The 57,671-nt window shown below is 51.6% G+C and carries 54 protein-coding genes and 1 riboswitch (2 of these 55 cut by a window edge); of the genes, 28 read left to right on the forward strand and 26 right to left on the reverse strand.

Annotated elements, in window-relative coordinates; translation table 11 throughout:
- The 5 genes from bglX to OGY10_RS02930 form a co-directional block, all read left to right on the forward strand.
- Window positions 1-2,234, forward strand: partial view of a beta-glucosidase BglX gene (gene bglX, locus OGY10_RS02910; RefSeq protein WP_075551243.1) — the 3' portion only. It extends 64 nt beyond the left edge of the window; 2,234 of the gene's 2,298 nt are visible here — the last part of the coding sequence; the start codon falls outside the window, past its left edge; the stop codon is at window positions 2,232-2,234.
- A gap of 232 nt (window positions 2,235-2,466) precedes the next feature.
- Entirely contained in the window at window positions 2,467-3,384 is a 918-nt protein-coding gene (osmF, locus tag OGY10_RS02915; protein ID WP_286576196.1) for a glycine betaine ABC transporter substrate-binding protein OsmF, read from the forward strand.
- 15 nt (window positions 3,385-3,399) lie between these two features.
- A complete protein-coding gene (locus OGY10_RS02920) occupies window positions 3,400-4,566 on the forward strand; it encodes an ABC transporter permease (protein WP_279850749.1) in 1,167 nt (388 codons plus the stop codon).
- Window positions 4,559-5,506: an ABC transporter ATP-binding protein gene (locus OGY10_RS02925; protein WP_286576202.1), complete on the forward strand. Its 948-nt coding sequence runs from the start codon at window positions 4,559-4,561 to the stop codon at window positions 5,504-5,506. The genes OGY10_RS02920 and OGY10_RS02925 overlap by 8 nt, the downstream gene beginning before the upstream one ends.
- On the forward strand, window positions 5,490-6,221 hold the full coding sequence (locus tag OGY10_RS02930; RefSeq protein WP_048234924.1) for an ABC transporter permease: 732 nt from the start codon (window positions 5,490-5,492) through the stop codon (window positions 6,219-6,221). Before OGY10_RS02925 ends, OGY10_RS02930 begins: the two co-directional genes overlap by 17 nt.
- On the opposite strand, the gene OGY10_RS02935 is transcribed toward OGY10_RS02930, so the two are convergent.
- Complete coding sequence (locus OGY10_RS02935; RefSeq protein ID WP_003027354.1) at window positions 6,202-6,309, reverse strand: protein YohO; 108 nt, start codon at window positions 6,307-6,309, stop codon at window positions 6,202-6,204. The genes OGY10_RS02930 and OGY10_RS02935 overlap by 20 nt on opposite strands.
- A gap of 259 nt (window positions 6,310-6,568) precedes the next feature.
- Window positions 6,569-7,300 carry an HTH-type transcriptional regulator MlrA gene (mlrA, locus tag OGY10_RS02940; protein WP_008785248.1) on the reverse strand — a complete coding sequence of 244 codons (732 nt, stop codon included), beginning with the start codon at window positions 7,298-7,300 and terminating at the stop codon, window positions 6,569-6,571.
- A 225-nt stretch (window positions 7,301-7,525) separates the two neighbouring features.
- Between mlrA and OGY10_RS02945 the strand changes: the two genes are divergently transcribed.
- The 3 genes from OGY10_RS02945 to OGY10_RS02955 are packed head-to-tail and all read left to right on the forward strand — an operon-like array spanning window position 7,526 to window position 10,444.
- Window positions 7,526-9,211: a sensor histidine kinase gene (locus tag OGY10_RS02945; protein WP_020996665.1), complete on the forward strand. Its 1,686-nt coding sequence runs from the start codon at window positions 7,526-7,528 to the stop codon at window positions 9,209-9,211.
- Entirely contained in the window at window positions 9,208-9,927 is a 720-nt protein-coding gene (gene btsR, locus OGY10_RS02950; RefSeq protein WP_003840155.1) for a two-component system response regulator BtsR, read from the forward strand. The genes OGY10_RS02945 and btsR overlap by 4 nt, the downstream gene beginning before the upstream one ends.
- Before the next feature lie 46 nt (window positions 9,928-9,973).
- Window positions 9,974-10,444, forward strand: a complete 471-nt coding sequence (locus tag OGY10_RS02955) for a YehS family protein (protein WP_003834454.1) — start codon at window positions 9,974-9,976, stop codon at window positions 10,442-10,444.
- Window positions 10,445-10,487: 43 nt separating this feature from the next.
- Here the strand turns inward: OGY10_RS02955 and OGY10_RS02960 are convergent, their stop codons facing one another.
- Together OGY10_RS02960 and metG are read right to left on the reverse strand one after the other, a co-directional pair.
- Window positions 10,488-10,946 (reverse strand): YehR family lipoprotein, encoded by a 459-nt coding sequence (locus tag OGY10_RS02960; RefSeq protein ID WP_032943976.1) that lies wholly within the window; start codon window positions 10,944-10,946, stop codon window positions 10,488-10,490.
- A gap of 205 nt (window positions 10,947-11,151) precedes the next feature.
- The gene (gene metG / locus OGY10_RS02965; protein WP_191227014.1) at window positions 11,152-13,185 is read right to left on the reverse strand and encodes a methionine--tRNA ligase; all 2,034 of its coding nucleotides are present in this window, start codon (window positions 13,183-13,185) and stop codon (window positions 11,152-11,154) included.
- 164 nt (window positions 13,186-13,349) lie between these two features.
- Between metG and apbC the strand changes: the two genes are divergently transcribed.
- The 6 genes from apbC to OGY10_RS02995 all read left to right on the forward strand — a co-directional run bounded on the left by apbC (window position 13,350) and on the right by OGY10_RS02995 (window position 20,090).
- Window positions 13,350-14,459 (forward strand): iron-sulfur cluster carrier protein ApbC, encoded by a 1,110-nt coding sequence (gene apbC / locus OGY10_RS02970; protein WP_003027343.1) that lies wholly within the window; start codon window positions 13,350-13,352, stop codon window positions 14,457-14,459.
- A gap of 265 nt (window positions 14,460-14,724) precedes the next feature.
- A complete protein-coding gene (locus OGY10_RS02975) occupies window positions 14,725-15,006 on the forward strand; it encodes a DUF2574 family protein (protein ID WP_032943973.1) in 282 nt (93 codons plus the stop codon).
- A 284-nt stretch (window positions 15,007-15,290) separates the two neighbouring features.
- Window positions 15,291-15,863 carry a fimbrial protein gene (locus tag OGY10_RS02980; RefSeq protein WP_032943972.1) on the forward strand — a complete coding sequence of 191 codons (573 nt, stop codon included), beginning with the start codon at window positions 15,291-15,293 and terminating at the stop codon, window positions 15,861-15,863.
- A gap of 51 nt (window positions 15,864-15,914) precedes the next feature.
- Window positions 15,915-16,598 carry a fimbria/pilus periplasmic chaperone gene (locus OGY10_RS02985; RefSeq protein WP_191227015.1) on the forward strand — a complete coding sequence of 228 codons (684 nt, stop codon included), beginning with the start codon at window positions 15,915-15,917 and terminating at the stop codon, window positions 16,596-16,598.
- A gap of 12 nt (window positions 16,599-16,610) precedes the next feature.
- Window positions 16,611-19,091, forward strand: coding sequence for a fimbrial biogenesis outer membrane usher protein (locus tag OGY10_RS02990; protein WP_191227016.1), 2,481 nt, complete (start codon window positions 16,611-16,613; stop codon window positions 19,089-19,091).
- Window positions 19,092-19,100: 9 nt separating this feature from the next.
- Window positions 19,101-20,090, forward strand: coding sequence for a fimbrial protein (locus tag OGY10_RS02995; RefSeq protein ID WP_150388461.1), 990 nt, complete (start codon window positions 19,101-19,103; stop codon window positions 20,088-20,090).
- 40 nt (window positions 20,091-20,130) lie between these two features.
- Here the strand turns inward: OGY10_RS02995 and OGY10_RS03000 are convergent, their stop codons facing one another.
- Window positions 20,131-20,463 (reverse strand): RcnB family protein, encoded by a 333-nt coding sequence (locus OGY10_RS03000; RefSeq protein WP_003834436.1) that lies wholly within the window; start codon window positions 20,461-20,463, stop codon window positions 20,131-20,133.
- A gap of 234 nt (window positions 20,464-20,697) precedes the next feature.
- A riboswitch (TPP riboswitch) is annotated at window positions 20,698-20,793 on the forward strand.
- 31 nt (window positions 20,794-20,824) lie between these two features.
- Between OGY10_RS03000 and thiM the strand changes: the two genes are divergently transcribed.
- The 3 genes from thiM to OGY10_RS03015 are packed head-to-tail and all read left to right on the forward strand — an operon-like array spanning window position 20,825 to window position 23,199.
- Window positions 20,825-21,613 (forward strand): hydroxyethylthiazole kinase, encoded by a 789-nt coding sequence (gene thiM, locus OGY10_RS03005; RefSeq protein WP_191227017.1) that lies wholly within the window; start codon window positions 20,825-20,827, stop codon window positions 21,611-21,613.
- Complete coding sequence (thiD, locus tag OGY10_RS03010) at window positions 21,610-22,410, forward strand: bifunctional hydroxymethylpyrimidine kinase/phosphomethylpyrimidine kinase (protein WP_060683553.1); 801 nt, start codon at window positions 21,610-21,612, stop codon at window positions 22,408-22,410. Before thiM ends, thiD begins: the two co-directional genes overlap by 4 nt.
- 42 nt (window positions 22,411-22,452) lie before the next feature.
- A complete protein-coding gene (locus OGY10_RS03015) occupies window positions 22,453-23,199 on the forward strand; it encodes a GntR family transcriptional regulator (protein ID WP_008785236.1) in 747 nt (248 codons plus the stop codon).
- Here OGY10_RS03015 and OGY10_RS03020 read toward each other — a convergent pair.
- From OGY10_RS03020 to OGY10_RS03030, 3 genes are read right to left on the reverse strand one after another with little or no spacing between them, the layout of a single operon-like run.
- On the reverse strand, window positions 23,173-24,138 hold the full coding sequence (locus OGY10_RS03020) for a PfkB family carbohydrate kinase (RefSeq protein ID WP_060683554.1): 966 nt from the start codon (window positions 24,136-24,138) through the stop codon (window positions 23,173-23,175). The two genes, OGY10_RS03015 and OGY10_RS03020, sit on opposite strands and share 27 nt — an antisense overlap.
- Entirely contained in the window at window positions 24,135-25,139 is a 1,005-nt protein-coding gene (locus OGY10_RS03025) for an ADP-ribosylglycohydrolase family protein (RefSeq protein WP_060683555.1), read from the reverse strand. The genes OGY10_RS03020 and OGY10_RS03025 overlap by 4 nt, the downstream gene beginning before the upstream one ends.
- Complete coding sequence (locus OGY10_RS03030) at window positions 25,136-26,413, reverse strand: nucleoside permease (protein WP_008785233.1); 1,278 nt, start codon at window positions 26,411-26,413, stop codon at window positions 25,136-25,138. The genes OGY10_RS03025 and OGY10_RS03030 overlap by 4 nt, the downstream gene beginning before the upstream one ends.
- A 252-nt stretch (window positions 26,414-26,665) precedes the next feature.
- Between OGY10_RS03030 and fbaB the strand changes: the two genes are divergently transcribed.
- On the forward strand, window positions 26,666-27,718 hold the full coding sequence (fbaB, locus tag OGY10_RS03035) for a class I fructose-bisphosphate aldolase (RefSeq protein ID WP_003834421.1): 1,053 nt from the start codon (window positions 26,666-26,668) through the stop codon (window positions 27,716-27,718).
- A 20-nt stretch (window positions 27,719-27,738) separates the two neighbouring features.
- Here the strand turns inward: fbaB and yegS are convergent, their stop codons facing one another.
- The 7 genes from yegS to OGY10_RS03070 all read right to left on the reverse strand — a co-directional run bounded on the left by yegS (window position 27,739) and on the right by OGY10_RS03070 (window position 33,370).
- A complete protein-coding gene (gene yegS, locus OGY10_RS03040; RefSeq protein WP_048215937.1) occupies window positions 27,739-28,638 on the reverse strand; it encodes a lipid kinase YegS in 900 nt (299 codons plus the stop codon).
- A 131-nt stretch (window positions 28,639-28,769) separates the two neighbouring features.
- Window positions 28,770-29,501, reverse strand: a complete 732-nt coding sequence (gene artJ, locus OGY10_RS03045; RefSeq protein WP_003027308.1) for an arginine ABC transporter substrate-binding protein ArtJ — start codon at window positions 29,499-29,501, stop codon at window positions 28,770-28,772.
- A gap of 260 nt (window positions 29,502-29,761) precedes the next feature.
- Window positions 29,762-30,430 (reverse strand): arginine ABC transporter permease ArtM, encoded by a 669-nt coding sequence (artM, locus tag OGY10_RS03050; protein ID WP_003840185.1) that lies wholly within the window; start codon window positions 30,428-30,430, stop codon window positions 29,762-29,764.
- Window positions 30,430-31,146: an arginine ABC transporter permease ArtQ gene (gene artQ / locus OGY10_RS03055; RefSeq protein WP_003027301.1), complete on the reverse strand. Its 717-nt coding sequence runs from the start codon at window positions 31,144-31,146 to the stop codon at window positions 30,430-30,432. Before artQ ends, artM begins: the two co-directional genes overlap by 1 nt.
- A 6-nt stretch (window positions 31,147-31,152) precedes the next feature.
- Entirely contained in the window at window positions 31,153-31,884 is a 732-nt protein-coding gene (artI, locus tag OGY10_RS03060) for an arginine ABC transporter substrate-binding protein ArtI (protein ID WP_003027298.1), read from the reverse strand.
- 16 nt (window positions 31,885-31,900) lie between these two features.
- Entirely contained in the window at window positions 31,901-32,629 is a 729-nt protein-coding gene (gene artP / locus OGY10_RS03065; protein ID WP_003027295.1) for an arginine ABC transporter ATP-binding protein ArtP, read from the reverse strand.
- Window positions 32,630-32,854: 225 nt separating this feature from the next.
- Complete coding sequence (locus OGY10_RS03070; protein ID WP_003834409.1) at window positions 32,855-33,370, reverse strand: lipoprotein; 516 nt, start codon at window positions 33,368-33,370, stop codon at window positions 32,855-32,857.
- Between the two features lie 520 nt (window positions 33,371-33,890).
- Here OGY10_RS03070 and cspG point away from each other — a divergent pair.
- From cspG to OGY10_RS03090, 4 genes are all read left to right on the forward strand, one after another.
- Window positions 33,891-34,103 carry a cold shock protein CspG gene (gene cspG, locus OGY10_RS03075; RefSeq protein ID WP_020996661.1) on the forward strand — a complete coding sequence of 71 codons (213 nt, stop codon included), beginning with the start codon at window positions 33,891-33,893 and terminating at the stop codon, window positions 34,101-34,103.
- Between the two features lie 10 nt (window positions 34,104-34,113).
- Window positions 34,114-34,302, forward strand: coding sequence for a cold shock small protein YmcF (gene ymcF, locus OGY10_RS03080; protein WP_071692589.1), 189 nt, complete (start codon window positions 34,114-34,116; stop codon window positions 34,300-34,302).
- Between the two features lie 204 nt (window positions 34,303-34,506).
- Entirely contained in the window at window positions 34,507-34,830 is a 324-nt protein-coding gene (locus OGY10_RS03085; protein ID WP_001160725.1) for a heavy metal-binding domain-containing protein, read from the forward strand.
- Window positions 34,827-35,657: an N-acetylmuramoyl-L-alanine amidase gene (locus OGY10_RS03090; RefSeq protein ID WP_008785229.1), complete on the forward strand. Its 831-nt coding sequence runs from the start codon at window positions 34,827-34,829 to the stop codon at window positions 35,655-35,657. The genes OGY10_RS03085 and OGY10_RS03090 overlap by 4 nt, the downstream gene beginning before the upstream one ends.
- A 100-nt stretch (window positions 35,658-35,757) precedes the next feature.
- Here OGY10_RS03090 and OGY10_RS03095 read toward each other — a convergent pair whose 3' ends face one another.
- The 4 genes from OGY10_RS03095 to poxB all read right to left on the reverse strand — a co-directional run bounded on the left by OGY10_RS03095 (window position 35,758) and on the right by poxB (window position 41,185).
- Window positions 35,758-36,771, reverse strand: coding sequence for a 3-beta-hydroxysteroid dehydrogenase (locus tag OGY10_RS03095; RefSeq protein WP_079937591.1), 1,014 nt, complete (start codon window positions 36,769-36,771; stop codon window positions 35,758-35,760).
- A 97-nt stretch (window positions 36,772-36,868) separates the two neighbouring features.
- Window positions 36,869-38,299 (reverse strand): SDR family oxidoreductase, encoded by a 1,431-nt coding sequence (locus OGY10_RS03100; RefSeq protein ID WP_048216410.1) that lies wholly within the window; start codon window positions 38,297-38,299, stop codon window positions 36,869-36,871.
- A 10-nt stretch (window positions 38,300-38,309) separates the two neighbouring features.
- On the reverse strand, window positions 38,310-39,311 hold the full coding sequence (gene ltaE / locus OGY10_RS03105) for a low-specificity L-threonine aldolase (protein WP_048234951.1): 1,002 nt from the start codon (window positions 39,309-39,311) through the stop codon (window positions 38,310-38,312).
- 155 nt (window positions 39,312-39,466) lie between these two features.
- Window positions 39,467-41,185 (reverse strand): ubiquinone-dependent pyruvate dehydrogenase, encoded by a 1,719-nt coding sequence (poxB, locus tag OGY10_RS03110; RefSeq protein ID WP_186413184.1) that lies wholly within the window; start codon window positions 41,183-41,185, stop codon window positions 39,467-39,469.
- Window positions 41,186-41,338: 153 nt separating this feature from the next.
- Here poxB and OGY10_RS03115 point away from each other — a divergent pair, with 153 nt between their 5' ends.
- Entirely contained in the window at window positions 41,339-41,773 is a 435-nt protein-coding gene (locus OGY10_RS03115; protein ID WP_003834302.1) for a DoxX family protein, read from the forward strand.
- A gap of 74 nt (window positions 41,774-41,847) precedes the next feature.
- On the opposite strand, the gene OGY10_RS03120 is transcribed toward OGY10_RS03115, so the two are convergent.
- The 5 genes from OGY10_RS03120 to aqpZ form a co-directional block, all read right to left on the reverse strand.
- Window positions 41,848-43,461: an FAD-NAD(P)-binding protein gene (locus OGY10_RS03120; protein WP_048234952.1), complete on the reverse strand. Its 1,614-nt coding sequence runs from the start codon at window positions 43,459-43,461 to the stop codon at window positions 41,848-41,850.
- Between the two features lie 179 nt (window positions 43,462-43,640).
- Entirely contained in the window at window positions 43,641-44,609 is a 969-nt protein-coding gene (gene hcr / locus OGY10_RS03125; RefSeq protein WP_003027256.1) for an NADH oxidoreductase, read from the reverse strand.
- A gap of 10 nt (window positions 44,610-44,619) precedes the next feature.
- Window positions 44,620-46,272, reverse strand: a complete 1,653-nt coding sequence (gene hcp, locus OGY10_RS03130) for a hydroxylamine reductase (RefSeq protein ID WP_003834297.1) — start codon at window positions 46,270-46,272, stop codon at window positions 44,620-44,622.
- A gap of 155 nt (window positions 46,273-46,427) precedes the next feature.
- Window positions 46,428-47,327: a LysO family transporter gene (locus OGY10_RS03135; RefSeq protein ID WP_032943953.1), complete on the reverse strand. Its 900-nt coding sequence runs from the start codon at window positions 47,325-47,327 to the stop codon at window positions 46,428-46,430.
- Window positions 47,328-47,595: 268 nt separating this feature from the next.
- The gene (aqpZ, locus tag OGY10_RS03140) at window positions 47,596-48,291 is read right to left on the reverse strand and encodes an aquaporin Z (protein WP_003840208.1); all 696 of its coding nucleotides are present in this window, start codon (window positions 48,289-48,291) and stop codon (window positions 47,596-47,598) included.
- A 372-nt stretch (window positions 48,292-48,663) separates the two neighbouring features.
- On the opposite strand from aqpZ, the gene OGY10_RS03145 reads away from it, so the two are divergent.
- Entirely contained in the window at window positions 48,664-50,322 is a 1,659-nt protein-coding gene (locus OGY10_RS03145; RefSeq protein ID WP_191227020.1) for an ATP-dependent endonuclease, read from the forward strand.
- Here the strand turns inward: OGY10_RS03145 and OGY10_RS03150 are convergent.
- Window positions 50,319-51,269, reverse strand: coding sequence for a VirK/YbjX family protein (locus OGY10_RS03150; RefSeq protein WP_191227021.1), 951 nt, complete (start codon window positions 51,267-51,269; stop codon window positions 50,319-50,321). The two genes, OGY10_RS03145 and OGY10_RS03150, sit on opposite strands and share 4 nt — an antisense overlap.
- A gap of 159 nt (window positions 51,270-51,428) precedes the next feature.
- Here OGY10_RS03150 and macA point away from each other — a divergent pair, with 159 nt between their 5' ends.
- Complete coding sequence (gene macA, locus OGY10_RS03155; protein WP_191227022.1) at window positions 51,429-52,544, forward strand: macrolide transporter subunit MacA; 1,116 nt, start codon at window positions 51,429-51,431, stop codon at window positions 52,542-52,544.
- A complete protein-coding gene (macB, locus tag OGY10_RS03160) occupies window positions 52,541-54,487 on the forward strand; it encodes a macrolide ABC transporter ATP-binding protein/permease MacB (protein ID WP_048215946.1) in 1,947 nt (648 codons plus the stop codon). Before macA ends, macB begins: the two co-directional genes overlap by 4 nt.
- A 74-nt stretch (window positions 54,488-54,561) precedes the next feature.
- Here macB and cspD read toward each other — a convergent pair whose 3' ends face one another.
- Complete coding sequence (gene cspD / locus OGY10_RS03165; protein ID WP_003036813.1) at window positions 54,562-54,786, reverse strand: cold shock-like protein CspD; 225 nt, start codon at window positions 54,784-54,786, stop codon at window positions 54,562-54,564.
- Between the two features lie 323 nt (window positions 54,787-55,109).
- On the opposite strand from cspD, the gene clpS reads away from it, so the two are divergent.
- Both clpS and clpA read left to right on the forward strand, forming a co-directional pair.
- On the forward strand, window positions 55,110-55,430 hold the full coding sequence (gene clpS, locus OGY10_RS03170) for an ATP-dependent Clp protease adapter ClpS (RefSeq protein WP_003036810.1): 321 nt from the start codon (window positions 55,110-55,112) through the stop codon (window positions 55,428-55,430).
- Between the two features lie 30 nt (window positions 55,431-55,460).
- Window positions 55,461-57,671 carry the 5' portion of an ATP-dependent Clp protease ATP-binding subunit ClpA gene (clpA, locus tag OGY10_RS03175; RefSeq protein ID WP_003036804.1) on the forward strand. The gene runs 66 nt beyond the window's last position, so the window shows 2,211 of its 2,277 coding nt (coding positions 1-2,211); its start codon is at window positions 55,461-55,463; its stop codon lies beyond the right edge, outside the window.

Genomic DNA, 57,671 nt, shown 5'->3' on the forward strand with positions numbered 1-57,671 from the left:
CGCTGTTTGGTAACCATCCTCTGACGCCAGAAGCGCGGGATGCATTCGTTACCGATTTACTTAAACAGATGACCGTGGATGAGAAAATTGGGCAACTACGCTTGATAAGCGTCGGGCCTGATAACCCGAAAGAAGCCATCCGCGAGATGATCAAAGACGGGCAGGTTGGGGCAATTTTTAACACCGTCACGCGCCAGGATATCCGCAAAATGCAGGATCAGGTGATGGAGCTCAGCCGCCTGAAAATTCCTCTCTTTTTTGCCTACGACGTATTGCACGGCCAGCGTACCGTGTTCCCGATAAGTCTCGGCCTGGCGTCCTCTTTTAATCTCGATGCGGTCAGAACCGTTGGCCGTATTTCCGCGTATGAAGCTGCCGATGATGGTCTGAATATGACCTGGGCGCCAATGGTCGATGTCTCTCGCGATCCGCGCTGGGGCCGTGCTTCAGAAGGTTTTGGTGAAGACACGTATTTAACGGCTACGATGGGTAAAACCATGGTGGAAGCGATGCAGGGGAAAAGCCCGGCTGACCGCTATTCGGTGATGACCAGCGTCAAGCACTTCGCCGCCTATGGCGCGGTTGAAGGTGGCAAGGAATATAACACCGTCGATATGAGTCCACAGCGTCTGTTCAACGACTATATGCCGCCGTATAAAGCCGGGCTGGATGCCGGTAGCGGTGCGGTGATGGTGGGTCTTAATTCGCTAAACGGTACGCCTGCAACCTCAGACGCCTGGCTGTTAAAAGACGTGCTGCGTGATGAGTGGGGCTTTAAGGGGATTACCGTTTCCGATCACGGCGCGATTAAGGAACTGATTAAGCACGGTACCGCCTCCGATCCTGAAGATGCGGTGCGTGTGGCGATCAAGTCCGGCATCAACATGAGTATGAGCGATGAGTATTACAGCAAATATCTGCCGGGCTTGATTAAATCCGGCAAAGTGACGATGGCGGAGCTGGACGACGCCGCGCGCCACGTGCTGAACGTGAAATATGATATGGGGCTGTTTAACGATCCGTACAGCCATCTGGGAGCCAAAGAATCTGACCCACAGGACACCAACGCAGAAAGCCGTTTGCATCGCAAAGAGGCGCGTGAAGTGGCGCGCGAAAGCCTGGTGCTGCTGAAAAACCGTCTGGAAACGTTGCCGCTGAAAAAATCGGCCACAGTGGCGGTTGTCGGTCCGCTGGCCGACAGCAAGCGTGATGTGATGGGCAGTTGGTCCGCCGCCGGTGTTGCCGATCAGTCGGTAACCGTGCTGACGGGGATTAAAAATGCCGTCGGCGAACAGGGCAAAGTGCTGTACGCCAAAGGGGCGAATATCACCAACGACAAAGGCATTGTCGATTTCCTCAACCTGTATGAAGAAGCGGTAAAGGTTGACCCGCGTTCGCCGCAGGCGATGATCGATGAAGCCGTTAACGCCGCGAAGCAATCTGATGTGGTTGTCGCGGTAGTCGGTGAAGCGCAGGGGATGGCGCATGAAGCCTCCAGCCGCACCGATATCACCATTCCACAAAGTCAGCGTGACCTGATTGCCGCGCTGAAAGCCACGGGTAAACCGTTGGTTCTGGTGTTGATGAACGGTCGTCCGCTGGCGCTGGTGAAGGAAGATCAACAAGCCGATGCGATCCTCGAAACCTGGTTTGCCGGGACGGAGGGCGGTAACGCCATCGCCGATGTGCTGTTTGGTGATTACAATCCGTCAGGCAAGCTGCCGATGTCTTTCCCGCGCTCTGTTGGACAGATCCCGGTCTATTACAGCCATCTCAATACCGGTCGTCCGTATAACGCCGATAAGCCGAACAAGTACACGTCGCGCTACTTTGATGAAGCCAATGGTCCGTTGTATCCCTTTGGTTATGGCCTGAGCTACACCACGTTTACGGTTTCTGATGTGAAGCTCTCTTCTCCGACGATGAAGCGTGACGGAACCGTGACGGCCAGCGTGCAGGTGACCAACACCGGCAAGCGCGAAGGTGCAACGGTGATTCAGATGTATTTACAGGATGTGACCGCCTCCATGAGTCGTCCGGTAAAACAGCTGAAAGGTTTTGAAAAAGTGAATCTTAAGCCAGGTGAAACTCAGACCGTCAGCTTCCCGATTGATATTGAAGCGCTCAAATTCTGGAACCAGCAGATGAAATACGATGCAGAACCTGGCAAATTTAACGTTTTCATCGGCGTGGATTCCGCCAGAGTGAAGCAGGGCGAATTTGAACTGCTGTAATAGATGAATATAGTCATGCAGCATGCCTGATGGCCCTACGCTTATCAGGCTGACAAAGTCGTATCATCCGGCAAATTCACATTGGGTTTGCCGGATTTTTTTTATTGTATTATCGCCTTACCGCTAATAACTCTCAGCGTTACCACCCAATTGCCAGGTTAAGGCTTGATTTTTCGACTATGCTTTTTCCTCAAGTCTCTGAAAAGGGCCGCAAAAGGATGAGGAGTACAGCATGATAATCTCAAAAGTATCGGTGGGTTCGCTGGTGCTGTTAGCCGCGATAAGCCTACCCTTACAGGCCGCGTCACCCGTCACGGTTGGTTCAAAAATAGATACCGAAGGGGCGCTGCTCGGCAACATTATTTTGCAGGTGCTCGAAAGCCATGGCGTGAAAACTGTCAATAAAGTACAGCTGGGCACCACCCCAGTAGTGCGTGGGGCAATCACCTCCGGTGAGCTGGATATTTATCCGGAATATACCGGTAATGGCGCATTCTTTTTTAAAGATGAAAATGATCCCGCGTGGAAAAATGCGCAGGCCGGTTTCGAGAAAGTGAAAAAGCTGGATGCAGAGCAAAATAAGCTGGTCTGGCTAACACCTGCACCCGCCAATAATACCTGGACCATTGCGGTACGCCAGGATGTCGCGCAAAAGAACAAGCTTGAGTCTCTTGCTGATTTAGGCCGCTACCTGAAAGACGGGGGAACATTCAAACTTGCTGCCTCTGCTGAATTTATCGAACGGGCTGACGCGTTGCCTGCGTTTGAAAAAGCCTATGATTTCAAACTGAATCAAAATCAGCTGTTGTCGCTGGCAGGAGGAGATACCGCGGTGACGATTAAAGCAGCGGCGCAGCAGACTTCTGGCGTCAATGCGGCGATGGCTTATGGCACCGATGGCCCGGTAGCGGCGCTCGGTCTGCAAACTTTAAGCGATCCCAAAGGTGTCCAGCCCATTTATGCGCCAGCACCCGTCGTACGTGAATCGGTGCTGAAAGACTACCCGCAAATGGGAGAATGGCTACAACCGGTTTTTGCCAGCCTGGATGAAAAAACGTTGCAGCAGCTGAATGCCAGTATTGCCGTGGAGGGGCTGGATGCGAAAAAAGTTGCAGCAGAGTACCTGAAGCAAAAAGGATGGGTGAAGTAACGGAGTTTGCAGCAGGTGGGTGTTTTGTCAAAGATTTCAGTTAATCGGGTGCTGTTGTTACTGGTACTTCTTACCTTCGCGGCGGCAGCGCTGCCTTTCATTAGCTATGCGCCTAATCGCCTGGTCTCCGGTGAGGGGCGCCAACTCTGGGATATCCGGCCCGACATGGCGTGGGGATTGGCAGTAGCCTGTTTGCTGCTGTTTCTTCTGTGCTTTGTACCGGGAAAGCCCGGCAATATATTGACGCTTGTTATTAGCCAGTTGCTGGTTATTGCAGCGCTGGTAACCGCAGGAACAACGGCAACGTATCTGGCCCAGACGGGAAGTCCACTGGCCAGAACCAGCCTGGGCAGCGGGTTCTGGTTGGGGCTAGGACTGATGTTGCTGGCCGCCAGTGACGCTATTCGTCGCATAACCGAGCTGGCATCATGGCGTTGGCTGTTGCACGCGCAAATGTTTATTTTTCCGCTGGTGCTTTTGTTCTCCGGCACGTTTAACGATCTATCCCTGCTTAAAGAATATGCCAACCGTCAGGATGTCTTCAACGACGCCCTGGCGCAGCATCTGACCATTCTGTTCGCTACCGTGGTGCCCGCTCTGCTTATTGGTATGCCGTTGGGCATCTGGTGTGCTTTCTCTGTCTCCCGTCAGGGGCCGGTTTTTGCGGTACTGAATATCATCCAAACCATTCCCTCAGTCGCGCTGTTTGGCCTGTTAATTGCGCCCCTTGCCGGGTTGGTGAAGCACTTTCCTTTGTTGGGTTCGCTCGGCGTCGCCGGAACCGGCCTGACGCCTGCGCTTATTGCGTTAGTGCTGTATGCGCTGTTACCGCTGGTACGTGGCGTTGTGGCTGGGTTGAATCAGGTGCCGCAGGATGTACTGGAAAGCGCCCGAGCGATGGGGATGAACACTTTCCAGCGGTTTGTCTCGGTGCAGTTCCCGCTGGCATTGCCAGTCTTCTTGCGCAGTTTACGGGTAGTGATGGTGCAAACGGTGGGAATGGCGGTGATTGCTGCACTGATTGGCGCAGGGGGATTTGGCGCGCTGGTCTTTCAGGGATTGCTCAGTAGCGCCGTCGATTTAGTGTTGCTGGGCGTGATCCCGGTTGTGGTACTGGCGGTATTGATTGATGCGCTGTTTGATTTAGGGCTCGCGCTGCTAGAGGTATCGAATAATGATTGAATTTCGCCATGTCAGTAAAACCTATGGCCAGCAAAAAGCCGTTGACGACCTTAATCTGCGGTTGGGGGAGGGCAGCTTTTCGGTGTTAATTGGCACGTCAGGTTCCGGGAAATCCACCACGCTGAAAATGATCAATCGGCTGGTTGAACATGACAGCGGACAGATTCACTTTGCCGGGGAAGAGATCCGCAGCCTACCGGTGCTGGAGTTAAGGCGGCGCATGGGATACGCGATTCAGTCTATTGGCTTGTTTCCCCACTGGACCGTCGCGCAGAACATCGCCACGGTGCCGCAGCTACAAAAGTGGTCGCGTTCACGTATTGATGACCGAACAGACGAACTGATGGCGCTGCTGGGTCTTGAGGAAAGTTTGCGCCATCGTTACCCGCATCAGCTGTCTGGCGGGCAACAGCAGCGGGTCGGAGTGGCGCGTGCCCTGGCGGCAGATCCGCAGGTACTGCTGATGGATGAGCCTTTTGGCGCGCTGGATCCGGTCACCCGCGGTGCGCTGCAGCAGGAGATGACGCGTATTCATCGTCTGCTCGGGCGTACCATTGTGCTGGTGACGCATGATATCGACGAGGCGCTAAGGCTGGCGGAGCATCTGGTTCTGATGGATGCAGGAAAGGTAGTGCAGCAAGGCACGCCGCTGTCGATGCTGACAGCACCGGCGAACGAATTCGTGCAAACATTCTTTGGCCGTAGTGAACTGGGCGTACGTCTGTTGTCGCTTCGCACGGTAGGGGATTTTATCCGTCGCGGTGAACACACAGCCGGTGAACCGTTGGTAGATGAAATGACGCTGCGTGATGCGTTGTCGGTGTTCGTAGCGCGTGGTTGCGACGTCTTGCCGGTCGTGACCCCGCAGGGGGTGTCCTGCGGGACGCTTCATTTTCGTGATTTGCTTTCGGAGATGCCGACCCGTGAAACGTCTTGCTGATCCGTTGTTATGGCTTATTGTCCTGTTTCTGGTCCTGTTAGTTGGGTTGCCTCATAGTCAGGCCTTATTCAGTGCGCTATTTCCGGCGCTACCGCGTCCCGTGTATCAGCAGGAAAGTTTTGCGGCGCTGGCACTGAGCCATTTTGGCCTGGTGGGGATTTCAAGCCTGATTGCCGTACTCATTGGCACCGGGGCCGGTATCGCGGTAACCCGGCCCTGGGGCGCGGAATTCCGGCCGATGGTGGAAACCATCGCCGCCGTGGGGCAGACCTTTCCGCCAGTTGCGGTGTTGGCGATAGCTGTACCGGTGATGGGATTTGGTCCTGAACCGGCAATTATCGCGTTGATCCTGTATGGCGTATTACCGATCTTGCAGGCAACACTGGCGGGACTCGGCGGAATTTCACCCAGCGTGATGGATATTGCCAGCGGAATGGGCATGAGTCAGGGGCAGCGGCTGCGTAAAGTCGAGTTGCCGCTGGCGGCCCCGGTGATTCTGGCCGGGATTCGCACGTCGGTGATTATTAATATCGGCACCGCAACCATCGCCTCAACCGTTGGGGCGAACACGCTGGGTACGCCGATTATTATCGGGCTGAGTGGGTTCAATACCGCCTATGTGATTCAAGGAGCGCTGCTGGTCGCGCTGGCGGCGGTAATTGTTGACCGCGGGTTTGAGAAATTAGCGAGGCATCTTACCCGGCACGTAAAATAAAAGTATAGCCTGCCAGCATGACACCGCCGATACCGCCGATGGCCATCAGCAGGAAGAGGGTAATGACACCGATTTTAGCTGCGCTCATTCTGCACTCCTTATGTGAATCCAAGGATTGTACACGTTTGTTAATAGAATATTAAGAACCTGGATCATTAGGCGTTATTGGCGCAGACAGTTTGAACACGGCCAGCGCGGAAGAACCGGAGCGTACACGTAGTACGTGAGGATTATTCGCTACGCTCACCCTCCGGGCCGCCCTAAAGGGCGTTCAAAACTCTCTGAGTGTTGTCTGAGCACTGCCCAGGTTCGAAATGGCAAGCAAAATAGCCCTAATGGGCCAGGCTCTAAATACCGAGTGGATAAATATCGTGACCCAACGCGCGCCATTCGTTCAGCTGTTGCTGCTGAGCGGGCGTTTGGTTCTCGCCGCACCAGACAAGCAAGGTGCGACCTTCAAACAGCTCCGGTCGCAGTTGGTTCAGCGAATGGGCAAGGACGTCAATGCGCCATCCCTGCTGGCTGGCGACCCAACCTTCCAGCCATAAACGGGTCGTATCCTGAATGTTCCAGCCAACCACCAGAGCATCTTTCCCCTGTTTCTTACGTGCTGAGGCCAGACAAATCGCGATGTAGTTGATCAGTACGCCGTCGAGGATCCCCAGTAACGCCTGCAGGATCGGCTGTTGGCATTGCAGACGTCGGCGTAACGGAATGAACAAATGGGTATTGAGCGTTTGTGCGGGATAATCCTGGCCACGCTCTTTGATCCACAGTCTGAGGCTATGCAAATTATTACTTTGCAAATAGCTCAACAGCGTCTCTTGTTGTTCGCGCCAACCGTTATGCACATCAATGTTCTCATTGCTGAGCAGCATTTTTACCTTACTGACCTGAACGCCGTTGTTTATCCAGCGTTTTATCTCGCGGATCCGGTCGATATCCGCGTCGTTAAACAGACGATGCCCGCCGTCTGTCCGCTGCGGTTTAAGTAATCCGTAACGCCTCTGCCACGCGCGTAAAGTGACAGGGTTGATATCACAAAGCAAAGCCACTTCACCTATTGTGTAAAGCGCCATCGTCGTCTCACTCTTGCTCGCGAGGTCCCAGTTTTACTTTAGACGCTCTTTTGCGAACCAGGTAGTTTTGTCTGTTTTTTGATCTATGAATGGGTGAATTTGTAACCATGCTCGCGCTTTCGAGTGATCGTTCTCACAAATTCGTCTTTTTTTGCAACACTTCAAAGAAAGTTACACGCAGCCCATGTATGTTACGCGCTTTTAAGTGATGTGTGGTTGGCGGGTATGTACGAGTTTAATCTGGTGTTGCTGCTGCTTCAGCAGATGTGTGTGTTCCTCGTTATCGCGTGGCTCATGAGCAAAACGCGTTTGTTTATTCCGCTGATGCAGGTGACTATCCGACTCCCGCATAAACTGCTTTGCTACGTCACCTTTTCCATTTTCTGCATTTTAGGCACCTATTTCGGGCTGCACATTGATGATTCTATTGCCAACACCCGTGCTATCGGCGCGGTGATGGGCGGGCTGCTTGGCGGCCCGGTGGTCGGTGGCTTAGTTGGTCTTACCGGCGGTTTGCATCGTTATTCGATGGGTGGGATGACTGCGCTTAGCTGCATGATCTCGACCATTGTGGAAGGGTTGCTCGGCGGGTTGGTGCACAGCGTGCTCACCCGTCGTGGTCGTACCGATAAAGTCTTTAGTCCGCTGACTGCGGGGGCGATTACCTTTGTCGCCGAACTGGTGCAGATGCTAATTATCTTGTTAATTGCTCGTCCGTTTGATGATGCGTTTCGGTTGGTCAGCAATATTGCCGCGCCTATGATGGTGACCAATACCGTGGGCGCCGCCTTATTTATGCGTATTTTGCTCGATAAACGGGCGATGTTTGAAAAATATACCTCCGCTTTTTCCGCTACAGCACTCAAAGTTGCCGCCTCAACGGAAGGTATTTTACGCCAGGGGTTCAACGAGGTTAACAGCATGAAGGTTGCTCAGGTGCTGTATGAAGAGCTGGATATCGGTGCGGTGGCGATTACCGATCGTGAGAAACTGCTGGCATTTACCGGTATTGGTGACGATCACCATCTACCCGGCAAACCTATTTCATCGTCATATACCCAACGCGCGATTGAAACCGGAGAGGTGGTGTATGCCGATGGGAATGAAGTTCCTTACCGTTGCTCTTTGCACCCGCAATGCAAATTAGGCTCGACGCTGGTGATCCCTCTGCGAGGTGAAAACCAGCGGGTAATGGGGACCATCAAACTGTATGAAGCCAAAAACCGCCTCTTTAGTTCGATCAACCGTACGCTGGGGGAAGGGATCGCCCAACTGCTTTCGGCACAGATTCTGGCCGGGCAGTATGAGCGGCAAAAAGCGATGCTCACGCAGTCGGAAATAAAACTCCTGCACGCCCAGGTCAATCCCCATTTTCTGTTTAATGCACTCAACACCATCAAAGCTGTGATCCGACGCGATAGCGAGCAGGCCAGCCAACTGGTGCAGTATCTGTCGACGTTCTTTCGTAAAAATTTAAAACGCCCGTCGGAAATTGTGACGCTGGCCGATGAAATTGAACACGTTAATGCTTATCTGCAAATTGAAAAGGCACGATTCCAGTCGCGTCTTCAGGTGACCTTGACAGTGCCAGAAGAACTTTCGCATCAGCAATTACCCGCCTTTACTCTGCAACCCATCGTGGAGAATGCCATTAAACACGGTACTTCTCAGTTACTGGATACCGGTGAAGTATCGATTACCGCCCATCGCGAAGGGCAATATCTGATGCTGGATATCGAAGACAATGCCGGGCTGTATCAGCCAACCTCAGAAGCCAGTGGACTGGGTATGAATCTGGTCGATAAACGACTGCGCGAGCGGTTTGGCGATGATTTTGGCATCAGCGTAGCGTGTGAACCTGACCGCTTTACCCGAATCACTTTACGACTTCCTCTGGAGGAACTGGCATGATCAAAGTGCTGATTGTCGATGACGAACCGTTAGCCCGGGAGAATCTGCGGATCCTGTTGCAAGAGCAAAGCGACATCGAGATTGTCGGTGAATGTTCGAATGCGGTGGAAGCCATTGGCGCGGTGCATAAATTGCGTCCGGATGTTCTGTTCCTTGATATTCAGATGCCGCGAATCAGCGGCCTGGAAATGGTTGGCATGCTTGATCCCGAGCATCGTCCGTACATTGTTTTTCTGACCGCCTTTGATGAGTATGCGGTGAAAGCCTTCGAAGAACATGCGTTTGATTATCTGCTCAAGCCGATTGAAGAAGCACGGCTGGAAAAAACGCTAATCCGTTTGCGTCAGGAGCGTACCAAGCAGGATGTATCACTGCTGCCAGAAAATCAGCAGGCACTGAAGTTTATTCCGTGCAGCGGCCATAGTCGGATTTATTTGCTGCAAATGGATGATGTGGCGTTTATCAGCAGTCGCATGAGTGGTGTGTATGTGACGAGCAGCGATGGTAAAGAAGGCTTCACTGAGTTGACGCTCAGGACGCTGGAGAGCCGTACTCCTCTGCTGCGTTGTCATCGGCAATATCTGGTAAATATGGCGCAATTGCAGGAGATCCGTCTGGAAGACAACGGTCAGGCGGAACTGATTTTGCGTAACGGACTGACCGTTCCGGTGAGTCGTCGTTATCTTAAAAGTCTAAAAGAGGCGATTGGACTGTAAAACTGATACACTGCGCGCCATTGCATCACCGACAGTTGAAGGCTCTATGCTAAGTAACGATATTCTTCGTAGCCTGCGCTACACCCTAAAAGCGAACAATAACGACATGGTGCGTATTCTTGCGCTTGCTGACATGGAATCCACCTCCGCAGGTTTCGATACCTGGATGACAAAAGAAGATGAGGCTGGGTTTGTTCGTTGCCCGGATATCATTCTCTCCGGTTTTTTAAACGGCCTGATTTATCATCTGCGTGGTAAAGATGATTCTGCACCGGAACTGGCGCTGGAGCGTCGTGTTAATAACAATACGGTGCTGAAAAAGCTGCGTATCGCCTTTTCGCTGAAAACCGACGATATTCTGGCTATTATGACCGAGCAAAAATTCCGTGTGTCGATGCCGGAAATTACCGCCATGATGCGTGCACCTGATCATAAGAACTATCGCGAATGCGGCGATCAGTTCCTGCGTTATTTTCTGCGTGGTTTGACATCACGGGTACATAACGCGAAGCCATAAAGAAAAAATGGGCGACGCCGATTAAAATCGGGTCGCCGATGGTTTACTTCACTTCTTTAAAACCCGCCGATTCCATTACCGTTTGCATTTGCTTCATGCTGATGTTTTTATCGGCGTTTTCAGATAGCTTCATCCCTGAAATGGCCTGCAACGCTTTTATATCAACTTTTTCCATATCGATAGTGACATTTTCTTGCGCGTAGGTATCTGAATAGGTGAGTTTTTCTTCTATGCCAGTAATGTTCTGATATTTGGCGCTTAATGCGTCGAATACTTTTGCTGCCTCCTCTTTATTGCTGGCACCGACTGACGCATAGCTAATTTTACTTTCGGAGATTTGCTTCAGGACCTTATCACCTTTATAGGTGTAAGAGACGGTGATATCAGAACCATTAATGTTGGCATTGAATGTTTTTGTCTCTTCTTTATCACCACATCCCGCCAGGGAAAAAACCACAATCGATGCCACGGCGAGAGAAAATAATTTTTGTAACGCTTTCATGTAAAACTCCATTTCATGAATATCGGATGTTAAATAATAACGTCCACGAATCTGGTGAGCCCGGACTACCTTGATACCAGAGCAGTATAGAATAAATCTAATATTAACAACGAAGCAGTCCGAAAATGGAGCAGGGGTTAAGATTAGAGGAAGCACTTGCGTAGCAAAAAAAAGCGCTGCGGTTGCAGCGCTTGAGATGTTTGATTTACTTCACCTGTTGGCCTGTTTTTGCACCTTCGTCCGGGCTTAACAGGAAGATATCTTTCCCGCCAGGACCTGCGGCCATCACCATCCCTTCGGAAATGCCGAAGCGCATCTTACGTGGTGCCAGGTTGGCAACCATAATGGTCTGGCGGCCAATCAGGACCTGCGGATCTGGATACGCAGAACGAATACCAGAGAAGACGTTACGTTTCTCACCACCGAGATCCAGCGTCAGACGCAGCAGTTTGTCGGAACCTTCCACGAATTCGGCGTTTTCAATCAGCGCTACACGCAGGTCAACTTTGGCGAAATCGTCAAAGGTGATGGTTTCCTGAATCGGGTCATCAGCCAGCGGGCCGGTAACCGGTGCTGCAGCTGCTTTCACTTCTTCTTTCGACGCCTCAACCAGCGCTTCAACTTGTTTCATGTCGATGCGATTGTACAGCGCTTTAAAGGTGTTGACCTTGTGGCCGAGCAGTGGCTGTTCAATGGCATCCCAGCTCAGTTCGCTGTTCAGGAAAGCTTCAACACGTTCAGCAAGCGTTGGCAGAACCGGTTTCAGGTAGGTCATCAGCACGCGGAACAGGTTGATACCCATGGAGCAGATCGCCTGCAGGTCGGCATCGCGGCCTTCCTGTTTAGCCACGACCCACGGTGCCTGTTCGTCAACGTAGCGGTTTGCCACGTCGGCCAGCGCCATGATTTCACGGATAGCTTTACCAAATTCACGGCTTTCCCATGCTTCGCCAATCACCGCTGCAGCGTCGGTGAAGGTTTTATACAGCGCCGGATCGGCCAGCTCAGCCGCCAGAACGCCGTCAAAACGCTTAGCAATAAAGCCAGCGTTACGGGATGCCAGGTTGACTACTTTGTTGACGATATCGGCGTTAACGCGTTGGACAAAGTCTTCCAGGTTCAGGTCGATGTCATCAATACGTGAAGAAAGCTTCGCGGTGTAGTAGTAGCGGAGGCTGTCGGCATCGAAGTGCTTCAGCCAGGTGCTGGCCTTAATGAAGGTGCCGCGAGATTTGGACATCTTCGCGCCGTTCACCGTCACATAACCGTGTACGAACAGGTTGGTCGGCTTACGGAAGTTGCTGCCTTCCAGCATGGCAGGCCAGAACAGGCTGTGGAAGTAGACGATGTCCTTGCCGATGAAGTGATACAGCTCGGCGTCGGAATCTTTCTTCCAGTATTCGTCAAAACTGGTTGTGTCACCGCGCTTATCGCACAGGTTTTTGAATGAACCCATATAGCCAATTGGCGCGTCCAGCCACACGTAGAAGTACTTGCCAGGCGCATTCGGGATTTCAAAACCGAAGTACGGGGAATCGCGAGAGATATCCCACTGTTGCAGGCCGGATTCGAACCATTCCTGCATTTTGTTGGCGACCTGCTCCTGTAACGCGCCGCTGCGCGTCCACGCCTGCAGCATTTCGCTAAATGACGGCAGATCAAAGAAGAAGTGTTCGGAGTCACGCATCACCGGTGTTGCGCCAGACACGACGGATTTCGGCTCGATAAGTTCGGTCGGGCTGTAGGTTGCGCCGCAGACTTCACAGTTATCGCCGTACTGATCCGGAGACTTACATTTCGGGCAGGTGCCTTTAACAAAACGGTCCGGCAGGAACATGCCTTTTTCCGGATCGTAAAGCTGGGAGATTGTACGGTTCTTAATAAAACCGTTCTCCTTCAGGCGAGTATAAATCAGCTCAGACAACTCACGGTTCTCTTCGCTGTGCGTCGAGTGGTAGTTGTCGTAGCTGATGTCAAAACCTGCAAAATCAGTCTGATGCTCCTGACTCATTTCACCGATCATCTGCTCTGGCGTGATCCCAAGCTGCTGTGCTTTCAGCATGATTGGCGTACCGTGTGCGTCGTCCGCGCAGATGAAGTTAACCTGGTGGCCGCGCATTCGCTGGTAACGGACCCAGACATCAGCCTGGATGTGCTCCAGCATATGGCCGAGGTGGATTGAGCCGTTGGCGTACGGCAGCGCGCACGTTACCAGAATTTTCTTCGCGACTTGAGTCATAGTGGGCAATTACTTCTTTTGTAGTGAAAAGGGCTTTGATAGTACCAAAATGGTAATTACTGCGCCAAGCGATAAGGGCATTTATCCGTAAATGAATAATTGTTGCGGTTGGAGTAAACTACCTGGTGACTATTGTATATTCAGAACAACAAAAAGGAGTCGGGATGAACGCACAATCCCAGGCCAAATCACCAGAGACCCTGCGCGCCATGGTTGCCGGGACGCTGGCGAATTTTCAGCATTCAACCCTGAAGCATAATCTGACGACGCTTAAAGCGTTGCACCACGTCGCCTGGATGGATGACACGTTGCACGTTGAGCTGGTCATGCCGTTTGTCTGGCATAGCGCGTTTGAGGACTTAAAAGAGCAATGTAGCGCCGATCTGCTGCGTATTACCGGTGCGAAAGCGATCGACTGGAAACTGTCGCATAACATCGCGACGCTGAAGCGCGTGAAAAACCAGCCGGGTATTAATGGTGTGAAAAACATCATCGCCGTCAGTTCAGGAAAAGGTGGCGTGGGTAAATCCTCTACCGCTGTGAACCTGGCGCTGGCGCTAGCTGCAGAAGGGGCGAAGGTAGGGATTCTGGACGCCGATATTTATGGTCCGTCTATCCCGACAATGCTTGGCGCGGAAAACCAGCGTCCAACCTCGCCAGATGGTACCCACATGGCACCGATCATGTCTCATGGTCTGGCAACGAACTCCATTGGTTATCTGGTCACTGACGATAACGCGATGGTATGGCGCGGCCCGATGGCCAGCAAAGCGCTGCTGCAGATGTTGCAGGAAACCTTATGGCCGGATCTTGATTATCTGGTACTGGATATGCCGCCGGGCACCGGTGACATCCAGCTGACGCTGGCGCAGAACATTCCGGTAACGGGCGCAGTTGTTGTCACTACGCCGCAGGACATCGCGCTGATCGATGCGAAAAAGGGCATCGTGATGTTCGAAAAAGTCGAAGTGCCGGTACTGGGTATTGTTGAGAATATGAGTATGCATATTTGCAGCAACTGCGGTCACCATGAACCGATCTTCGGTACCGGTGGGGCACAGAAGTTGGCCGAGCAGTATCACACTCAACTGCTGGGACAGATGCCGCTGCATATTTCTCTGCGTGAGGACCTCGATCGTGGTACGCCGACGGTGATTAGCCGTCCTGATAGCGAATTTACTGCTATTTACCGCGACCTGGCAGGACGAGTGGCTGCACAGCTCTACTGGCAGGGAGAGGTTATTCCGGGCGAGATTGCCTTCCGCGCGGTGTAATTTATAGCGTTACAGATATTCACCGCATTAATGTATTATTGATGCGGTGAATATATTAAATTTAAAAATCTCACGATATTGTTCATTCTACGTTTATAATTCATGCCTTTTTCCGAATAAATCACCTCGATGCATCATTACAATTGATCAAATCTATCTCATTAATCTACAATTTCAATTGGTTCAAATAGGGTGTTATGCCCATAATCTGCTGAACAGGTCCTTTGTATGCTATTTGATGCTAACCACAGGAATAACGATTAAAATGAAAAAAAGTTTACTGATGGGAATTATAGCTCTGACTTATGGAATGAGCGCCCCTACCTTCGCTTCCGATACTGCGACCTTAACAATCAGTGGGCGAGTCGTTGAACCAACCTGTAGTGCTGACGTCGTGAATAACAACGTTCAACAGAAATGCGGTCAATCTCTTCATCTTTCAAATGTTAGTCATGTGGATCCTGTTCCAGCGAAGGGCGTCGTGACCGAGATCGTTTCTGTACCAGGGGATTCAATGCGACAGATAGTGTTAAACAGTTACGATTAGACTAAGAATCTCAGTGTTGATATTAAGCACTCATCATTTATATGAATGATGAGTGCTTTTCTATTTCTCTAACAAATAAAAAACGACAATTAATAACGCTAATTTATTAAATATATAAATAGTGTTTATCTTCACTTATTTGTTGCAATTATATTGCAGTTGGTAACTTGTTTTAAATCAACAAAACAACGTGTTCACATTGCGATAACGTTTTTGTTGTGCGAATTTAAATCCAAGAGTTAACCCTCTTAACAAATAGAAATTATTTTATTAAGGAAGATATTATGAAACGTTCAATTATTTCTGTTGCTGTACTGTCTGCTGTATTTATGAGCGCTGGGGCTTTTGCTGCTGGGGAAGAAGGGACGTTAACAATCGAAGGTACTATTATTAATAGTTCTTGCCATTTTGAAGATAACAAGAACTCAAGTACTATCATATTGCCGGAAATTGATGCTTCACGTTTTTCTGGATTGTCTGCAGGTGACGTTGTTGGTACTGAAGTGGCTGATCCAATGCCAATGAAGATAATATGTCCAGCAGGTACAAAATTAAATACAATAAGAATTTCTAATGGGGAATTTACTACAGATGGTGTGCTTAAAAATACAAAAGAAGTAAACGGTGATATTGATGCTTCTAAGGGCGTTGGTGTTAAATTGAAATTAGATAGTAAATTGATTACTAATGATCAGGAAACTAATATCAAAGATATTCTTACCGCAGATAAAGATGATCCTTCAGGGGTGGAATATTCTCTGAAGTTTTCAGCTCAGTACGCTAGGTTAAATGAAGCAACACCAGTTGTTGCAGGGGAAATATCATCGGTTTTAACCATTTCCGTTTCTGCAGAATAGATTTTTATGCCGGTGTATTCACCGGCAGTTTTTTAAAAGGACGAACGCAACATGAAATGGATTCTAAGCGCTTTATTAATCGCATCTGTGCAACCCGTCCATGCTGGCATTGTGATTTATGGTACGCGTGTTATCTACCCGGCAGAAAAAAACGAAGTTCTGGTACAATTGATGAACCAGGGGGAACGATCTTCTCTGGTACAATCGTGGATCGATGATGGCGATAGCTCGTTGCCACCGGAAAAAATTCACGTACCTTTTATGCTCACCCCCCCGGTGGCAAAGATTGCCAGGGATTCTGGCCAGCAGTTAAAAATAAAAAAATTACCAAATATGCTGCCCAATAACAAAGAGAGCCTTTTTTATCTCAATGTGCTGGATATTCCACCAAACAATCCAGACAGCACCGGTAAAAATATATTGAAATTTGCAATGCAGAATCGAATTAAATTATTCTATCGGCCTAAAGGAATAGCGCCAGTTAATAAAAACACATTTCAAAAACTGTCGATGAAACGTAGTGGTAGCATTTACTCCATTAAGAATGATGCAGCTAATTGGATCACGGTGACAGAAGTTAAAGTTAATAATGTCAAGATCAACAACGGAAGTATTATGCTTGCACCGCTCTCCAGTGCAAATGTGGCATTAAAAAGTGCTAATACCAATCAGTATAAAATAACCATTATTGACGATCACGGTAATTATATTAGCGATAACGTCAGCCTAAAATAACAGGAGCTGGTTATGTTAAGGATGACTCCAATTGCTTCGGCAATACTACTGTTGCTGGTTGGCATTGACGCCCACGCTGCAGAAGAGACGTTTGACACCCACTTTATGATGGGTGGCATGAAAGGCGAGAAAGTTTCTGATTTTCGCCTCGATGATAACCAACCCCTGCCAGGCCAATATGATATTGACATCTACGTCAATAAACAGTGGCGTGGTAAGTATGAAATTACGGTTAAGGATAATCCGGATGACACCTGTTTATCCCGCGATGCATTAACGCGTCTGGGGATAAATATACAGGCGTTGGACAAGCAGAATGAATGCCCAACCTTGAAGCAGGCGGTACAAGGGGGCAGCTACGCGTGGAATATCGGTACGTTTCGCCTGGATCTCAGCGTTCCGCAGGCGTTTGTCGATGAGCTTGAGCAAGGGTATGTTCCTCCTGAAAACTGGGATCGTGGCATCAATGCCTTCTATACCTCGTACTATGCCAGCCAGTATTACAGCAACTATAAGGATTCTGGTAACAGCAAAAGTACCTATGCGCGTTTTACCAGTGGGTTAAACCTGCTGGGCTGGCAGCTGCATTCTGATGCCAGCTATAACAAAACTGATGACAGCAGCGGGGAGTGGAAAAGCAACACCCTGTACCTGGAGCGCGGCATCCCGCAAATTCTCGGAACGCTGCGTGCCGGGGATATGTATACCTCATCAGATATTTTTGATGCGGTGCGCTTTCGCGGCGTACGGCTGTATCGCGATATGCAGATGCTGCCGAACTCCAAACAAAACTTCACGCCATTAGTGCAGGGGATCGCGCAGAGTAACGCGCTGGTCACTATCGAACAGAACGGCTTTGTGGTTTACCAGAAAGAGGTTCCGCCTGGCCCGTTCTCAATTGCTGATTTGCAGTTGGCTGGTGGCGGTGCGGATCTTGACGTCAGTATCAAAGAGGCGGACGGATCGGTAACAACCTATCTGGTGCCCTATGCTGCGGTGCCCAATATGTTGCAGCCGGGTGTCTCAAAATATGATTTTGCGGCTGGGCGTAGCCATATCGAAGGCGCCAGTAACCAGACCGACTTTGCACAGATGAGCTATCAGTACGGGCTGAATAATCTGTTAACGCTGTACGGCGGTACCATGCTGGCGGATAACTACAATGCGTTTACGTTGGGTACCGGCTGGAATACGCGTATTGGCGCGATTTCCGTCGATGCGACACAATCGCACAGCAAACAGGATAATGGCGATGTGTTTGACGGGCAAAGTTACCAGATTGCTTATAACAAGTATTTGACACAAACTGCCACCCGTTTTGGCCTGGCGGCGTATCGCTACTCTTCCAAGGACTATCGCACGTTTAACGATCACGTCTGGGCAAATAACAAAAATAACTACCATCGTGATGAAAACGATGTGTATGACATTGCAGATTATTATCAGAATGATTTTGGTCGTAAGAACAGTTTTTCGGCCAACGTCAGCCAGTCTCTGCCGCAAGGTTGGGGTTCATTCTCGCTCAGTACGCTGTGGCGAGACTACTGGGGGCGTAGCGGTAGCAGCAAAGATTATCAGCTGAGTTACTCCAATAGCTGGCAACGGATTAGCTATACCTTTTCAGCTAGTCAGACTTACGATGAAGATCATCACGAAGATAAACGTTTTAACATCTTTATCTCCATTCCGTTTGACTGGGGAGATGACATTAGCACTCCGCGCCGACATCTGTATGTTTCTAACTCGACCACCTTTGATAATGATGGTTTTACGTCTAACAATACCGGGATTTCCGGCACCGTAGGCAGTCACGATCAGTTTAATTACGGCGTGAATCTCAGCCATCAACAACAGGACAGCGAGACAACAGCGGGCGGCAATCTGACGTGGAATGCGCCAGTTGCTACGCTAAACGGCAGCTACAGCCAGTCGTCTAAATATACGCAAGCTGGCGGCAGTATTTCAGGTGGCCTGGTAGCCTGGTCTGGTGGAGTGAATTTAGCCAACCGGCTATCGGAAACGTTTGCCGTGATGCATGCGCCGGGCCTGGAAGGAGCATATGTGAACGGGCAGAAATATCGCACCACCAACCGCAATGGCGTGGTGGTCTACGACGGCTTAACGCCTTATCGTGAAAACCACCTGACGCTGGATGTGTCTAACACCAATAGTGAAACCGACCTGCAAGGCAACCGCCGCAGCGCCGCCCCTTACCGCGGAGCGGTAGTGCTGACAAGGTTTGATACCGACCAACGCAAACCCTGGTATATCCGGGCGCAGCGCCCTGATGGTTCACCGCTGACGTTTGGTTACGAAGTAGAGGATATTCATGGACACAATATTGGCGTGGTAGGCCAGGGAAGCCAGCTTTTTATTCGCACCAATGAAGTACCGCCGGAAATAAAAGTAGCGGTCGATAAACAACAGGGACTTTCATGCTCAATCACCTTCGGCAAAACGATTGATGAAAGTAAAGTTTATATTTGTCGGTGAGAGGTGGATATGAAATATTTGTTTTTTTTAATTGCATTAATTAGTTTTAGTGCAAGTAGCCATTGTTATATTCCTGATGGCTCTGAAACATATGTGTCTGGCGATGAATTAAAGCTTGAGAATATGAAAGGTAATGTTGTCAATATATCCAACTTTAAATTTACTCGTAATCCTATGTGTAGAAATTTACTTAACATGGGGTCTGAGACCACATTTAAAATAGATTTTCCCAGTCAAGCCTATTATGTATACCATGCTGATGGTGGTGACATATATTTGAAAGCTACATTTTCTGCTGACCCTACACTTATCTCGTATGAGAAAACAGACACTTTTACAAAAATGGATGTAGGGAAAATAAATAATGCAGTGATTACATTAACCTTTGATGTTGTTTCAAAAGCTACTGGGGTAAGTGAACATGCAAAAAATATAGGTGAAGGTATCCAGATAGATTTTACTCCTGAGAAATGTATTCTTACAGGATGTTTGGGTGAACGTGATAATAGAAATCATTATTATCACGTGACTTATATTCCACAAATCAAGAAAATGACAAAAACGTGTAGATTTAATGATGGCGTACTTACTGCCCCGGCAATTACGACATCAGATCTGAATAATAATTCTTCAAGGTACCTAAAGCTTGAACCTACATCAGGTAACGTATCTTTTATTTGTAATAAAGGATTGTCCTCATATTCTTTTAATTATCATTTTGAGTCGGAGAGTATTCAAGGTAATATCCTCAAAAATGAATATGAAAATGAGTATGGAGGTGCTGGGGACGTTGGGTTTGAAATCTCATTAAATGGAAGTCAAGCAATTAGTTTTAGTGCAGGGAATAGTTCCAGCTATGATCTTTTGAATTTTAAAGATATCACTCCAGAAGAACAACGTGTTGACTTAAATCTATATGGGAGATATGTTGCATATGGACAAAATATTCGACCAGGTAAAGTACAAAGTAGAGTTAAAGTAGTTACGGAATACCAGTGATATTTAATTGACGCACCCTTTATATAGGGTGCGTATTTTTTCACCGGTGATAAAAAATCTCGCCGTCGTAGGCTTTAATGATCTTAGCATCGGCATCATTGACCAGCACATACGCGCCGCCCATGTAGGTCCAGTGGGTGCCTGCCGTCGGCGCGGGCAGGTTGCGCAGATTCCACTGTTTAATGGTGTATTCTTCGGTGAGATACAGTGGTGGAACCTTGTCACCGGGTTTGAAATGGGTGAAGTCAGCAATAAAGCTGCTCAGTTCATACTTATCGATACCGGTGGGGGCAGCTGTTGCAGCTGGTGCGGCCCAGACGACGCTGCTTGCAAGCAGAAGTGCACCCAGCAACATTTTATTCTTCATACCCATCCTCTCTACCTCTTCGGGTCATCAAAATCAGTCATGTATCATTCCTGGCATACCGGATGTCTGACAAGCACTATTTTGTGATCACTCCAGTCATTTCGTAAAAAGTGTAAATGAAAGTACAGAATTGCAGCAACCTTGACCAGTAGTTTCACTGCGGGAGTGGGGAGTGCGCCAATTTACATCGTTAAGCACAGGCAGTATCCTGTTACTGAAACCAGCGTATTACGTTTGTGTTTCAACGACTCGGGGTGCCCTTCTGGTAAAGGCTGAGAAATACCCGTACCACCTGATCTGGATAATGCCAGCGTAGGGAAGTCTGACACTGCTCGTGTCCCTTCTTCGCGCGGGCAGGAGCTGAACAATGCAGCCTGACCTGCACAGCCGCGCGCTCGCGGCTCACACTTTGCACCAATTTAGAATCTTATCCCCGCTCACACACTGTATGACCAATGAGGTCGTGCAAAGCTTTACTGCCAATACGTTACTGGCGCTGGGCGCATCGCCTGCGATGGTGATCGAGCCTGAAGAAGCCAGCCAATTCGCCGCTATTGCCAGTGCATTGCTGGTTAATGTCGGCACCTTAACTCGGGAACGGGCCACGGCGATGCGTGCCGCAGTTGAGCAGGCTCATCATGCTAAAACCCCGTGGACGCTCGATCCCGTTGCCGTAGGCGCGCTTGAGTTTCGCCGGCGCTTCTGCCTGGAATTATTGTCACTACAGCCTGCGGCTATTCGTGGCAACGCTTCGGAAATACTTGCTCTGGCCGGCATGAACGGTGGGGGACGCGGCGTGGATACAACCGATACGGCTGTCGCTGCGCTTCCGGCAGCGCAGGCGCTGGCTCGTCAGATTGGGACCATTGTCGTGGTTACCGGCGAAGTGGATTACGTCACCGATGGTCAGCGTACCGTTTGCGTGGACGGTGGTGACCCGTTGATGACTCGCGTGGTGGGCACCGGATGCGCGCTATCAGCGGTTGTTGCGGCCAGTTGCGCTTTACGTGGTGACCGACTTGATAACGTCGCCTCCGCCTGTAGCTGGATGAAACAGGCCGGGCAAATAGCCACACAACAATCAAACGGACCGGGCAGCTTTGTCCCGGCATTTCTTGACGCCCTCTATAATCTGAACGCCCAGGAGCAAGCATGAAACGGATTAACGCATTAACGATCGCCGGAACCGACCCAAGCGGTGGTGCGGGTATTCAGGCTGATTTAAAAACCTTCTCGGCGCTGGGCGCTTACGGCTGTTCCGTTATCACGGCGTTAGTGGCGCAAAATACGCGTGGGGTGCAGTCGGTGTATCGCATTGAACCTGATTTTGTCGCCGCGCAGTTGGATTCTGTGTTCAATGATGTGCGTATTGATACGACTAAAATCGGTATGTTGGCTGAGACGGACATTGTCGAAGCTGTTGCCGAACGTTTACGTCGCCATCGGGTACAAAATGTGGTGCTGGACACGGTGATGTTGGCGAAAAGCGGCGATCCGTTGCTGTCGCCCTCGGCGGTAGAAACGTTGCGTACCTGTTTGCTGCCGCAGGTTTCGATTATCACCCCTAATTTACCCGAAGCTGCTGCACTGCTCGGGGCATCGCATGCGCAAACTGAGCAGGAGATGTTAGAGCAGGGAAGGGCGCTACGGGCGCTGGGCTGCGAGGCAGTGTTGATGAAGGGCGGTCATCTGGATGATGCACAAAGCCCCGACTGGCTCTTTACGCGTGATGGTGAGCAGCGTTTTACCGCACCAAGGGTGATGACCAAAAATACCCATGGCACCGGTTGTACGCTATCGGCGGCGTTGGCAGCCCTGCGTCCGCGCCATAACAACTGGGCCGATACCGTACAGGAAGCCAAACTGTGGCTTTCAGCGGCGCTGGCACAGGCCGACACGCTAGAAGTTGGCGAGGGAATTGGTCCGGTGCATCATTTCCACGCGTGGTGGTAATGGGTATACTGGCTGCAGAAACGGCGGCCAGGAAAAAGATAAATGGAACAAGCGCATACCCAGCTTATCGCACAACTGAATGAACGTATTTCAGCGGCGGATAACACGCCGCTGTATATGAAATTTGCGCAGACGGTGAAGAATGCTGTGCGCAGTGGGATCCTGGAGCACGGCAATATCCTGCCCGGCGAGCGCGACCTCAGCCAGTTGACCGGCGTTTCTCGGATTACGGTACGCAAGGCGATGCAGGCTCTGGAAGAAGAAGGTGTAGTAACACGTGCCCGCGGTTACGGAACGCAAATTAACAATATCTTCGAGTATTCGCTTAAAGAAGCGCGCGGTTTTTCTCAGCAGGTGGTGTTGCGCGGTAAAAAACCGGATACGTTGTGGGTTAACAAAAGAATTGTGCCTTGCCCGGAAGAGGTGGCACAGCAGTTGGCTGTTGTCGCAGGGAGTGATGTCTTCCTGCTCAAACGCATTCGTTACGTTGACGAAGACGCAGTCTCTATTGAAGAGTCCTGGGTACCCGCACATCTAATTCATGACGTGGATGCCATCGGTGTTTCGCTGTATGACTATTTTCGTAGCCAGCATATTTTCCCGCAGCGCACGCGCTCACGTGTTAGCGCCAGAATGCCTGACGCAGAGTTCCAGGCGCACATTCAAATGGATAGCAAAGTGCCGGTACTGGTGATCAAGCAGGTAGCGCTTGACCAGCAGCAACGGCCTATTGAATACAGCATCAGTTACTGTCGTAGCGATCTATACGTTTTTGTGTGCGAGGAGTAGCTCCTCGCGTGACGGGGCGCAATCGCCGCCGCGATGTCCAACTACCCAGGACGCCACCGCGTTACCTAACAGCACTGAGTCGGCCAGCGTCCAGCCAGACGCCAGCCCAGCCAGCATGCCGCCAGCGTGGCTGTCACCTGCGCCGATAGTATCAACGACCGCCGTTGCAAATGCCGGTACGCAGCCGGATGTCTGTGCGCTGAAATACCATGCGCCGTCTTTATCGTGACGCACGACCACCGGTGCGGTGAAACGCTGCACCCATTCTGCGCCAAAACCTTCCACATCCTGACTTAATGCAAACCGCTCGGCAGCAATTTCCGCCTCTTGGCGATTGAGGGAAACCAGCGGACGACAGGCCATAATTCTTGCCAGTAAGGGCTCGGGAATGTCGCCGATGCGCGGGCCAAAATCGATAAATGGTGTCACCTCTTCCAGACCTTCCAGCCACTGCACCAGCAATTCACCGCACGGGGACGCTAGCTGATAACCCGAAAGATACACCAGGCTATGACGCGGGATATCCAGCTGTGCCAGCCAGGCGGCATTCCACTGATTCTCAACGCCGCTAAAAGACATAAAGGTACGCTCGCCATCCGGCTCCACCAGCGCCAGACACCAGCCGTTATCGCCTTCGGCATTGTCGATCCGGCTGTGCAGTCCCTCTTTTGTCATCCGGTTGCGGATAATGTCGGCCCACACTCCCTGACCCAGTGGTAGAGCATTGCAGGCATCGATACCTAAACGCTTAAGCGTGACGGCGATATTGAGTGCGCAGCCGCCAACGTTAACACCTTGCTGCTTGAGCTCGATGTCACAGCCGCGCCAGGGGAGGGCATATGCATCGGCAATGACATCAATCACCGCCGCACCCACCACCGTTACTGGCCGCTGTGTACGTAACTGCGAGAGAAGTTGTTGCAGATGCGTGTTGCTCATAGCGCCTCCCGCTGCTCGCGCAGTCGCATTAACCCGTTGGCGTAGTGGGTAAAGTCCAGCTGATTCACCGCGTCCAATTCCTGCTTCAATGCCGGGTTGATCGCGCTCACGCCGTGTAATGCACCACAAATGGCGGTTGCCATCGCCCCGATGGTGTCGGTATCGCCGCCAAGGTTAGCGCACAAAATGGCGCAGCGGTTAGGATCGGTCTGTGCCAGCTCAACCATGGCGATAGCGCAAGGAACGGACTCAATGGTGCTGGTTCCTGCCCCCACAACCTGATACAACTGCTCGCTGGCGGACTCGACGCCATCGGCGTTACGGACGATTTTCAGCGCCAGTTCAAGGCGTGCACAAAGCGATGCGCTAAAGGTGGTGATTCGTTTTTGCTGCGCATGCAGGGCAATGGCAGGTAGCGCGTCGACAATCTCTGACCATTTTCCTCCGTCGATGGCGCGCGATACCGCCCACGCGACGACAACGGCTCCCGCGATAGCCAGATCCGATTTATGCGTTGGGCTGGAGGCCAGTGCCACATCATCGATAAAGGCATCAAGATCGCGGGCGGGCAGCAGGCATCCCAGCGGGGAAACGCGCATTGCCGCGCCATTGGTCACGCCGTTGTTTTCCAGTTCGGCGACTGGTTTACCGTCACGAATAGCGTTCAACGCAATTTTTGAGGTCGGGCCGAGCACGTTTTTATTAAAAGCATCAAACTGCTCGGCCCAGGCCAGAATATTGCGACCAATAACGTCTGGCACAATTTCGCCGTCGCACTCAAGCAGGGCATCTGCCAGACACAGTGCCATGGACGTGTCATCAGTGAACTCCGCCTGGTTAAAATAGCAGGCGGCATTATTTTCCGCAGGGCCGGGCAAAAAACGGTCGATCCAACCGAAGTGTGCTTTAACCCGGGTTCTTGGCCACAGTTCCGACGGCATGCCCATCGCATCCCCTAACGCCTGCCCATAAAGAGCACCGAGAATACGTTCTGCTTTCATTTTACTTCCCCTTGTTTCAACGCTACATCGCGATCGTCCACCTTAATGGCGGTGATTTCTTTGTCTGATTCGCGAAAGAAAATCATAAACATCACGGCAATGACGGCAATCATGACCGCGCCAAATCCCCACATGCCAGCCCAGTTAAAGGTGAGACCATTAACCGGTTCCTGATAAGCAAACATTTTTTCCATCATCACGCCGCCCAGACGGTAACCGAGCAGGCTGCCGAACCCCTGACAGCAGAGGGTGATAAGCCCTTGAGCTGCGGTGCGCATGTGGACCGGCGCTTTTTTATCGACATAGATGTAAGCCGTGACGTAATAGAAGTCGTAACTGACGCCGTGCAGCAGAATGCCGAGAAACAGCAGGGCGTAAGTGAAATATTCTTCCGCACCGCCGTAAACGAAAAATCCGTAGCGGATCGCCGCAGTAATAAGACCAAGCAACAATACCTTTTTAATGCCAAAGCGTTTGGTGAAAAACGGTAGCGCCAGCATGAAGAAGATTTCAGAGAATTGGCCCAGTGTCATCCAGCCGGTGGCGTTTTTCATACCGACTTCTGTCAGGTAACCGTTGGCAAAGATGTAATAGAACGCCAGTGGCATCGCAAACAGGAAAGAGCAAAAGAAGAAGACGAGGAAGTTCTTATCGCGCAGCAGGATCAGCGCATCCAGACCCAGCATAACTTTGAAATCCATTTTGCCGGTACTTTTTGGCGGCGTATCCGGTAAAAAGAAGGCAAAAACGCCTAATAATGCGGAGCTTCCGGCAGTGATAAGCAGGGGAATATTGGTGGGTGAGATGTCGTTATAGCCAAGCATTTGCGGTAAGAAACCGCAGGCCAAACCGGAGGCAATCCAGCCAATGGTCCCCATCACGCGGATGCGCGGGAAATCACGTTCAACATCCGGTACGTTGGCAAAAGCAATACTGTTGGTCAGCGCAATCGTCGGCATATAGGTCAACGAATAGGCCAGTAACAGAGGGAAGAATCCGCTAAAGGTGGTTTGCTGGGCGGCGAAGTACATCAGAATAGCGCCGACGAACATCAACACCGCCAGCACTTTTTGCGCGGAGAAAAAGCGGTCAGTGATTGAACCGACCAGAATGGGCGACAGGATCGCCGCAATGGCTGTGCAGGCGTAGGACCAGCCGATCTCTCCGGCACTAAAGCCACTTTTACTCAGCCAAAGCCACAGCGGTACAAACCAGGCGCCCCAGATAAACCACTCTACAAACATCATGAACGACAGCTTAACTGTAGTTTTCATCTTTAAATCCTTCATGACAGGTAAGGTACGCGCTGATAGTACCATTCAATAATACCTTTAAAATACCTTTGAGATTAAACTTTGACCGTCTTAACATTATTTTTTCCTGAATCGAGCCAGCAGAAGTTGCTGAAAAGTGCGCTAAAGATGGAAAAAAAGCGCAGTCGGTACCAGGCTTAATGCTGCCCGCAAAAAGGCGGGTCAGGACAATCCATATTCCGGTTTTAAACCGGAACTTACGGGAGCATAGCTATGACTGATATTGCGCAGTTGCTTGGCAAAGATGCCGACAGCCTTTTACAGCATCGTTGTATGACCATTCCTTCTGACCAACTTTACCTGCCTGGACATGATTACGTCGATCGCGTGATGGTGGATAACAACCGGCCGCCTGCCGTGCTGCGTAATATGCAGACGCTGTATAACACGGGGCGACTTGCCGGGACAGGGTATCTGTCGATCCTACCGGTGGATCAGGGGGTAGAGCATTCTGCTGGGGCTTCGTTTGCAGCTAACCCGCTGTACTTTGATCCGAAGAATATTGTGGAGTTGGCTATCGAAGCAGGGTGCAACTGCGTGGCATCGACTTACGGTGTGCTGGCTTCTGTCTCCCGCCGCTACGCGCACCGTATCCCGTTCCTCGTTAAAATTAACCACAACGAAACGCTCAGCTATCCGAATACCTTTGACCAGACGCTGTATGCCAGCGTAGAGCAGGCGTTCAATATGGGTGCGGTTGCGGTAGGGGCAACCATCTATTTCGGTTCTGAGGAATCTCGCCGCCAGATTGAAGAGATTTCAGCAGCGTTTGAGCGCGCCCATGAGTTGGGTATGGTTACCGTGCTGTGGGCGTATCTGCGTAACTCCGCGTTTAAAAAAGATGGCGTGGATTACCATGTTTCCGCCGATCTTACCGGGCAGGCTAACCATCTGGCTGCCACTATCGGAGCGGATATCGTTAAGCAGAAAATGGCGGAAAATAACGGCGGGTATAAAGCGGTTAATTTTGGCTATACCGACGATCGCGTCTATACCAAGTTGACCAGCGAGAATCCAATTGACCTGGTGCGTTACCAACTGGCGAACTGTTATATGGGGCGTGCCGGGTTAATTAACTCTGGCGGGGCGGCCGGCGGCGATACCGACCTGAGCGATGCAGTGCGTACGGCGGTTATTAACAAACGTGCGGGTGGTATGGGGCTGATTCTGGGGCGTAAAGCGTTCAAGAAAACCATGGCCGACGGCGTTAAGTTGATTAACGCCGTACAGGACGTTTATCTGGACAGCAAAGTCACTATTGCCTGATCCCTCGGATTGTCGTTGGGTTAGCGCAATAGCGGACAACCCGGCGGCAGTCTGCAACGTAGCGCAGCGGGCAGGATTTCAATATGAAACTCTTGTCCGCTGAGTGGTTCACCATCGAGATTAAAGGTAATTTCGTGTGGGGCGCGGATATCAAACCACGACGATGCGCCGTCAATAATGTTAGGGTTGTCTTCGGATTGCGTTAACGCCGAAAGCAGTCCTGGCAGTAGTTCTTCGCCGGTAAAAATGCGCAGTTGCAGCAGGCCGTCGTTGATCAGCGCCGTCGGGCAAAGTTGTTGCCCACCACCGGCCTGGCGACCGTTACCGATACCAATCACCAGCGCCTTACCCTGCCAGTGAAAATCCTCCCCACGAATGTCACAGATGTCGGGCTTGAGCGTATCCATGCGCATTAATCCGTGAATAAAATACGATACACCGCCCAGTGCGGCCTTGAGTTTTTCCGGCGTTTCGGTGGTGATGCGAGTGCCAAACCCGCCGGTCGCCATGTTGATAAAACAGGTTTTATCGTTGACCTGCACCATATCGATCGCAGTCGCATTTGCAGCGATAGCCAGCTTTAACGCCTTATCAAGGTCATCGGGTATACCAACGCTGGTGGCAAAGTCATTCGCCGTACCCAACGGTAAAATACCCAGCGCTGGAATATTGCCACCCTGCGACTGAATCAGCGCTGTCGAAACTTCGTTGATGGTGCCGTCACCGCCGCCGGCTATCACCGTAGCAACGCCTAGCTGACGAGCTTCATCAACGTAGCGTTGGGCATCGCCTTTTTCCCAGGTCACGCGAACATGGATTTCCACGCCTTCATCGCGAAGCTTCGCAATGGCATCACGCAGGGGGAGATTATCAGCACTTTTTCCATTGAGGATCAGTAAACTGGCAGGGAACGCTATCATCCGTTTGCCTCACTTTTTTTCGTTTTAACAAGTGTATGCCAGGAAAGCGTTTATGGCGTAAGAACTGACTGAAAGCGCAGGCGAAGAGATAAAAAAAGCCGCAGAGCGCGGCTTTTCAGATTGGGCAGACGTTACTGCGGGAACCACTGATCGCTGATTTTCTGGTACGTGCCGTCAGCTTTGATTGCCGCCAGTGCGCTGTTCAGTTTTTCCAGCAGGGCTTTGTTATCCGGGCGAACCGCGATGCCAAGGCCAGTACCGAAGTATTGCGGATCGGTTACTTTGTCAGTGGCTACGCCTAACTGCGGGTTGGTTTTCAGCCATTCGTTAACCACAGCGGTATCGCCAAATACGCCATCAATACGGCCATTTTTCAGGTCGATAATCGCATTCTGATAGCTATCGTAGGCCACGGTTTTCACCTCAGGATGTTTGTCCTGCAGGTATTTCTGATGGGTGGTGCCGTTTTCCATACCGATGCGCTTACCTTTCAGGTCGGCAAAGGTTTTATAGGTGTCTTTTTTCGCAATCACCAGCGCGGAGTTGGCATAGTAAGGCTGAGTAAATGCAACCTGCTTGCTACGCTCAGGTGTGATATCCATTCCGGAAATTACCGCATCATATTTCTTGAATTTCAGCGCGGGGATCAGGCTGTCGAAAGCGTGATTGGTGAAAGTACATTCTGCCTGCATTTGTTTGCACAGCGCCGTTGCCAGGTCGATGTCAAAACCGACAATTTTATTGCTCGCGTCCAGTGATTCAAATGGCGGATACGTGGCTGATACACCGAAACTAATTTTATCAGCAGCTGAGGCGCCAGCGGCGAAAGTAGCAAGTAATGCGGCCAGTACTAACTTTTTCATGGTGGAACTCCCGTCTGTCAATCTTATGATTATTACCGTGTCTGCGGCGTGGAGTAACAATGCCATTTAATGAATTTATATGCAATAAAAATGATTAAATATTTTTATTGATATAAAAAAGACGGACAATTTGGGTTGTTGTCCGTCTTTATTATTTTGCTTTATGCATATTTGCCGGATGGCGGTGCTAGCACCTTATCCGGCCTACAAAAGGTGCATGAACCGTAGGCCTGATAAGCGTAGCGCCGTCAGGCATATGCTTAATTCCGGTGTTCAAACGCCAGCGCTTTACGTTCGATTAAGCGCATCATCAGCGTCAGCAAACCGTTGACGATCAGATAAATCACACCTGCTGCACCGAAGACCATAACGTCATAAGTACGACCGTACAGCAGCTGGCTATAACCCATGACTTCCATCAGCGTGATAGTGTAAGCCAGTGAGGTACTTTTAAATACCAGCACCACTTCGTTGGAATACGAGGAGAGGGCGCGTTTAAAGGCGTACGGCAACAGAATCGCCAGCGTATCCTTTTTGCTCATCCCTAACGCTCCGCAGGACTGCCACTGGCCTTCCGGGATTGCACGGATAGCGCCGTAGAACAGTTGCGTAGTGTAGGCCGCACTGTTTAACGACAGCGCAATTAAGGCGCATAACCAGGGTTCAGAGAGCAGATGCCACAATACCGGATATTCTTGCAATGCCGGAAACTGTCCTGGTCCGTAGTAGATCAGGAAGATTTGCACCAGCAGCGGTGTACCGGTAAACAGCGTGATATAAGCGCGAACCAGCCACACCAGCACCGGCGTTTTCAGCGTCAGGATGACGGTGAAGATCAGCGCCAGCACCAGAGCAACCACGATGGAGGCGACCGTCAGCGTCAGGCTGGTATGCAGCCCTTTCAACAATTCAGGTAAATACTCAAGCATCAGCCTGGTCTCCGCTCAAAACGTGTCGCGCGCAGGTCAATGCGTTTGAGAATGTACTGACTCACCAGCGTAATCACCAGATAAATAGCGGCCGCCACAATGTACCAGGTAAATGGCTCCTGGGTGCGGGTGGCAATACTCTTCGTTTGCAGCATCAGATCGTTCACGCTGATAAGGCTGACCAGCGCGGTATCTTTCAGCAACACCAGCCACTGGTTACCCAGTCCCGGTAAGGCATGACGCCACATCTGCGGCATCACCAGACGAAAGAAGATCGCGGCTTTAGACAAACCCAACGCCTGACCTGATTCCCATTGTCCGAGTGGCACGGCCTTCAGCGCGCCACGCAGCGTTTGTGATGCGTAAGCGGCGTACAGTAATGACAGTGCAATGACACCGCACAGGAACGGGCTGACGTCGAAGTTTTCGATCTGCATCTGAACCGGGATTTGTACAAACCCGAGATTGATCGTAAAGCCATCGGCCAGCGTCAGCAGCAGCTGTGAGGAGCCGAAATAGATAAACAGAACCACCAGAATTTCTGGCAGACCGCGCAGGATGGTGACCAGGGCCGAGCCCGCCCATGCCACCGGGCGCCATTTTACTGACTCCCAGACGGCAAAAAACATGGCGAGTGCAAGGCCAATGATCAGCGCACAAACGGCAAGGCCGACGGTCATCCCGGCGGCGCTTGCTAAAGGAAAAAATTCATTCATCAAATATTACTTCTGGAACCATTTGTTGTAGATGGTTTCGTAAGTCCCATCTTTCTTCACTTTTTCCAGCGCAGCGTTAAACTTCTGCTGCAGCTCGGTATTGCCCTGGCGTACCGCGATGCCCAGACCTGTACCGAAGTAATCTTTATCCGTCACTTTGTCACCAACCGCGGCAAGCTTAGGATTGTCTTTCAGCCACTCGGTTACTACTGCGGTATCACCAAAGACGCCGTCAATACGACCGTTTTGCAGATCGAGTTTGGCATTCTGGTAGCTGTCATACGGCACAGTGGTCACTTCCGGATGTTTATCCATGATGAATTTCTGGTGCGTAGTACCGTTTTGAACGCCGACTTTTTTACCTTTCAGCTGGTCAATGCTGGTGTATTTACCCTGCTGGCCCACAAACAGCGCAGAGTTGTCGTAGTAAGGGGTGGTGAACAGCACCTGTTTTTCACGCTCTGGGGTGATGTCCATACCGGCCATTACCGCGTCAAAACGACGGAATTTAAGGCTTGGGATCAGGCTGTCGAAGGCCTGATTGGTGAAGGTACAAGTAGCGTCAATCTCTTTACACAGCGCGTTTGCCAGATCAACGTCAAAACCTACGATCTTGTTATTCGCATCGATAGATTCAAACGGAGGATAAGACGCTTCGGTGGCGAAACGAATGGTTTGGGCTGCGGTAGCGGAAAGACTAAAACCTGCGATTAGCGCGGCAATCAGAACTTTTTTCATTGTATTGTCCCGAATCTTAGTGAGAAAGATAGTTTTTAAACGCTTCGGTTTGCGGGTTGGCAAAGCAGCTCGCATCCCCAAACTCGACGATATGACCGTTTTCCATATACACCACACGACTGGCCGTTTTACGTGCAACTTCCACTTCGTGGGTGACGATCACCTGAGTAATGTTGGTTTCCGCCAGTTCGCGAATGATGCTGACGATTTGGGCGGTAATTTCCGGGTCAAGCGCGGCGGTCGGTTCATCAAACAGCAGCACCTGCGGCTCCATCATCAACGCGCGGGCAATGGCTACACGCTGTTGCTGTCCACCGGAAAGATGTAATGGGTAACGATCGCTGTAAGGCTTGAGGCGCAGACGTTCCAGCAGTTTCTCGGCGCGCGCCATTGCCTGCTCTTTTGTCAGACCGAGCACACGGCAGGGCGCTTCAATCAGGTTCTGCACAACCGTGAGATGCGGCCAGAGATTATATTGCTGAAAGACCATGCCCACGTTCTGACGCAGATCCCGAATGGCTTTATCTGACGGGGTCTTCGTGAAGTCGAAACGGTTGCCTGCAATAGAGAGCGTACCCGAGCGCGGCATCTCAAGCAGGTTGAGTACGCGCAGCAGCGAGCTTTTCCCGGCTCCACTTGGGCCAAGTAACACCAGTGTTTCACCCTGAGGGCAATCCAGCGTGATATCGAACAGCGCCTGATGTGCGCCGTAGAAGCAGTTAATGCCGTTTAATTGAATACTCATTGACACTCGATACTGGCAGTCTGATAGCTATTGAAGCCGCAGATACTACCTTTGACAGAATAGTTATGCAATATTTATGCGTTAAAAGTTAAATGCAAACCGCATTCTTCTCTAAACATAGCACAAAATAGCGGGGCCACCAGTGGGCAAGAATAAATGTCGGCATTCTATGCAGAATGCCAGACAATTTATGGGGGTTATGATTTAAGCGGGTGAATGGGGCGGTTAGCGGTTTTCGACAGACTGGCGCAGCGTCCCGGCTGGCGCGTGTACGCTGCCGCCCAGATAGCGAACATCATCAACAACCCAGCACTGGCCTTCGCGGATCATCAGTACTTCATCACGCCAGCTTTGGTCACCCTGTTTCAGCTCTACGCGCAGTGGAATGTTGCGTGCATCACTATTCGGAATAGTCGATGCGCTGGCGACACTGGCGCTGTCTGGTAACGTAGCGCGACTGGAGAACGGATCGCTGTTAAACAGGTCGCGGTGTGCATTATCGCGGCTGGCGTCGGTCAGCAGTTTAGCCAGATTGTCGCTCAGGTACGGACGAAGGGCGGTAATGTCATTGTTTCGATGCTGAATACGGTAATCATAGAATTGTTGAGCCACGCTGTCTGGCCCACCTTCTATGCATGAACCACTACGCGTGCCGTTATCTTTATAGACCGGCGTCACGGTCGTACAGGCGCTGAGAAGTAGTGCACATGGAACCAGCAGAGAGAGTTTCGAATAGCGCATAATGATTTCCTTATAAGCTTCCTACTAATTGTGTTCTACGATGAACAATTCGGTCTCACTAAAGATTGTATGATCGATTAACACATTGTTTTTGCTAAAGCAAATTCGCGGACACCCCACCTGAAGCATGTTGGTGGCGCTCGTTGCCAGCTTCAGCTTTAGTATATCAACCTGCAACGGGGCGTTGGCGGCCATTCATGCTTCTTATACTGTATAGACCATCTGAGCATTTGCATGTTCCATTTGCCGCGCTTTACGCCTGGCTAAACAAAACTCATGCCGTGTTGTTGGCTATAAGGGACTCCGGATGGCTAAAATAAGAGTTGCTTAATCTCGGTGCCCGTGCGTTAATGATCCGGTCGGTTTGAATAACAGACGATATACAAAGTAGTTTACTCAAGCAGTTCTCATTTTCAGGTGTAACCCGTTTATCCCCTCTTTGAGTTTCTTCATTAAGCACTACGAAGTTTCTGTCATAAAAACCAAGCTTGCCGAAAGGCTCAAATTAAGGAATAAATATATGTCTACTAAAATGACTGGTTTAGTTAAATGGTTCAATCCTGAAAAAGGTTTTGGCTTCATTACGCCTGCAGATGGCAGCAAAGATGTCTTTGTCCATTTCTCAGCGATTCAAAGTAATGAGTTTAAGACGCTGAATGAAAACCAGAAAGTCGAATTCGGTGTGGAGCAGGGACCTAAAGGTCCATCCGCAATTAATGTTGTGGCGCTTTGAGGTAACTATTATTACTAATCATATTCACTTTCGCTGTCCATGTTGCCATGGTTCCCAATACAGAACATCAACCTTTGATGTTACTGAGGGAAATCCGTTCGGGGCAAAATGTATTTTTTGTAAATCAAAAATGATTACATTTGATAACGTAGCAATGTACATTCAGTCCGGCCAGGCGCCATTAGATTTTAGAAAATAATAACTTCAGGCCCCCAAGCATCTGGGGGCTTTTTTATTTCTGGCGGCATGCCAGTCAAATAAAAATAAAAAACGCACCACCTGAAACCGCTACACATCAACAAGGATAGCAGTTTTATTTGGCGGGCTTTCCTTTGAGTGTCATAGTGTATTGGTTTGATAATGCTTTTGAGATTGTGCTCTTAGCGCAAAAAGGAGATTAACCATGCAGTTTTCGACAACCCCTACGCTGGAAGGACAGAGCATCGTGGAGTACTGCGGTGTTGTTACCGGTGAAGCCATTTTAGGCGCGAATATCTTCCGCGATTTTTTTGCCGGTATTCGCGATATTGTCGGCGGTCGCTCCGGCGCGTATGAAAAAGAGCTGCGTAAAGCGCGTGAAATTGCTTTTCAGGAGCTGGGCGAACAGGCGAAAGCGCTGGGTGCTGATGCGGTGGTCGGTATCGATATCGATTACGAAACCGTAGGCAAAGACGGTAGCATGCTGATGGTGAGTGTCAGCGGTACCGCGGTGAAAACTCGCCGATGAAACGTCTGTTGTGTCTGCTGGCATTTACGCTGTTGCTGGTGGGATGTGCTGGCGAAAAAGGGATTGTCGACAAAGACGGGTATCAGTTAGATACCCGCCGTCAGGCCCAGGCTGCTTATCCACGCATTAAAGTACTGGTTATCCATTACACGGCCGATGATTTTGACTCTTCCCTGGCTACGCTGACCGATAAAAACGTCAGTTCACACTATTTGATCCCCGCAGTGCCGCCGCTTTACCATGGTAAACCGCGTATCTGGCAACTGGTGCCGGAAAAAGATCTGGCCTGGCATGCGGGGATTAGCTTCTGGCGCGGCGCTACGCGTATTAACGATACCTCAATTGGTATTGAGCTGGAAAACCGCGGCTGGCAAAAATCAGCGGGCAGCAAGTATTTTGCGCCGTTTGAGCCCGCGCAGATTCAGGCGTTAATCCCATTGGCGAAAGATATCATCGCCCGCTACGACATAAAACCGCAAAACGTGGTGGCTCATGCAGACATTGCGCCTCAGCGTAAGGACGATCCCGGTCCGCTGTTTCCGTGGCAAGCACTGGCCGCTCAGGGCATTGGCGCATGGCCGGATGCTCAGCGTGTGGCATTTTATCTCGCCGGACGAGCGCCCCATACGCCGGTAGAAACCGCGTCATTGCTCGATCTGCTGTCACGCTATGGCTATGAGGTAAAACCCGAGATGACGCCGCGTGAACAGCAGCGGGTGATTATGGCGTTCCAGATGCACTTCCGCTCGACGTTGTGGAATGGCGTGGCGGACGCGGAAACGCAGGCGATTGCCGAAGCGTTACTGGAGAAATACGGGCAGGGTTAACGCAGACACCAATGCCTGATGGCGCTTCGCTTATCAGGCCTACGGTTAATTTGGCAGGTTTTTGTGGCGCTTGTGCCGCCACCCTGCAATGGCTATCAGCCTAACGCGGCAGCTTACCGTGGTCGCGCAGCCAGGCTGCGGTACGCTCAATCCCTTCATCCAGCGTCACAACGGGCTGATAACCTAACTCTTCCTGGGCGCGGCTGGTATCCAGCGTAAAGTCAAAATTTAGCTTCGAAACGCCGTAATGCGTAAGCTTTGGCTCTTTCGCCGATTTATTGCCTAAGCGCTCCATGCTGCGGGCAATCATGTCCAGCATCGGGTAGGGCACGGAGCGGATACGGCAATCAATATTCAGCTCGTCGATAAGTTTCTGCACAATACTGCGCAGGGGGCGATGTTCACCGTTGGTTATATTGTACGCGCGACCCGACGGCAGTTTATCGCAGGCTTCCTGACTCGCCAGCCACATCGCGTGAACTGCGTTCTCGTAATAGGTCATATCCACCAGCGCACTCCCGCCATGCGGCAACAGGATGCTGCCGTAGTGGTACATCATATGGGCGAGGCGGGGAATAAAGACTTTATCGTGAGGTCCGAACAAGCTTTGTGGGCGCAAGACAGTAAAGCGAGTCTGCGGGTTGGCCTGGGCGAGCAATGCAATCACCTCTTCACCAGCCGCTTTGCTGCGGGCGAATTCGTTGGCGAAGCGATGGGGACGGAAGTCTTCTTTGATATCGCGATGATGGTGATAATCAAAATACAGCGACGGAGAGGAGATATGAATAAAGTTACGTACACCCCAGGCTACGGCCCACTCGCCCAGACGGCGGGTAGCACGAACGTTGGCCAGATCAAAAGCTTCCTGAGTTCCCCATGGAGAGGTGAAACTGGAGCAGTGCCACAGCGTGTCAATGCCGGCAAGCATCACTTTTGCCTGCGAAGAAACCAGCTCGGTCAAATCCGCATGCACAAATTCTGCGCCCATTTTCTCCAGCAGCTTGCCCATCGCTTCGTTGCGACCGGTGGCTCTGACGCTGACGCCTTTGCTGCATAAAAACTCAACCGCGTTTCGGCCCAAGCCGCTGGTGGCTCCGGTAACCAGTACCTTCATATCAATCCACTGTGTTTAAAAAACGTCGTGCGCATTCTTCCGTGAATTACGCCTGTATGCAATGGGAAACATGAAAGAATACAGGCTCTTTTTATCATTAGTCTGTGATTTGTTCTGCAAGTTTGGCTATACGCTTCGCCATCCCCCTGAAAATGAACAGGTGGGCGGGGATCATCAACAGCCAGTAGAAGAGGCCAGGCATACCGTGCGGATGCCACCACGCGCGTACATCAATGCGTCGGTGGTCACCTTTATCTTCCAGTGTGAAGCTCAGGCGACCCAGTCCCGGCGCTTTCATCCCAAACAGCAGCGTCAGCTGTTTCTCCGGCTCAACGATGATGACTTTCCAGCTATCAACGGTGTCGCCAACTTGCAATAGTGGGTGTTCGGGACGACCTTTTGCCAGCTTATGGCCGACCAGCAGGTCCAACGCCGCGCGCGTCTTCCATAGAATATTGCCAAAGAAATAGCCTTCTTTGCCGCCGAGTCGATTCACAACCTGCCACAGCGCTTTTGTGCTGGCAGAGGTTTCAACGCTAAAGCCAGCTTGTTTGGCGAAATAGCCATATTCTGGACGCCAGCGGGCAAACGCCTGTGCGTCGTAACCCCAGTCGCTGGAGTTGACCAGCTTCTCTTCTTCCTTCAACGTGCTGCGCACGGCGTCATCAAAGGCAATCAGTTTTTGTGGGATCAGCGCACGTAATTCGGTGTCATCGGCCAGCAGGTCGTGTTTTAAGCCCTGGATCAGCGCTTTGGCCGTGGTTGGCGGCACTGACGTAATGACGTTCAAAAACCAGACCGAAATCCAGCGGGTAGGGAAGGGGATGGGGATGAGCAGGCGATGTTTACCGCTGACCGCCATAAAATGCTCGAACTGTTCCTGATAGCTCAACACCTGCGGCCCGGCGGCTTCGAGGACGCGGTGATGTGGTGTGGGATTTTCCAACAATGCCACCAGATAGTACATTAAATTCTCCAGCGCGATAGGCGTGGTACGCGAGCGTACCCAGCGTGGAGGGGTGAGAACCGGCAGGTTGTAAACCATATCGCGCATGACTTCAAAGGCAGCGGAACCCGCTCCCACGATAATGCCCGCGCGCAATTCCGTCATTGGCACGCCTGACTCGCGCAGGGTGTCTGCGGTTATCTGTCGAGCACGCAGATGATCGGATTGTTCATGCCGGGGAGCCTGCAATGAGCTCAGGAAAATAAGCTGTTTAACTGGCGTATTACGCAGCGCATCGCGCACGTTCATCGCGACCTGACGTTCGTGGGCGATAAAATCACCGCCTTCGCCCATACCATGAACCAGATAATAAACCGTATCAACACCCGTCAGCAGCGGGGTGAGGTTATCTGGCCAATTCAAATCGACCTTGTGGCAACTGACATTGGCCAGTTGCTGCTTTTCCAGCCGTTCAATGCGACGTGCCGCAGCCAACACCTGGTGCCCTTGCTGACTGAGCGCCTGTACCAAATGCTGACCAATGTAGCCACTGGCGCCAAGAACCAAAATCCGTTGCGGCACGCCCATCTCCTTATTGGGTTAAAAAAGCGCGCCAGTGGGCGACGACTTCAGCAAGTTGTTCACGTGATACGTCCAGGTGCATCACCAGGCGCACAATCGGGGAGGCGTTAATCAGCACACCTTGCGCTTTCATATACTCGCCCAGCGCGGTAGCGTGCTCTTCGCCAACGCGAACAAACAGCATGTTGGTGTCGTGGCGCATGACGTCCGCCCCTGCTTCGCGCAGCTGCTCCGCCATCCAGGCGGCGTTGTCATGATCTTCCTGCAAACGCGCCACGTTATTTTTCAGCGCATACAGCCCGGCCGCTGCCAGAATACCGGCCTGACGCATTCCGCCGCCGGTCATTTTGCGCCAGCGAATAGCGCGTTTGATGTACTCGTGGCTGCCGACCAGCAGTGAACCAACGGGGGTACCGAGGCCTTTGGAGAGGCAAATGGTGAACGAATCACAGTATTGCGTGACATCTTTAAGTTCACAGCCGTAGGCGACGATGGCGTTAAAAATACGTGCGCCGTCGACGTGCAGGGCAAGATTACGCTCACGGGTGAATTCCCAGGCGTCTTTCAGATACTCGCGCGGCAGCACTTTGCCGTTGTGGGTATTTTCCAGGCTGAGCAAGCGGGTGCGGGCAAAATGGATATCGTCCACTTTGATTTTTGCAGCTACTTTGTCCAGAGGCAGGGAGCCATCCGGTGCGGCGTCGATAGGTTGCGGTTGAATGCTACCGAGCACCGCTGCGCCACCTGCTTCGTAGAGATAGTTATGCGCGCCCTGACCGGCAATGTACTCTTCGCCACGCTGACAATGGCTGAGCAGCGCCACCAGGTTAGCCTGAGTACCGGTAGGTAAGAAAATAGCGGCTTCTTTACCAGAAAGCTCTGCGGCGTATTGCTGGAGGGCGTTAACGGTAGGGTCGTCTCCATACACGTCATCCCCGACCGGGGCTGCCATCATCTCTTCCAGCATGGCGCGACTCGGCCGGGTGACGGTATCACTGCGTAAATCAATCATGGTGTCTCCTTATTACACTTCATCCTTCAGGCTGCTTCGGCGTTGGCCGCACCCTTAAACCCCAGTCACATAGTATACCTATGCTCCTGGGGATTTTCGGGCTAGCCGCCTTGATGCATCATGAATGATTTTGTGTGTGATTTAATAAGGATGTTTTACCTGAGCCAGTTCGTTTTCGCCAGTTCGATCACTTCATCACCGCGTCCACTGATGATTGCACGCAGCATATACAGGCTAAAACCTTTGGCCTGTTCGAGTTTGATCTGCGGCGGGATCGCCAGCTCTTCTTTCGCCACGACCACATCGACCAGCACCGGGGCGTCAATTGACATCGCCCTTTGTAGCGCTTCATCAACCTCTGAGGATTTTTCCACGCGAATGCCCGTAATGCCGCAGGCTTCGGCAATCCGCGCGAAGTTGGTGTCGTGCAGCTCCGTGCCGTCGGTCAGATAACCGCCAGCCTTCATCTCCATCGCCACAAATCCCAGTACGCTGTTGTTGAAGACAATAATCTTCACCGGCAGCTTCATTTGGACAACCGACAGAAAGTCTCCCATCAGCATGCTAAAGCCGCCGTCACCGCACATTGCCACAACCTGGCGTCCTGGTTCTGTGGCTTGCGCGCCGAGTGCCTGCGGCATGGCATTCGCCATCGACCCGTGGTTAAACGATCCGAGCAGACGACGTTTGCCGTTCATTTTCAGATAGCGTGCTGCCCACACCGTTGGCGTACCAACGTCGCAGGTAAAGATGGCATCGTCAGCGGCAAAGTGGCTGATCTGCTGCGCCAGATACTGCGGGTGAATGGCTTTATCGCTGGGTTTGGCTAAATCATCCAGCCCTTTACGCGCCTCGCGATAGTGCTCCAGCGCTTTGTCCAGGAATTGCCGCTCGGTTTTCTCTTCCACCAGAGGCAGTAGGGCACGGAGAGTGGATTTAATATCGCCTACCAGCGCCATATCCACTTTACTGTGCGCGCCAATGCTCGCCGGATTGATATCAATCTGAATAATTTTGGCGTCGGTGGGGTAGAACGGGCGATAGGGGAACTGGGTGCCAAGCAGGATCAGCGTGTCGGCATTCATCATGGTATGGAAGCCGGATGAAAAGCCAATCAGCCCGGTCATACCCACATCATAGGGGTTATCGTACTCAACATGCTCTTTACCACGCAGGGCGTGAACAATCGGCGCTTTAATTTTAGCCGCAAACTCAACCAGCTCTTTATGCGCACCGGCGCAGCCGCTGCCGCACATCAGGGCGATATTGCTGGAGTAGCGCAGCAGTTGCGCCAGTTTTCTCAGCTCTTCTTCTTGTGGAGTCACCACCGGGAGCGGCGCCTGATACCAGTGCGTGGTGGCGCTTTCAGGCGCAGGTTTTAGCGCCACGTCACCGGGTAAAACCACCACGGATACGCCACGGTTGAGTACCGCCTTACGCATGGCAATGGCGAGTACCTGCGGGATCTGTTCTGGGCTGGAAACCAGCTCGCAATAGTGGCTACATTCGCGGAACAACTCTTGCGGGTGGGTCTCCTGAAAATAACCGCTGCCTATTTCACTGGAGGGAATATGCGCGGCGATTGCCAGTACCGGGACGTGGTTACGGTGACAATCAAACAGCCCGTTGATCAGGTGCAGGTTGCCTGGCCCGCACGAGCCTGCGCAGACGGCCAGTTCGCCCGTCAACTGCGCTTCAGCGCCCGCAGCGAAGGCTGCAACCTCTTCATGACGGGTTGGCATCCAGTCAATTGTTCCCATACGATTCAGACTGTCACTCAGACCATTTAGCGAGTCACCCGTTACACCCCAAATGCGTTTTACGCCAGCCTGTTCGAGTGTTTTAGCAATAAAAGCGGCAACCGTTTGTTTCATGGTTTTCCTTCTCCTCTAATGTGATACCGGTTACAAGTTTAGATGAAGATAATAGTTATGCTTCTCATTTCCCCCTTATTTCCGGCAGGTTTCATTTAACCTGTATTAAGCGTAGTTTGTTATTGGACATGGTGAAACAAGGAATAAATTCAAATGGTTATAAAACTATTAAATTCAGTTAACCGAGTACTGACTCACGAAGATTTTGGCAAGTTATTGTTACGCTTTGCCGTCGGTGGGCTGATGCTGTTTCATGGGCTGCATAAACTCTTTGCGGGTATTGATGGCATCAGCGGTATGTTGATAGCGAAAGGTTTCCCAGGCTTTATTGCGTATGGCGTTCTGTTGGGAGAGGTCGTGGCACCGTGCCTGATTATTCTTGGCATCCTGACGCGTCCGGCGGCGTTGGGGCTGGCGTTTACGATGGTTGTGGCATGGCTGATGGTCGGGATGGGGGAAACCTGGACACTGGATAAAACCGGTGCATGGGCGATTGAAAGTCTGGTTTATTTCTTTATCGGCGCGCTGGCCGTGGCGTTTTTGGGGGCGGGGCGTTACTCCGTTGCCGGGAATTCTGCCTGGCGATAGTTACCATCTGAGAGTCAATACCGAGGCGAGAAAGCGTAACATTGCTCCGCCTCGTCGTTCAATTTGTCGCTAATCTATATGTCGTCACTGTTCCATAGTTTGTGCCGACGTCTCAGCGCTCGCTGCGTCAATGCCCTTGCCATCGCGGCGCCTATTTCAGCGCTGACCACCAGTCCCTGAATAAACGGACGATCGTGCATTAACCACGGCAGCCCGCCAAAAGCGATGCGATTGCGGGCGTTTTCCGGCGCTTGCAGCGTGTAATCTTCGCCGATATCCGGGATCTCATCGCCACAGGCCAGCAGTTGATCGCGTAGCGTTGGGAACGGGATATCTTTGCTCTGCAATGCCCGTTGTCCTCGGGCGTCAATAAACACATCAAATTCGCTGCGCTGACCGTGGTGGGAAATTACCGTTATTTCCTGTTCATTCATGCGCTCATAATCTGTGCCGAGCGCGAGGATCTCAATCAGCCAGGCTTCGTGCAGCGCCAGCAGTCGGCGAACTGACTCTGACGGGATTGCCGCATAGTTATCAATAAATACCCGCGCCAGTCCGCGCTTGAAACGTTTTTCGTCGCGGGTATCAAGATGAGGGACTATCTCCTCGATAACCTCGTGCAGGCGCAGCAAGGTATAGCGCCAGGCGACGGTATGTTGTTTCTGCTTGTTGCGCTCAACTTCTACCAGGTTACGTCTCGCCCAGTCAAAAGGGTCATGCCTGAGCCTGTCGGCGAAATAGACTTCGGGGAACGTGTCGGCGTTAAGCGTCGCAAGCGCCACCTGTTGGCACCAGCCTGGCGCTGCGTCTTGCAGTTGTTGCGCCATAAGCTGAAAGATGCGGTCCAGTAATCCGTTTTGTCCATGGGCAATGGCATCTTCAATTGCTTCTGGCGTCGCGATATTCAGCGATTCATACGGAAGGGGGCAGTAAAAATCCGCTTCAGGCAGTACCCCGCTGCGCGACATCAGGGTTAGTTTCAGGTTTTGACTGTCGGATTTAGGTGTGAATTGCAGTGAATGGTCGGTATTGGTAGTGAAGGTGCCATGCTGACTGGCCACAGCCATCGCGGCGTCGATAGCACTTAACGAGGTGCCCAGAATCCCTACCCGGCAAGCACCAATCTGCGCGTCCATCAGACCGGTCCACGGACTGGGGAAAAATTTGCGTTCCTGAGCATCCGTTTCAGGCCACAGATGACCAGTGGCGATAGCGGCGAAATCCACCTCAACGGGCTGTGACGCGTGGTTGATCCACAAAGAAACCCCATTCGGGTCTGCTCGCAGGTCGGTGACTTCGCTTGATTCATGTACGCGAATCGTGAAACCGGCTTGTTGCGCTTTCTCGACAATGGCTAAAAAACGATCGCGATAATAGTCGCCGAGGATCACGCGGGGCAAAAATTGCCGCTCATGCAAAGACGCGCGTTCAATCTGAAACTGGGCCAGATAGTCATCACTTTGATTCTGAAGCCACGTCAGATAACTGATATAGATCGGCGGGATCTCAATGCTGGCTATATTTGCCAGCATGTGGTCTGCGTTGTTGTCGCTATTGTAAGGCATGCCGACGCCCGCCTCTTCAGCTTGCTCGTAAAGCTCTATTTCCAGCGGTTCACCGCGCTCAACCAGGGCATGAAACGTATAAATCCCGGTGGGACCGACGCCGACAATGGCCACTTTTTTCATGGGGATCCTTGTAGAAAGTTCGACGTGGTAGTCAGGGATTATGTTTAATCTGCGCAGGGTAAGTGTGGTCGATAATTTGCGGGGAGAGTGAAAACATCAGAATTTTTCAACGCCTGACAGCATAAAAAAAGGCCACCCGGTACAGCCAGGCAGCCTTTTGCACATCAGATACCGACCAATTACGCCAGCACTAAATCACCCTGCGGATGACAGGAACAAGCCAGCACATAACCTTCAGCGATTTCTGCGTCGGTCAGCGTCATGGTGCTGCTGACCGTGTAGTTACCGTCAACCACTTTGGTTTTGCAGCAGCCGCAAACACCTGCACGGCATGCGGCGACAACCGGAACCTTGTTGCTTTCCAGCGCTTCCAGCAGCGTACTGCCCACCGGCGCGTAGAACTCTTTCGCCGGCTGTAGCTTGGTAAACTTCAGGCCACTGGTGGCGGCTTCGGCAACAGGTGTGAAGAACTGCTCTTTAAAGAAGCGCGTCACACCCAGCGCTTTGACTTCTTTCTCGACCAGATCCATATACGGTGCCGGGCCACAGGTCATCACGGTACGCGAGGTCAGATCCGGTACGCTTTTCAGCAGTTCAGTCGTCAGTCGGCCGGAAACAAAACCTTCTGTGGCATTGTTTTCAGCAACTAATGTCACCGGATATTCGCGCCACTCGTCGGCAAAAATGACATCTTGCGGCGAGCGAACGTTAAAGATTACCTGTACATCCGCTTGTGGGCGGTACTTTGCCAACCAGCGACGCATTGACATGATTGGCGTGACACCACAGCCGGCGGCCAGCATCAGGAACTTGTCTTCCGCTTTATCTTCACAGGTGAACTCACCCATTGCATCCGACAGCCAGATATAGTCGCCGCGCTTCACGTCGCGGGTTAGCCACTGTGAACCTGCGCCATCGTCAATCCGGCGGATGGTCAACGTGATGTACTCGCTAACGCCCGGCGTTGAAGAAATGGTGTAAGCACGCAGCGTATCCGCTGAATTACGTACGCTGACCAGTGCATACTGCCCGGCGCGGTAAGGATAATAATCGTGGCATAGCAACGAAATTGTCCATACATCCGGCGTTTCCTGATGGATGTGGTGAACCTGCATCCGCCATGGGCACTGATGAGTTGGCATTGTCATTCTTTACTCCTTACGCGCTCAGCAGTTGCTTCATGTCTTCTTCAACGGTGGTCACGGAACGCAGACCAAATTTCTCGTTGAGAACTGCCAGCAGATCCGGTGTGAAGAAACCAGGTGCAGTCGGGCCAGTGACGATGTTTTTCACGCCCAGAGACAGCAGGGTCAGCAGAATAACAATCGCTTTCTGTTCGAACCAGGAGAGCACCAGAGACAGTGGCAGATCGTTCACGCCACAGCCCAGTTTCTCAGCCAGGGTTACCGCCAGGATGATGGCAGAGTAAGCATCGTTACACTGACCAGCATCCACCAGACGCGGCAGGCCTTCGATATCTCCGAACTCCAGTTTGTTGAAGCGGTATTTACCGCAAGCAAGGGTCAGGATCAGGCAGTCATCCGGCACGCTGGTGGCGAAGTCGGTGAAGTAGTTACGTTCACCACGTGCACCGTCACAACCGCCAACCAGGAAGATGTGACGCAGTTTTTCGCGGCTCACCAGGTCGATCAGGGTATCAGCAGCGCCCAGCAGGGTCTGACGACCGAAACCTACGGTGATCAGGTGCGGGATTTCGCTGTACGGGAAGCCAGCCATCTGCTGTGCCTGAGCGATAACCGGACCGAAGTTGTCGCCTTCGAGGTGGCTCACACCCGGCCAACCGACGATGCTACGGGTCCAGATACGGTCGTCGTACGCGCCAACGGTCGGGTCGATGATGCAGTTAGAGGTCATGACGATCGGACCTGGGAAGCGGGCAAACTCTACCTGCTGGTTCTGCCAGCCGCTGCCGTAGTTGCCGATCAGGTGCTTGAACTTACGCAGTTCCGGGTAGCCGTGCGCCGGCAGCATTTCACCGTGGGTATAAACGTTAACACCGGTACCTTCGGTCTGCTCCAGCAGGTTGTACAGATCTTTCAGGTCGTGACCGGAGATCAGGATGCACTTACCTTCGGTTGCTTTTACGTTGACCTGAGTCGGGGTCGGGTGGCCGTATTTGGTGGTTTCACCGGCGTCCAGAATGCTCATCACTTTGAAGTTCATCTGGCCGATTTCCATTGAACACTCCAGCAGAGCGTTCATATCGGCAGGCCAGGTACCCAGCCATGCCATGATTTTGTGGTACTGAGCGTAGATTTCGTTGTCGTACTGACCGAGAACGTGCGCGTGCTCCATGTAAGCTGCCGCACCTTTCAGGCCGTATAGACACAGCAGACGCAGGCCGAGAATGTTCTCGCCAATGGCTGCTTTGTCTTTGTTCGGGGTAAATTCAGCGGCCTGACGTTGCAGGTCGCCCAGATCGTCGCTGACCAGTTGCAGATCGGCCATCGGGTTGGCGACCGCTGCGTTCGCGTCGATGTTCAGGCATTGCGCTTTCAGGGCATCGCGCATGGCGATAGCTTCACGGGCATAGCCAACAATACGCGGGGAATCGAAGTTAACGTTAGTCAGCGTGGAGAAGAACGCACGCGGCGCAAAGTTATCAACCTCATGGTCGATGATGCCGTATTCACGTGCTTTAACAGCCCATGCAGACAGACCTTGTAGGGAAGCAATCAGCAGATCCTGCAAATCGGAGGTTTCAGCCGTTTTACCGCACATACCCTGCGCGTAAGAGCAGCCGTTTCCTGCCGGAGTACGGATGGTTTGTTCACATTGCACACAAAACATGGTCACACCTTTTAAAGTTATATTTGATATACATGTTTAAGGTTATGCCTGTGCGCGAAGGGATAAAAGGGATTTCTGCTACTACTTGCAGGGAGATTGATTTAGCGCAATTTTGGCGGTAGCTGACTACCGCCAGAGAGGTATTTGTTCCGGCGTCAGGCGGAGAAAAACGCCATCAGCAGAGGCACTAACAGACTCAGAATAAAGCCGTGGACGATGGCTGCCGGGACCATTTCCAGACCGCCGCTGCGTTGTAAAACGGGCAGGGTGAAATCCATTGATGTCGCGCCGCATAATCCCAGCGCGGTAGAGCGGCTGCGGCCCACCATTCCTGGAATCAACATAATGGCGATCAGCTCACGGGCCAGGTCGTTAAAGAAGGCGGCACTACCAATTACGGGCCCGAATGATTCGGTTAACAGAATACCGGACAGGGAATACCAGCCAAAACCTGATGCCATAGCCAGCGCGGTTTTCAGCGGTAGACCGAGGATCAAGGCATTGATAACCCCTGCCAGCATCGAACTGACGACGACGACGACGGCCACGATCATCCCCCGACGGTTCAACACAATTTGCTTTAAGGTCATGCCGCTGTTGCGCAGTTGAATCCCCACCAGGAACAGTAAAAAGATTAACGTATATTCGCTGGCTTCGGTGGCATGCTGCAGAATGGGAAGCCCAGTGAGGCCGAGCAGGAAACCGATGACGACGACGCCGCAAAGCTGAAGCGACTCAAGCGCCATTGCAATTCGCGAGGGGAGCTTTTCTTGCTTGTGGTTGTGTCTCCAGGGCAGCGAACGCTCCAGCCAGAACAGCGCCGCAATATTACACAGTATAATGACCGTCACGCTGACCGCAGAATAATGAAGAATGGCTAACAGGTTGCTGGCGAGATTATCCAGAAACGCCAGGCTAATACCCATAAAAAAGAGAATAAGGTAGACGATCCAGCTTAACAGGCGATTGATAAGTTGTAATGCAGCCCTGTGCCGGAGCGGAATAAGGTAGCCCACAATAAGGGGAACCAGAATGATTAACAGCCCTGAAAACATGAAAATCAGATCCTTGCTGAGAAGTAAGACGAAATGCGTCACTATAACCTAAATAATTCAAGTTGCAGGAAGGCGGCAAGGGAGTGAATCCCCGGGAGCGTACATAAGTACGTGACTGGGGGGAGTGAGCGCAGTCAACACATCTGCAACTTGAAGTATAACGGGTATACACACTACTCAATGCAAAGAGGGGAGTAAAGTTGCAAATAAAAGGAAATATAGAGAGGAAAAAAAAGACCTGACTTTCGCCAGGCCTTTTTGTTAGCGATTAATCGCGTTTTTCGAGCAGGGTGCGGTAAATAAGACCGCCGAGAACCCCACCGATAATCGGCATGACCCAGAAGAACCACAATTGTTGCAATGCCCAGCCGCCCTGGAAAATGGCTACTGCGGTACTACGTGCCGGGTTTACGGAGGTGTTGGTGACCGGAATACTGATCAAGTGAATCAGTGTTAACGCCAGACCAATTGCGATAGGTGCAAAACCTGCCGGAGCATGTTTATCGGTCGCGCCGTGGATCACTAATAAGAAACCTGCGGTCAGAATAATTTCAATGACGACGGCAGAAAGCATGGAATAACCGCCTGGTGAATGTTCACCAAAGCCGTTCGAAGCAAAACCACTGGCCGTTGCATCAAAACCTGCTTTACCGCTGGCAATAAGATACAGTGCCGCAGCTGCAACAATACCGCCCACAACCTGAGCAATAACGTAACCAATAACATCTTTTGCCGGGAAACGACCGCCAGCCCATAAACCGAAGGTTACCGCCGGGTTAAAATGCCCGCCTGAAATATGACCCACAGCGAATGCCATGGTTAATACTGTCAGGCCGAATGCCAGCGCGACACCGGCAAATCCAATTCCCAATTCCGGGAATGCGGCTGCCAGCACTGCACTGCCGCACCCACCAAAAACGAGCCAAAACGTACCGAAGAATTCAGCTGCTAATTTCCTGAACATAACCACCTCAATTAAAAGTTCCGGGTTCGTGTTCCTTGCCCGGTAATTCATCGCTAAAAGGGACGATGATGAAAGAGCGGGTATTTTAGAAAAAAATATCATCCCTTCGCCAGTTAAATTGATGAAAAAATTTGATTTAAGGCAATATGTTGCGATTCCTTTTTGAATCTTGGGTGAATGAAGCATAGTTCAATTAGCGAAAGGACGATGATTAAGTTCTGAAATTATATTCAGGAGAAAACATAAGAAGAATATTCTTATTTTTTTTTGCTTTTGCGATTCACGCCAGATTGATATCGGGTGTCCTGAGCGCTCGCTTGCCGTTATACTCCTGATAACTTGAAGGAAAAAGTTAGCATTTCCGGAGGCTATATGATTCTCGAACGCGTTGAGATTGTTGGATTTCGTGGTATTAACCGTCTGTCGTTGATGCTGGAGCAGAGCAACGTGCTGATTGGGGAGAACGCGTGGGGTAAATCCAGTCTGCTGGATGCCTTGACCCTGCTGCTGTCGCCGGAGTCAGACTTGTATCATTTTGTCCGCGAGGATTTCTGGTTCCCGCCGGGTGATATACAGGGCCGGGAACACCACCTGCACATTATCCTGACGTTTCGTGAATCCCAACCGGGTCGTCACCGGGTGCGTCGCTATCGTCCTCTGGAAGCCAGTTGGACGCCTTGCCAGGATGGCTATCACCGCCTTTTTTATCGCCTGGAAGGCGAGTGTGCGGATGACGGTAGCGTTCTTACCTTGCGCAGTTTTCTTGATGGCGACGGCCATCCATTACCTCTCGATGACATTAACGATCAGGCGCGGCACCTTGTGCGTCTGATGCCGGTACTGCGTCTGCGCGACGCGCGATTTATGCGACGGATCCGCAACGGTACCGTGCCGGACTCGGCGGATGTCGAAGTCACCGCGCGCCAACTGGATTTTCTGGCGCGTGAGCTGGCTACCCGGCCGCAAAACCTGACCGACGGGCAGATCCGCCAGGGATTATCGGCCATGGTTCAGTTGTTGGAGCACTATTTTTCCGAGCAGGGGGCTGGCCAGTCCCGCTACCGTCTGATGCGCCGTCGCTCCAATAACGAACAACGGAGCTGGCGCTATCTGGACATTATTAACCGCATGATTGATAAACCCGGCGGACGTACGCACCGGGTAATACTGTTGGGCCTCTTTTCAACCCTGTTGCAGGCCAAAGGCACGCTAAAGCTGGATAAAGACGCCCGACCTTTACTGCTGGTGGAAGATCCGGAAACGCGTTTACATCCCATCATGCTGTCGGTGGCCTGGCACTTGTTGAATTTACTGCCTCTGCAACGAGTGGCGACCACCAACTCCGGTGAGCTGCTGTCCCTTACGCCTGTTGAGCATGTTGTTCGTCTGGTACGTGAATCATCCCGCGTCGCTGCCTGGCGGCTGGGGCCGGGTGGGATCAGTGCAGAAGATGGTCGGCGAATCGCATTTCATATTCGTTTTAATCGTGCGTCATCGTTGTTTGCCCGCTGCTGGCTGCTGGTGGAAGGTGAAACGGAAACCTGGGTTATTAACGAACTGGCCCGCCAGTGCGGACATCACTTTGATGCAGAAGGGATTAAAGTCATTGAATTTGCCCAGTCCGGTCTTAAGCCGCTGGTTAAATTCGCCCGCCGGATGGGGATAGAGTGGCATGTGCTTGTCGATGGCGATGAAGCCGGGAAAAAGTATGCGGCTACGGTACGTAGCTTATTGAATGACGACAGAGAGGAAGAGCGTGAGCATTTGACCATGCTCCCCGCGCTGGATATGGAACACTTTATGTATCGCCAGGGATTTGCTGACGTCTTTCACCGGGTGGCGCAAATTCCGGAGAATGTGCCTATGAATATGCGCAAAATAATCTCCAAGGCGATACATCGTTCGTCAAAACCGGATTTGGCCATTGAGGTGGCGATGGAAGCCGGGCGGCGGGGCGTTGATGCGGTGCCAACGCTGCTGCGAAAAATGTTTTCCCGCGTGCTGTGGCTGGCACGCGGCAGAGCGGATTAGTGGCGAAACATCGACGACAGCTGCGAATGGATGCTGTCCAGGAGCTGATAGCGGCGGCGGTATTCTGCGCGTTTTTTGCTCGCAATGTCCGCCTCGCTTTTTCGCGCCAGCGTGCGCGGAATATGATAGTACCCGTTGCTGTCGCACTCACCGCCAACCGACTCCCAAAAAGCGTTGTAGTCGGAAAGAATTACCTTGTTTTTATCGTCGTAGCGCGGGCTGCGAAAAATATGCTGTTCATTGCTTACAGCCAGAATTTGTTCGATATTTAATTGTTCCGCAAAACAGCAAATGGCTTCCATCACAATACGTTTTGGGAAAATCCCATGGCATGATTTGGTCGCTTTTTGAATTTCTTCATGTGGCAGTAATCGGCTGCCTCCCTGTAACCCGCCAATAAACAACGTACTGCTCCCTTCATAATTGCACAGCGTAAACGTCATTTTCGCTAAAGTCTCGCCAGCACAATTGCGTACCAGAATGGTGCTTTCACCTTCTTTATCCAGTATGATGAATGAAGTCATTATTACGCTAAATACTTCGCTATTTTTTCCCTCAATTTGTGCTAGTTGTAATCCATCTTCACTTAAATAATTCTTAAATTCAGTGGCTGAAAAAAAGCTGCGGATAGCATTGTAGTGATAACGTACGGCATCCATTTTCGTTTTGTGATCAAGGTTTTTCGCGAGATAGGCGCGATGCAAACGAACCGGCAATCGTGGCTGGCGTGCAAGTATGCTATCAAGGTCAGGCCATTGCGCCAACTCGGTCATCCATTCACGCGTTAATCGCGGCATAAGCGCTGAGCGCAACAAAAACTTACGACGAAAGCTACGCTGATGCCAAAATTGTCCGGGGCGCCAATGTCCGGTCATCAGGCTACAAAAAAGGCTAAAACTTGTGACTGGTTTTGAGGAATGAAAAGTGCTTTCAGTTAGCTGGCTCATAATATAAATCCGATTGATACCCTTATGCTAATTTCAGCACAGCGGATCTTAACCATTCATCAATAAGTCTGTTATTCTTGCGCTTTTCAACGGCGATTTATTTAACGTTGATGTTTAGCACTCCACTCTGGTGGACGTATTGGGGGAATTGGGACATTTATGAAGCTCAAGGGAAAAATCAAAAAACGCTATTTTCTGTTCGCCATCATCCTTATTGTGGCGGCAATTGCACTTTGGCGAACGCTTAATGCGCCTTTACCTCAGTATCAAACATTAATTGTTCGTCCTGGCGATCTGCAACAAAGCGTGCTGGCGACCGGTAAGCTGGATGCGCTGCGTAAAGTTGACGTCGGGGCGCAGGTCAGCGGGCAGTTAAAAACGCTGTCGGTCGCGATTGGCGATAAAGTGAAAAAAGATCAGTTGCTCGGTGTTATCGATCCTGAACAGGCGCAAAACCAAATCAAAGAGGTTGAAGCGACGCTAATGGAATTGCGCGCCCAGCGTTTACAAGCCGAAGCTGAGTGGAAGCTGGCGCGGGTCACTCTCTCCCGCCAACAACAGCTGGCGAAAACTCAGGCCGTTTCACAGCAGGATCTCGACACGGCGGCCACCGAAATGGCGGTCAAACAGGCGCAAATTGGCACAATTGACGCGCAAATTAAGCGTAATCAGGCCTCTCTCGATACGGCAAAAACCAACCTTGATTACACCCGCATCGTTGCGCCAATGGCTGGCGAAGTAACACAAATTACTACCCTGCAGGGGCAAACCGTTATTGCCGCCCAGCAGGCACCTAACATTCTGACCCTGGCGGATATGAGCACCATGCTGGTGAAAGCGCAGGTTTCTGAGGCTGATGTAATTCACCTGCATCCGGGGCAAAAGGCCTGGTTTACCGTGCTGGGCGATCCGCAGACGCGCTACGAAGGTAAGCTCAAAGATGTTCTCCCGACGCCAGAGAAAGTGAATGATGCGATTTTCTACTATGCCCGCTTCGAAGTTCCCAACCCGAAAGGGATCCTGCGCCTGGATATGACCGCGCAGGTCCATATCCAGCTCACTGATGTCAAAAATGTCCTGACCATCCCGCTGTCGGCGCTGGGCGATCCTATCGGCAATAATCGTTATAACGTCAGGTTGCTGCGTAACGGCGAAACCCGCGAACGTGAAGTGGTTATCGGCGCGCGTAATGACACCGATGTGGAGATCGTGAAAGGGCTGGAAGAGGGGGATGAAGTCATTACCGGTGAGGGCAACGCTGGAGCTGCAAAATGACAGCATTGCTTGAGCTGAGCCATATCCGCCGCAGCTATCCGTCAGGCGAAGGCCAGGTTGAGGTGTTGAAGGACGTATCCTTGAGCATTCAGGCCGGGGAAATGGTGGCGATTGTCGGGGCGTCGGGTTCGGGTAAATCGACGCTGATGAACATTCTCGGCTGTCTGGATAAGCCAACCAGCGGTACGTATCGCGTTGCCGGACGTGATGTCTCTACGCTGGATAGCGATGCGCTAGCGCAACTGCGTCGTGAGCATTTTGGTTTTATCTTCCAGCGCTATCACCTGCTGTCGCATTTAACCGCCGCACAAAACGTTGAGGTACCGGCGGTCTACGCGGGCACTGAACGTAAGCAGCGCCTGGCGCGTGCGCAGGAACTACTCCAGCGGCTGGGGTTGGGTGACCGGGTTGACTATCAACCTTCCCAGCTTTCCGGTGGTCAGCAGCAGCGGGTCAGTATCGCGCGTGCGCTGATGAACGGGGGGCAGGTTATTCTTGCCGACGAACCCACCGGTGCACTGGATAGCCATTCCGGCGAAGAGGTGATGGCGATTTTGCATCAGCTGCGCGATCGCGGGCATACGGTAATTATCGTTACTCACGACAGCCAGGTCGCCGCGCAGGCCGAACGGGTTATTGAAATTCGTGACGGCGAGATTGTGCGCAATCCACCGCCACAGAAACCCTCTGGCGGACGCGATATTGCGGAGCCAACGGTGAAAACGGCATCCGGCTGGAGCCAGTTTGTCAGCGGTTTTCGTGAAGCGCTTACCATGGCCTGGCTGGCAATGGCCGCGAATAAAATGCGAACGCTACTGACCATGCTTGGGATCATTATCGGTATTGCTTCGGTGGTGTCGATCGTGGTGGTAGGCGATGCGGCTAAACAACTGGTACTGGCAGATATTCGCGCTATAGGTACTAACACCATTGATATCTATCCAGGCAAAGACTTCGGCGACGACGATCCGCAATATCAACAGGCGTTGAAGTATGACGATTTGACGGCGCTACAGAAGCAGCCCTGGGTCAGTTCAGTAACGCCTGCGGTGTCGAAGAACCTGCGGTTACGCTATGGCAATATCGACGTTGCTGCCAGTGCTAATGGCGTTAGCGGCGACTATTTCAACGTCTATGGCATGACATTTAGCGAAGGGACCACCTTTAACGCCGAGCAACTGGCGGGCCGTGCTCAGGTGGTGGTGCTCGACAGCAATACCCGTCGTCAGTTGTTCCCCAATAAAGCGAAAGTTGTTGGCGAAGTCGTGCTGGTGGGGAATATGCCTGCCACGGTGATTGGTGTTGCAGAAGAGAAACAGTCGATGTTTGGCAGTAGCAAGATCCTGCGGGTCTGGCTGCCTTATAGCACTATGTCCGGGCGAATCATGGGACAGTCGTGGCTGAACTCGATCACCGTGCGGGTGAAGGATGGTTTTGACAGTGCCCAGGCCGAACAGCAACTGACCCGACTGTTGACGTTGCGCCACGGTAAGAAGGATTTCTTCACCTGGAATATGGACGGCATCTTGAAAACCGCCGAAAAGACCACACGTACATTACAACTCTTCCTGACGCTGGTGGCGGTGATTTCGCTGGTGGTCGGTGGGATTGGCGTGATGAATATTATGCTGGTTTCAGTAACCGAACGAACGCGTGAGATTGGCATTCGTATGGCGGTTGGCGCTCGCGCCAGTGACGTGCTGCAACAGTTCTTAATTGAAGCTGTGTTGGTGTGTCTGGTTGGCGGCGCGTTGGGCATTAGCCTGTCGATGCTGATCGCTTTTACGCTACAGCTATTTCTGCCGGGCTGGGAAATTGGATTTTCACCCGTCGCGCTGTTGACGGCGTTTCTGTGTTCGACTGCAACCGGTGTGTTGTTTGGCTGGCTACCGGCGCGGAATGCGGCACGTCTGGATCCGGTAGATGCTCTGGCGCGGGAATAATGCCACAGAGATAAAAATGCCAGCCGCAAGGGCTGGCATTTTGACTGCGGGATGTACACAATGAGACAGAAGAGCTATGCGACAGCTTCTGCTTCAATGACAGGCACGATGACACTGGCATGATTGCCTTTTGGCCCCTGGTGGACATCAAACTGGACAGACTGTCCGGCTTTTAGCGTTCTGTAACCATCCATCTGAATGGTGGAGTAATGGGCGAAAATATCTTCGCCGCCGCCTTCGGGGCAAATGAAACCAAACCCTTTGGCGTTGTTGAACCACTTAACAGTACCCGTTTCCATACTTCGACATCCTTCGTAAATCTTATATAAGTAAGATGGAATGAACCGGTGGCGGAGTGGGGGCTGTTCAAAACCTCGCCAACTCTCGAGACTACAATTTAGAGAAATCAGGCGGGGCGTCAAGCGCCATGCAGACGGAATAGGGTAAAAATGCATCAAAATTTGAAGCAGTTAACGCTATTGTCGGTTATGTGACAGATGTCGCGGATGGCACTAATAGATGATAGTTATCTAATACTTGAGGTAGATTGATTGTGCGCATAGGCTGCTTGTCAGCGGCAAGATTTTCTGCCGGAAACCGTAACTGAAGATGACGACTGACAATGGGTAAGACGAACGACTGGCTGGATTTCGATCTGCTGGCGGAAGACAAATTGCGCGACGCGCTAAAACCGCCATCTATGTATAAAGTGATATTAGTCAATGATGATTACACTCCGATGGAGTTTGTTATTGACGTGTTACAAAAATTCTTTTCTTATGATGTAGAACGTGCAACGCAACTGATGCTTGCAGTTCACTATCAAGGCAAAGCTATCTGCGGTGTGTTCACTGCCGAAGTGGCTGAAACCAAAGTAGCGATGGTGAACAAATATGCGAGGGAGAACGAGCATCCGTTGCTGTGTACGCTGGAAAAAGCCTGAATGCAGGCATAAACATTGGGGGAGGTGCCTATGCTCAATCAAGAACTGGAACTCAGTTTAAACATGGCTTTCGCCAGAGCGCGCGAGCACCGACATGAGTTTATGACCGTCGAGCACTTGTTACTGGCGTTGCTCAGTAACCCATCGGCCCGCGAAGCGCTGGAAGCGTGTTCTGTGGATCTGGTGGCGCTCCGTCAGGAACTCGAAGCCTTCATTGAACAGACCACACCTGTATTGCCTGCCAGTGAGGAAGAACGCGACACGCAGCCAACGTTGAGTTTTCAGCGTGTACTGCAACGTGCGGTCTTTCATGTTCAGTCCTCCGGGCGCAATGAAGTTACCGGCGCAAATGTGCTGGTCGCTATCTTCAGCGAGCAGGAATCTCAGGCGGCTTATCTGCTGCGTAAGCATGAAGTAAGTCGTCTTGATGTGGTGAATTTTATTTCTCATGGCACGCGCAAAGACGAACCCAGTCAGTCTTCTGACTCTGGGAATCAGCCAAATAACGAAGAGCAAGCTGGCGGGGAGGACCGTATGGAGAACTTCACGACTAACCTTAACCAGCTTGCCCGAGTGGGCGGAATTGATCCGCTCATTGGCCGGGACAAAGAGCTGGAGCGCGCCATTCAGGTACTGTGCCGTCGCAGAAAAAACAACCCGCTGCTGGTGGGAGAGTCTGGTGTCGGTAAAACCGCCATTGCTGAAGGCCTCGCCTGGCGTATCGTCCAGGGTGATGTGCCTGAAATCATGGCTGATTGCACCCTTTACTCCCTGGATATCGGCTCGCTGTTGGCTGGCACCAAATATCGCGGTGATTTTGAGAAACGCTTTAAGGCGCTGCTGAAACAGCTGGAACAGGATACTAACAGCATTCTGTTTATCGATGAGATCCACACCATTATCGGTGCGGGTGCGGCATCGGGCGGCCAGGTGGATGCGGCTAACCTGATCAAGCCGTTGCTCTCCAGCGGTAAGATCCGTGTGATAGGGTCCACAACCTATCAGGAATTCAGCAATATCTTTGAAAAGGATCGTGCGTTAGCGCGCCGTTTCCAGAAAATCGATGTCACTGAGCCATCGGTAGAAGAGACCGTGCAGATAATCAACGGTCTGAAGCCGAAATACGAAGCGCACCATGACGTCCGCTATACCGCCAAAGCGGTGCGTGCAGCGGTCGAACTGGCGGTGAAATACATTAACGATCGTCATCTGCCGGATAAAGCGATTGACGTGATCGATGAGGCGGGCGCGCGTGCGCGTCTGATGCCGGTCAGCAAGCGCAAGAAAACCGTCAACGTGGCGGATATCGAGTCCGTTGTGGCCCGCATTGCGCGGATCCCGGAGAAGAGCGTTTCGCAGAGCGATCGCGACACGCTGAAAAACCTGGGCAACCGTCTGAAAATGCTGGTATTCGGACAGGATAAAGCCATTGAGGCGCTGACTGAAGCGATCAAAATGAGCCGTGCCGGTCTGGGACACGAGCATAAACCGGTCGGTTCGTTCCTGTTTGCCGGACCAACTGGCGTCGGTAAGACCGAAGTCACGGTGCAGTTGTCCAAAGCGCTGGGTATTGAACTGCTGCGTTTTGATATGTCCGAATATATGGAACGCCACACCGTCAGCCGCCTGATTGGTGCGCCTCCGGGGTATGTCGGTTTCGACCAGGGCGGTTTGCTGACCGATGCTGTTATTAAGCATCCGCATGCGGTACTGCTGCTGGATGAAATCGAAAAAGCGCACCCGGATGTCTTTAACCTGCTGCTGCAAGTGATGGATAACGGCACGCTGACCGACAATAACGGGCGTAAAGCGGATTTCCGCAACGTGGTGCTGGTCATGACCACCAACGCCGGTGTGCGTGAAACTGAGCGTAAATCAATTGGGTTGATTCATCAGGACAACAGTACTGATGCAATGGGCGAAATCAAAAAAGTGTTTACGCCGGAATTCCGTAACCGTCTCGACAACATTATCTGGTTTGATCATCTCTCTACCGAGGTGATTCATCAGGTTGTTGATAAGTTTATCGTCGAGCTTCAGGTTCAGCTGGATCAGAAAGGTGTCTCTCTGGAAGTGAGCCAGGAAGCACGTGACTGGCTGGCAGAGAAAGGCTATGACCGCGCAATGGGCGCACGTCCAATGACGCGTGTGGTCCAGGATAACCTGAAAAAACCATTGGCTAACGAACTGCTGTTCGGTTCGCTGGTGGATGGTGGCCAGGTGACCGTTGCGCTGGATAAA

The sequence above is a fragment of the Citrobacter sp. Cpo148 genome, from assembly GCF_030332375.1.
GTDB classification, from domain to species: Bacteria; Pseudomonadota; Gammaproteobacteria; order Enterobacterales; family Enterobacteriaceae; genus Citrobacter; species Citrobacter portucalensis.

Bases quoted from the DNA above. Each gene is read 5' to 3' on its own strand.
- mlrA (WP_008785248.1), bottom strand. From the start codon at position 7,300: ATGGCGCTTTACACAATAGGTGAAGTGGCTTTGCTTTGTGATATCAAC.
- OGY10_RS03115 (WP_003834302.1), top strand. From the start codon at position 41,339: ATGGTTATAAAACTATTAAATTCAGTTAACCGAGTACTGACTCACGAA.
- OGY10_RS03095 (WP_079937591.1), bottom strand. From the start codon at position 36,771: ATGAAGGTACTGGTTACCGGAGCCACCAGCGGCTTGGGCCGAAACGCG.
- metG (WP_191227014.1), bottom strand. From the start codon at position 13,185: ATGACTCAAGTCGCGAAGAAAATTCTGGTAACGTGCGCGCTGCCGTAC.
- aqpZ (WP_003840208.1), bottom strand. From the start codon at position 48,291: ATGTTCAGGAAATTAGCAGCTGAATTCTTCGGTACGTTTTGGCTCGTT.
- OGY10_RS03150 (WP_191227021.1), bottom strand. From the start codon at position 51,269: ATGAGCCAGCTAACTGAAAGCACTTTTCATTCCTCAAAACCAGTCACA.
- OGY10_RS03090 (WP_008785229.1), top strand. From the start codon at position 34,827: ATGAAACGTCTGTTGTGTCTGCTGGCATTTACGCTGTTGCTGGTGGGA.
- cspG (WP_020996661.1), top strand. From the start codon at position 33,891: ATGTCTACTAAAATGACTGGTTTAGTTAAATGGTTCAATCCTGAAAAA.
- OGY10_RS03015 (WP_008785236.1), top strand. From the start codon at position 22,453: ATGGAACAAGCGCATACCCAGCTTATCGCACAACTGAATGAACGTATT.
- cspD (WP_003036813.1), bottom strand. From the start codon at position 54,786: ATGGAAACGGGTACTGTTAAGTGGTTCAACAACGCCAAAGGGTTTGGT.
- btsR (WP_003840155.1), top strand. From the start codon at position 9,208: ATGATCAAAGTGCTGATTGTCGATGACGAACCGTTAGCCCGGGAGAAT.
- thiM (WP_191227017.1), top strand. From the start codon at position 20,825: ATGCAGCCTGACCTGCACAGCCGCGCGCTCGCGGCTCACACTTTGCAC.
- OGY10_RS03085 (WP_001160725.1), top strand. From the start codon at position 34,507: ATGCAGTTTTCGACAACCCCTACGCTGGAAGGACAGAGCATCGTGGAG.
- OGY10_RS03120 (WP_048234952.1), bottom strand. From the start codon at position 43,461: ATGAAAAAAGTGGCCATTGTCGGCGTCGGTCCCACCGGGATTTATACG.
- OGY10_RS03145 (WP_191227020.1), top strand. From the start codon at position 48,664: ATGATTCTCGAACGCGTTGAGATTGTTGGATTTCGTGGTATTAACCGT.
- hcp (WP_003834297.1), bottom strand. From the start codon at position 46,272: ATGTTTTGTGTGCAATGTGAACAAACCATCCGTACTCCGGCAGGAAAC.
- ltaE (WP_048234951.1), bottom strand. From the start codon at position 39,311: ATGATTGATTTACGCAGTGATACCGTCACCCGGCCGAGTCGCGCCATG.
- OGY10_RS02935 (WP_003027354.1), bottom strand. From the start codon at position 6,309: ATGAGCGCAGCTAAAATCGGTGTCATTACCCTCTTCCTGCTGATGGCC.
- OGY10_RS03070 (WP_003834409.1), bottom strand. From the start codon at position 33,370: ATGCGCTATTCGAAACTCTCTCTGCTGGTTCCATGTGCACTACTTCTC.
- artM (WP_003840185.1), bottom strand. From the start codon at position 30,430: ATGCTTGAGTATTTACCTGAATTGTTGAAAGGGCTGCATACCAGCCTG.
- clpS (WP_003036810.1), top strand. From the start codon at position 55,110: ATGGGTAAGACGAACGACTGGCTGGATTTCGATCTGCTGGCGGAAGAC.
- osmF (WP_286576196.1), top strand. From the start codon at position 2,467: ATGATAATCTCAAAAGTATCGGTGGGTTCGCTGGTGCTGTTAGCCGCG.
- OGY10_RS02945 (WP_020996665.1), top strand. From the start codon at position 7,526: ATGTACGAGTTTAATCTGGTGTTGCTGCTGCTTCAGCAGATGTGTGTG.
- artQ (WP_003027301.1), bottom strand. From the start codon at position 31,146: ATGAATGAATTTTTTCCTTTAGCAAGCGCCGCCGGGATGACCGTCGGC.
- OGY10_RS02990 (WP_191227016.1), top strand. From the start codon at position 16,611: ATGTTAAGGATGACTCCAATTGCTTCGGCAATACTACTGTTGCTGGTT.
- hcr (WP_003027256.1), bottom strand. From the start codon at position 44,609: ATGACAATGCCAACTCATCAGTGCCCATGGCGGATGCAGGTTCACCAC.
- artI (WP_003027298.1), bottom strand. From the start codon at position 31,884: ATGAAAAAAGTTCTGATTGCCGCGCTAATCGCAGGTTTTAGTCTTTCC.
- fbaB (WP_003834421.1), top strand. From the start codon at position 26,666: ATGACTGATATTGCGCAGTTGCTTGGCAAAGATGCCGACAGCCTTTTA.
- poxB (WP_186413184.1), bottom strand. From the start codon at position 41,185: ATGAAACAAACGGTTGCCGCTTTTATTGCTAAAACACTCGAACAGGCT.
- OGY10_RS03025 (WP_060683555.1), bottom strand. From the start codon at position 25,139: ATGAAAGCAGAACGTATTCTCGGTGCTCTTTATGGGCAGGCGTTAGGG.
- thiD (WP_060683553.1), top strand. From the start codon at position 21,610: ATGAAACGGATTAACGCATTAACGATCGCCGGAACCGACCCAAGCGGT.
- OGY10_RS03020 (WP_060683554.1), bottom strand. From the start codon at position 24,138: ATGAGCAACACGCATCTGCAACAACTTCTCTCGCAGTTACGTACACAG.
- artJ (WP_003027308.1), bottom strand. From the start codon at position 29,501: ATGAAAAAGTTAGTACTGGCCGCATTACTTGCTACTTTCGCCGCTGGC.
- OGY10_RS02925 (WP_286576202.1), top strand. From the start codon at position 4,559: ATGATTGAATTTCGCCATGTCAGTAAAACCTATGGCCAGCAAAAAGCC.
- OGY10_RS02980 (WP_032943972.1), top strand. From the start codon at position 15,291: ATGAAACGTTCAATTATTTCTGTTGCTGTACTGTCTGCTGTATTTATG.
- OGY10_RS03135 (WP_032943953.1), bottom strand. From the start codon at position 47,327: ATGTTTTCAGGGCTGTTAATCATTCTGGTTCCCCTTATTGTGGGCTAC.
- OGY10_RS02985 (WP_191227015.1), top strand. From the start codon at position 15,915: ATGAAATGGATTCTAAGCGCTTTATTAATCGCATCTGTGCAACCCGTC.
- OGY10_RS02960 (WP_032943976.1), bottom strand. From the start codon at position 10,946: ATGAAAGCGTTACAAAAATTATTTTCTCTCGCCGTGGCATCGATTGTG.
- macB (WP_048215946.1), top strand. From the start codon at position 52,541: ATGACAGCATTGCTTGAGCTGAGCCATATCCGCCGCAGCTATCCGTCA.
- OGY10_RS02955 (WP_003834454.1), top strand. From the start codon at position 9,974: ATGCTAAGTAACGATATTCTTCGTAGCCTGCGCTACACCCTAAAAGCG.
- OGY10_RS03000 (WP_003834436.1), bottom strand. From the start codon at position 20,463: ATGGGTATGAAGAATAAAATGTTGCTGGGTGCACTTCTGCTTGCAAGC.
- artP (WP_003027295.1), bottom strand. From the start codon at position 32,629: ATGAGTATTCAATTAAACGGCATTAACTGCTTCTACGGCGCACATCAG.
- yegS (WP_048215937.1), bottom strand. From the start codon at position 28,638: ATGATAGCGTTCCCTGCCAGTTTACTGATCCTCAATGGAAAAAGTGCT.
- OGY10_RS03030 (WP_008785233.1), bottom strand. From the start codon at position 26,413: ATGAAAACTACAGTTAAGCTGTCGTTCATGATGTTTGTAGAGTGGTTT.
- OGY10_RS02995 (WP_150388461.1), top strand. From the start codon at position 19,101: ATGAAATATTTGTTTTTTTTAATTGCATTAATTAGTTTTAGTGCAAGT.
- OGY10_RS02975 (WP_032943973.1), top strand. From the start codon at position 14,725: ATGAAAAAAAGTTTACTGATGGGAATTATAGCTCTGACTTATGGAATG.
- macA (WP_191227022.1), top strand. From the start codon at position 51,429: ATGAAGCTCAAGGGAAAAATCAAAAAACGCTATTTTCTGTTCGCCATC.
- apbC (WP_003027343.1), top strand. From the start codon at position 13,350: ATGAACGCACAATCCCAGGCCAAATCACCAGAGACCCTGCGCGCCATG.